The organism is Marinobacterium mangrovicola (assembly GCF_004339595.1).
Lineage (GTDB): Bacteria > Pseudomonadota > Gammaproteobacteria > Pseudomonadales > Balneatricaceae > Marinobacterium_D > Marinobacterium_D mangrovicola.
On record NZ_SMFU01000015.1, the window covers coordinates 55,300 to 112,302 of the forward strand.

Annotated in this window: 54 protein-coding genes and 1 pseudogene (2 of these 55 cut by a window edge); 25 read left to right on the top strand and 30 right to left on the bottom strand. The window is 57.9% G+C overall.

The genetic code is table 11. The features are described from left to right. Positions 1–476, top strand: the final stretch of a protein-coding gene (locus tag CLV83_RS22195) for a GGDEF domain-containing protein (RefSeq protein WP_132298087.1). It extends 895 nt beyond the left edge of the window; only the last 476 of its 1,371 coding nucleotides appear in the window; its start codon lies off the left edge, out of view; the stop codon is at positions 474–476. A 7-nt stretch (positions 477–483) separates the two neighbouring features. Here the strand turns inward: CLV83_RS22195 and CLV83_RS22200 are convergent, their stop codons facing one another. Then, complete coding sequence (locus CLV83_RS22200; protein WP_132298089.1) at positions 484–1,215, bottom strand: SDR family oxidoreductase; 732 nt, start codon at positions 1,213–1,215, stop codon at positions 484–486. A gap of 280 nt (positions 1,216–1,495) precedes the next feature. Here CLV83_RS22200 and CLV83_RS22205 point away from each other — a divergent pair, with 280 nt between their 5' ends. Further along, on the top strand, positions 1,496–1,783 hold the full coding sequence (locus tag CLV83_RS22205; protein ID WP_132298091.1) for a hypothetical protein: 288 nt from the start codon (positions 1,496–1,498) through the stop codon (positions 1,781–1,783). A 130-nt stretch (positions 1,784–1,913) separates the two neighbouring features. Here CLV83_RS22205 and CLV83_RS22210 read toward each other — a convergent pair whose 3' ends face one another. Continuing rightward, positions 1,914–4,151 carry an OsmC domain/YcaO domain-containing protein gene (locus CLV83_RS22210; protein ID WP_132298093.1) on the bottom strand — a complete coding sequence of 746 codons (2,238 nt, stop codon included), beginning with the start codon at positions 4,149–4,151 and terminating at the stop codon, positions 1,914–1,916. Positions 4,152–4,412: 261 nt separating this feature from the next. Here CLV83_RS22210 and CLV83_RS22215 point away from each other — a divergent pair, with 261 nt between their 5' ends. Continuing rightward, positions 4,413–5,525, top strand: coding sequence for a metallophosphoesterase (locus tag CLV83_RS22215; protein WP_132298095.1), 1,113 nt, complete (start codon positions 4,413–4,415; stop codon positions 5,523–5,525). 72 nt (positions 5,526–5,597) lie between these two features. Here CLV83_RS22215 and CLV83_RS22220 read toward each other — a convergent pair whose 3' ends face one another. Continuing rightward, on the bottom strand, positions 5,598–6,854 hold the full coding sequence (locus CLV83_RS22220) for an OmpP1/FadL family transporter (RefSeq protein ID WP_132298097.1): 1,257 nt from the start codon (positions 6,852–6,854) through the stop codon (positions 5,598–5,600). Between the two features lie 167 nt (positions 6,855–7,021). Here CLV83_RS22220 and CLV83_RS22225 point away from each other — a divergent pair. The 3 genes and pseudogenes from CLV83_RS22225 to CLV83_RS22235 form a co-directional block, all read left to right on the top strand. After that, a pseudogene (locus tag CLV83_RS22225) lies at positions 7,022–7,477 on the top strand (YeeE/YedE family protein); the annotation flags it as partial. Continuing rightward, positions 7,474–7,902, top strand: a complete 429-nt coding sequence (locus CLV83_RS22230; protein ID WP_132298101.1) for a DUF6691 family protein — start codon at positions 7,474–7,476, stop codon at positions 7,900–7,902. The pseudogene CLV83_RS22225 and the gene CLV83_RS22230, both read left to right, overlap by 4 nt. A 324-nt stretch (positions 7,903–8,226) precedes the next feature. After that, positions 8,227–9,483, top strand: coding sequence for a YeeE/YedE thiosulfate transporter family protein (locus CLV83_RS22235; RefSeq protein ID WP_165900383.1), 1,257 nt, complete (start codon positions 8,227–8,229; stop codon positions 9,481–9,483). 66 nt (positions 9,484–9,549) lie between these two features. Here CLV83_RS22235 and CLV83_RS22240 read toward each other — a convergent pair whose 3' ends face one another. From CLV83_RS22240 to CLV83_RS22250, 3 genes are all read right to left on the bottom strand, one after another. Beyond that, positions 9,550–10,242: a DUF5602 domain-containing protein gene (locus CLV83_RS22240; RefSeq protein ID WP_243642496.1), complete on the bottom strand. Its 693-nt coding sequence runs from the start codon at positions 10,240–10,242 to the stop codon at positions 9,550–9,552. Positions 10,243–10,996: 754 nt separating this feature from the next. Next, on the bottom strand, positions 10,997–11,311 hold the full coding sequence (locus CLV83_RS22245; RefSeq protein WP_132298105.1) for a hypothetical protein: 315 nt from the start codon (positions 11,309–11,311) through the stop codon (positions 10,997–10,999). Positions 11,312–11,316: 5 nt separating this feature from the next. Then, the gene (locus CLV83_RS22250; protein ID WP_132298107.1) at positions 11,317–11,697 is read right to left on the bottom strand and encodes a PH domain-containing protein; all 381 of its coding nucleotides are present in this window, start codon (positions 11,695–11,697) and stop codon (positions 11,317–11,319) included. Positions 11,698–11,978: 281 nt separating this feature from the next. On the opposite strand from CLV83_RS22250, the gene CLV83_RS22255 reads away from it, so the two are divergent. Continuing rightward, entirely contained in the window at positions 11,979–12,224 is a 246-nt protein-coding gene (locus CLV83_RS22255) for a hypothetical protein (protein ID WP_132298109.1), read from the top strand. Between the two features lie 98 nt (positions 12,225–12,322). Further along, positions 12,323–12,736 carry a YidB family protein gene (locus CLV83_RS22260; protein ID WP_132298111.1) on the top strand — a complete coding sequence of 138 codons (414 nt, stop codon included), beginning with the start codon at positions 12,323–12,325 and terminating at the stop codon, positions 12,734–12,736. 66 nt (positions 12,737–12,802) lie between these two features. Here CLV83_RS22260 and CLV83_RS22265 read toward each other — a convergent pair whose 3' ends face one another. The 3 genes from CLV83_RS22265 to clpB all read right to left on the bottom strand — a co-directional run bounded on the left by CLV83_RS22265 (position 12,803) and on the right by clpB (position 17,446). Further along, a complete protein-coding gene (locus tag CLV83_RS22265; protein ID WP_132298113.1) occupies positions 12,803–14,134 on the bottom strand; it encodes a multiheme c-type cytochrome in 1,332 nt (443 codons plus the stop codon). 23 nt (positions 14,135–14,157) lie between these two features. Then, positions 14,158–14,718, bottom strand: coding sequence for a cytochrome c3 family protein (locus tag CLV83_RS22270; RefSeq protein ID WP_132298115.1), 561 nt, complete (start codon positions 14,716–14,718; stop codon positions 14,158–14,160). Positions 14,719–14,869: 151 nt separating this feature from the next. After that, positions 14,870–17,446 carry an ATP-dependent chaperone ClpB gene (gene clpB / locus CLV83_RS22275; protein ID WP_132298117.1) on the bottom strand — a complete coding sequence of 859 codons (2,577 nt, stop codon included), beginning with the start codon at positions 17,444–17,446 and terminating at the stop codon, positions 14,870–14,872. 190 nt (positions 17,447–17,636) lie between these two features. Here clpB and CLV83_RS22280 point away from each other — a divergent pair, with 190 nt between their 5' ends. Further along, a complete protein-coding gene (locus tag CLV83_RS22280) occupies positions 17,637–18,065 on the top strand; it encodes a VOC family protein (RefSeq protein WP_132298119.1) in 429 nt (142 codons plus the stop codon). A 364-nt stretch (positions 18,066–18,429) separates the two neighbouring features. Here CLV83_RS22280 and CLV83_RS22285 read toward each other — a convergent pair whose 3' ends face one another. Then, positions 18,430–19,905 (bottom strand): aldehyde dehydrogenase family protein, encoded by a 1,476-nt coding sequence (locus CLV83_RS22285; protein WP_132298121.1) that lies wholly within the window; start codon positions 19,903–19,905, stop codon positions 18,430–18,432. A 228-nt stretch (positions 19,906–20,133) separates the two neighbouring features. Between CLV83_RS22285 and CLV83_RS22290 the strand changes: the two genes are divergently transcribed. Together CLV83_RS22290 and CLV83_RS22295 are read left to right on the top strand one after the other, a co-directional pair. Further along, complete coding sequence (locus CLV83_RS22290; RefSeq protein WP_132298123.1) at positions 20,134–22,041, top strand: PhoX family protein; 1,908 nt, start codon at positions 20,134–20,136, stop codon at positions 22,039–22,041. 388 nt (positions 22,042–22,429) lie between these two features. Next, a complete protein-coding gene (locus CLV83_RS22295) occupies positions 22,430–23,161 on the top strand; it encodes a PIG-L deacetylase family protein (RefSeq protein WP_132298125.1) in 732 nt (243 codons plus the stop codon). A gap of 139 nt (positions 23,162–23,300) precedes the next feature. Here the strand turns inward: CLV83_RS22295 and hemB are convergent, their stop codons facing one another. The 7 genes from hemB to CLV83_RS22330 form a co-directional block, all read right to left on the bottom strand. Next, complete coding sequence (gene hemB / locus CLV83_RS22300; RefSeq protein ID WP_132298127.1) at positions 23,301–24,263, bottom strand: porphobilinogen synthase; 963 nt, start codon at positions 24,261–24,263, stop codon at positions 23,301–23,303. 742 nt (positions 24,264–25,005) lie between these two features. Continuing rightward, positions 25,006–26,526, bottom strand: coding sequence for a thymidine phosphorylase family protein (locus CLV83_RS22305; protein ID WP_132298129.1), 1,521 nt, complete (start codon positions 26,524–26,526; stop codon positions 25,006–25,008). Positions 26,527–26,614: 88 nt separating this feature from the next. After that, positions 26,615–26,944, bottom strand: a complete 330-nt coding sequence (locus CLV83_RS22310) for an NfeD family protein (protein WP_132298131.1) — start codon at positions 26,942–26,944, stop codon at positions 26,615–26,617. Between the two features lie 65 nt (positions 26,945–27,009). Beyond that, entirely contained in the window at positions 27,010–27,363 is a 354-nt protein-coding gene (locus CLV83_RS22315) for a cation transporter (protein WP_132298133.1), read from the bottom strand. A 34-nt stretch (positions 27,364–27,397) separates the two neighbouring features. Next, positions 27,398–27,613, bottom strand: a complete 216-nt coding sequence (locus CLV83_RS22320) for a DUF2933 domain-containing protein (RefSeq protein ID WP_132298135.1) — start codon at positions 27,611–27,613, stop codon at positions 27,398–27,400. A 21-nt stretch (positions 27,614–27,634) separates the two neighbouring features. Then, on the bottom strand, positions 27,635–27,988 hold the full coding sequence (locus tag CLV83_RS22325; protein WP_132298137.1) for a cupredoxin domain-containing protein: 354 nt from the start codon (positions 27,986–27,988) through the stop codon (positions 27,635–27,637). Positions 27,989–28,004: 16 nt separating this feature from the next. Beyond that, positions 28,005–30,305 carry a heavy metal translocating P-type ATPase gene (locus tag CLV83_RS22330; RefSeq protein ID WP_132298139.1) on the bottom strand — a complete coding sequence of 767 codons (2,301 nt, stop codon included), beginning with the start codon at positions 30,303–30,305 and terminating at the stop codon, positions 28,005–28,007. Positions 30,306–30,725: 420 nt separating this feature from the next. On the opposite strand from CLV83_RS22330, the gene CLV83_RS22335 reads away from it, so the two are divergent. From CLV83_RS22335 to CLV83_RS22345, 3 genes are all read left to right on the top strand, one after another. Continuing rightward, positions 30,726–32,459: a copper resistance system multicopper oxidase gene (locus CLV83_RS22335; protein WP_132298141.1), complete on the top strand. Its 1,734-nt coding sequence runs from the start codon at positions 30,726–30,728 to the stop codon at positions 32,457–32,459. Between the two features lie 12 nt (positions 32,460–32,471). Next, positions 32,472–33,203: a copper resistance protein B gene (locus CLV83_RS22340; protein WP_207894992.1), complete on the top strand. Its 732-nt coding sequence runs from the start codon at positions 32,472–32,474 to the stop codon at positions 33,201–33,203. A gap of 329 nt (positions 33,204–33,532) precedes the next feature. Continuing rightward, positions 33,533–34,504: an ABC transporter ATP-binding protein gene (locus CLV83_RS22345; RefSeq protein WP_132298143.1), complete on the top strand. Its 972-nt coding sequence runs from the start codon at positions 33,533–33,535 to the stop codon at positions 34,502–34,504. A gap of 457 nt (positions 34,505–34,961) precedes the next feature. On the opposite strand, the gene CLV83_RS22350 is transcribed toward CLV83_RS22345, so the two are convergent. The 5 genes from CLV83_RS22350 to CLV83_RS22650 all read right to left on the bottom strand — a co-directional run bounded on the left by CLV83_RS22350 (position 34,962) and on the right by CLV83_RS22650 (position 37,893). Continuing rightward, on the bottom strand, positions 34,962–36,137 hold the full coding sequence (locus tag CLV83_RS22350; protein ID WP_165900384.1) for a hypothetical protein: 1,176 nt from the start codon (positions 36,135–36,137) through the stop codon (positions 34,962–34,964). Between the two features lie 10 nt (positions 36,138–36,147). Then, positions 36,148–36,561 carry a c-type cytochrome gene (locus CLV83_RS22355; RefSeq protein WP_132298147.1) on the bottom strand — a complete coding sequence of 138 codons (414 nt, stop codon included), beginning with the start codon at positions 36,559–36,561 and terminating at the stop codon, positions 36,148–36,150. Between the two features lie 125 nt (positions 36,562–36,686). Next, a complete protein-coding gene (locus tag CLV83_RS22360; protein WP_132298149.1) occupies positions 36,687–37,319 on the bottom strand; it encodes a hypothetical protein in 633 nt (210 codons plus the stop codon). A 65-nt stretch (positions 37,320–37,384) separates the two neighbouring features. Next, positions 37,385–37,741 (bottom strand): heavy-metal-associated domain-containing protein, encoded by a 357-nt coding sequence (locus CLV83_RS22365; RefSeq protein WP_132298151.1) that lies wholly within the window; start codon positions 37,739–37,741, stop codon positions 37,385–37,387. A 14-nt stretch (positions 37,742–37,755) separates the two neighbouring features. Next, complete coding sequence (locus tag CLV83_RS22650; RefSeq protein WP_165900385.1) at positions 37,756–37,893, bottom strand: hypothetical protein; 138 nt, start codon at positions 37,891–37,893, stop codon at positions 37,756–37,758. 372 nt (positions 37,894–38,265) lie between these two features. Here CLV83_RS22650 and CLV83_RS22370 point away from each other — a divergent pair, with 372 nt between their 5' ends. Together CLV83_RS22370 and CLV83_RS22375 are read left to right on the top strand one after the other, a co-directional pair. Continuing rightward, positions 38,266–39,654, top strand: a complete 1,389-nt coding sequence (locus CLV83_RS22370; protein ID WP_165900386.1) for a heavy metal sensor histidine kinase — start codon at positions 38,266–38,268, stop codon at positions 39,652–39,654. A gap of 47 nt (positions 39,655–39,701) precedes the next feature. Then, positions 39,702–40,379 (top strand): heavy metal response regulator transcription factor, encoded by a 678-nt coding sequence (locus CLV83_RS22375; RefSeq protein WP_132298155.1) that lies wholly within the window; start codon positions 39,702–39,704, stop codon positions 40,377–40,379. A gap of 59 nt (positions 40,380–40,438) precedes the next feature. Here the strand turns inward: CLV83_RS22375 and CLV83_RS22380 are convergent, their stop codons facing one another. The 6 genes from CLV83_RS22380 to CLV83_RS22405 all read right to left on the bottom strand — a co-directional run bounded on the left by CLV83_RS22380 (position 40,439) and on the right by CLV83_RS22405 (position 45,354). Then, positions 40,439–40,705: an SHOCT domain-containing protein gene (locus CLV83_RS22380; RefSeq protein ID WP_207894993.1), complete on the bottom strand. Its 267-nt coding sequence runs from the start codon at positions 40,703–40,705 to the stop codon at positions 40,439–40,441. Between the two features lie 74 nt (positions 40,706–40,779). After that, the gene (locus CLV83_RS22385; protein ID WP_132298157.1) at positions 40,780–42,192 is read right to left on the bottom strand and encodes a multicopper oxidase family protein; all 1,413 of its coding nucleotides are present in this window, start codon (positions 42,190–42,192) and stop codon (positions 40,780–40,782) included. After that, positions 42,189–42,986, bottom strand: coding sequence for a DsbA family protein (locus tag CLV83_RS22390; protein ID WP_207894994.1), 798 nt, complete (start codon positions 42,984–42,986; stop codon positions 42,189–42,191). The genes CLV83_RS22385 and CLV83_RS22390 overlap by 4 nt, the downstream gene beginning before the upstream one ends. Before the next feature lie 412 nt (positions 42,987–43,398). Further along, positions 43,399–44,289: a c-type cytochrome gene (locus tag CLV83_RS22395; RefSeq protein ID WP_132298159.1), complete on the bottom strand. Its 891-nt coding sequence runs from the start codon at positions 44,287–44,289 to the stop codon at positions 43,399–43,401. Positions 44,290–44,297: 8 nt separating this feature from the next. Continuing rightward, positions 44,298–44,918 carry a c-type cytochrome gene (locus CLV83_RS22400; RefSeq protein WP_207894995.1) on the bottom strand — a complete coding sequence of 207 codons (621 nt, stop codon included), beginning with the start codon at positions 44,916–44,918 and terminating at the stop codon, positions 44,298–44,300. A 79-nt stretch (positions 44,919–44,997) separates the two neighbouring features. Next, complete coding sequence (locus CLV83_RS22405; protein WP_132298161.1) at positions 44,998–45,354, bottom strand: hypothetical protein; 357 nt, start codon at positions 45,352–45,354, stop codon at positions 44,998–45,000. A gap of 553 nt (positions 45,355–45,907) precedes the next feature. Between CLV83_RS22405 and CLV83_RS22895 the strand changes: the two genes are divergently transcribed. The 9 genes from CLV83_RS22895 (at position 45,908) to CLV83_RS22450 (ending at position 53,259) form a co-directional block, all read left to right on the top strand. Further along, positions 45,908–46,717: a metalloregulator ArsR/SmtB family transcription factor gene (locus CLV83_RS22895; RefSeq protein WP_132298163.1), complete on the top strand. Its 810-nt coding sequence runs from the start codon at positions 45,908–45,910 to the stop codon at positions 46,715–46,717. 1 nt (position 46,718) lies between these two features. After that, a complete protein-coding gene (gene arsH, locus CLV83_RS22415; RefSeq protein ID WP_132298165.1) occupies positions 46,719–47,417 on the top strand; it encodes an arsenical resistance protein ArsH in 699 nt (232 codons plus the stop codon). A 33-nt stretch (positions 47,418–47,450) separates the two neighbouring features. Then, the gene (gene arsB, locus CLV83_RS22420) at positions 47,451–48,470 is read left to right on the top strand and encodes an ACR3 family arsenite efflux transporter (protein ID WP_132298167.1); all 1,020 of its coding nucleotides are present in this window, start codon (positions 47,451–47,453) and stop codon (positions 48,468–48,470) included. 26 nt (positions 48,471–48,496) lie between these two features. Next, a complete protein-coding gene (locus CLV83_RS22425; protein WP_132298170.1) occupies positions 48,497–49,501 on the top strand; it encodes a permease in 1,005 nt (334 codons plus the stop codon). A 32-nt stretch (positions 49,502–49,533) separates the two neighbouring features. Further along, a complete protein-coding gene (locus CLV83_RS22430) occupies positions 49,534–49,770 on the top strand; it encodes a thioredoxin family protein (RefSeq protein ID WP_132298172.1) in 237 nt (78 codons plus the stop codon). Between the two features lie 74 nt (positions 49,771–49,844). Continuing rightward, complete coding sequence (locus tag CLV83_RS22435; protein WP_132298174.1) at positions 49,845–50,858, top strand: ArsJ-associated glyceraldehyde-3-phosphate dehydrogenase; 1,014 nt, start codon at positions 49,845–49,847, stop codon at positions 50,856–50,858. Beyond that, positions 50,852–52,075, top strand: coding sequence for an organoarsenical effux MFS transporter ArsJ (gene arsJ, locus CLV83_RS22440; RefSeq protein ID WP_132298176.1), 1,224 nt, complete (start codon positions 50,852–50,854; stop codon positions 52,073–52,075). Before CLV83_RS22435 ends, arsJ begins: the two co-directional genes overlap by 7 nt. Positions 52,076–52,215: 140 nt before the next feature. Then, on the top strand, positions 52,216–52,674 hold the full coding sequence (locus CLV83_RS22445; protein WP_132298178.1) for an ATPase: 459 nt from the start codon (positions 52,216–52,218) through the stop codon (positions 52,672–52,674). A gap of 156 nt (positions 52,675–52,830) precedes the next feature. Then, positions 52,831–53,259 (top strand): hypothetical protein, encoded by a 429-nt coding sequence (locus tag CLV83_RS22450; protein WP_132298180.1) that lies wholly within the window; start codon positions 52,831–52,833, stop codon positions 53,257–53,259. A 148-nt stretch (positions 53,260–53,407) separates the two neighbouring features. Here the strand turns inward: CLV83_RS22450 and CLV83_RS22455 are convergent, their stop codons facing one another. Together CLV83_RS22455 and CLV83_RS22460 are read right to left on the bottom strand one after the other, a co-directional pair. Further along, on the bottom strand, positions 53,408–56,533 hold the full coding sequence (locus CLV83_RS22455) for an error-prone DNA polymerase (RefSeq protein ID WP_207894996.1): 3,126 nt from the start codon (positions 56,531–56,533) through the stop codon (positions 53,408–53,410). 146 nt (positions 56,534–56,679) lie between these two features. Then, positions 56,680–57,003: the final stretch of an MFS transporter gene (locus CLV83_RS22460; RefSeq protein ID WP_132298182.1), read on the bottom strand. Its footprint extends 1,293 nt past the window's final position; only the last 324 of its 1,617 coding nucleotides appear in the window; its start codon lies off the right edge, out of view; the stop codon is at positions 56,680–56,682.

Sequence of the window (57,003 nt, forward strand, 5' to 3'; positions counted from 1 at the left end):
TGGCCACCACCGATAAACTCACCGGCGCCTTAAACCGTCACAAGTGGGATGAAACCCTTGCCCAGGAGATCCAACTGGCCAAACGCGGAATGCCGCTGAGTCTCTTGATACTCGACCTGGACAACTTCAAAGGCATCAACGACCGCTGGGGCCATGATGTCGGTGACCGGGTACTGGTTCGCACCGTGGAACTGATTCGTGAAAACGTCAGAAGCAGTGACCTGATCTTCCGGCTTGGCGGTGAGGAGTTTGCGCTGCTGTTCCGCAACCACAGCAAGCAGCAGGCCGCAGTGGTCGCGGAGGAGCTGCGCCAGATCTTCGAGCAGCTTGAGGAGAAAAACCTGCCACCATTCACCGCCAGTTTCGGTATCACCCAATACGAGAGCGGCGATTCCCAGGAGACCCTGATCAAACGCGCCGACGATGCGCTTTACCAGGCAAAAACAAACGGCAGAAACCGACTGGAACTGGGCTGATCAGGCCTCAGCGCCCGCCGGCCACATCGAGGATCGTTCCTGTCACATAGGAGGCCTCATCCGACAGCAGCCAGGCGATGGCGTTAGCCACCTCTTCTGCCGTACCGCCGCGCTGCATCGGCAGGGTCGGTCCGAGTCGGTCGACCCTGCCCGGTTCGCCGCCATCGGCGTGGATATCGGTATAGATCAGCCCCGGGCTGACCGCATTGACGCGGATCCCCTCGCCCGCAAGCTCCTTTGCCAGCCCCTTGGTCAGCGAGTTCACCGCGCCCTTGGCCGCGGCATAATCCACGTATTCAAACGCAGCACCCAGCTGAGCGGCCACGGATGACAGGTTAACGATAGCGCCGCCCGCCGCCATCCGCCGCGCCGCCTCACGACAACAGAGAAAACAGCTGGTCGCATTAGCCGCCATCACACGATTAAAACGCTCGAGCTCCATATCCACCAGCCGCGACTGGGTGGACAGCGCACCGGCGTTATTCACCAGGTGCGTAACCGGCCCCAGCCTGCGTTCGGTCTCATCGAAGAGAGAGATAACCTGCGTCTCATCAGACACATCGGCCTGCAGCGCTAAAGCCTCACCGCCGGCCGCCTCGATAGCAGCCACCACTTCAGCCGCAGAGTCCGCACGCTGGCGGTAATTGATGCAGACCGCGTAGCCCCGGCTGGCCAGTAGCCTCGCCGTCGCCGCACCGATTCCTCTTCCGCCTCCGGTAATCAGAACAACTTTCTTCATTTCAACCTCCATGCAGTGAACTTCACTGACCTCAATCGAGACTCGCGAACCACTCTCTCTGCAACATAAACCGCTTATTCTCGTGCCGCATCAAGCCCTGTTAACCAAATGGTCAGGATAGGTGAGTAAAACTTCATCAAACGTATATTTTTTATACTTTGATATTGACGAGCAAAACCAGGATCATCCACCGCATATAGATTTACTAAGCAGTCATATGAACTGCATAACGAGCGATAAACATAAAATATCGCCATAGAATAGATCAGAGGCCCCTCTAATGTCCGTATATGACCTGAACGTCAATGCACCCAGTCTGCAGCACCCTTTCAACCAGGCAGACAAAGCCGAAAAACAGCGCCCTCAGTGGCAACAGGCGTTGGTTCAGCGCTTTGAAGAGTGGAAGTATCGCCGCTCCCTGGTGAAGCTGCTCGACCTGGATAACGCTATCCTCGAAGACATGGGTACCAACCGTGGCGAACTGATCGCCGCCCTGGATCTGCCGCTGACTCAGAACGCCAGCAAAGCGCTGGCGCAGTGGCGTGCAGAGCGCAAGATCACCGGCTGATACGGCTGTGCGAAAAAACGGCTGCTGAGCTCACGCCAGCGGCAGACATAAAGAAGGCCCATCTCCTCAGGAGGTGGGCCTTTTTCTTTGAGCGGTGATCAGGCGGCACGAGGGACGCCGCCTGGTAATGTTATTCCACCGCCGCAGCTCTTGACGCACGCGCCGCGTGCAGTTTCTTGTAGCTTTCGATCAGGCGCAGATGGCGATCCAGTCCTTCCAGCTTCATGCTGGTGGGCTCAAGACCGTGGAAGCGCACTTCACCGGAGACCGAGCCAACCACCGCGGCCATCCGCTCTTCACCGAACATACGGCTCAGGTTGGGCAGGAAGTCGTCCAGCTCCAGCTCGTCATCCAGCACGATCTCAAGCACCGCGTTGACCGCCTGGTAGAACAGGCCACGATCCACGGTGTTGTCGTTGTACTGCAGGAAGGCTTCGACCAGTTCCAGCGCTTCATCATGGCGCTGCAGCGCCAGGCTGATCAGCAGCTTCAACTCGAGAATCGTGAGCTGCCCCCAGTTGGTATTCTCGTCGAACTCGATGCCGATCAGGGTTTTGATATCGGTGTAGTTATCCTGCTGGCTCTCTTCGAGACGCTCTACCAGGTCGGCCAGGGCATCGTCGTCGAGACGGTGCAGATTGAGGATATCCTCACGGTAATCCAGCGCCTTGTTGGTGTTATCCCAGACCAGGTCTTCCACCGGGTACACCTCGGAGAAACCGGGCACCAGGATACGGCAGGCCGGCGCGCCCAGCTCTTCGAAATGAGCCACGTAGGCTTCCTTACCGAGGGACTCAAGAATGCCGTAGAGCGTGGCGGTTTCATGTTCGTTATCGCCCGACTCTTTATCTCCAGACTCTTTATCTCCAGACTCTTTATTTCCAGAGAAGTCCCACTCACAGAACTCGAAGTCGGACTTGGCGCTGAAGAAGCGCCAGGAGACCACACCGGTGGAATCGATAAAGTGTTCTACGAAGTTGTTCGGCTCGGTCACCGCCATGGAGTTAAACGTCGGCGGCGGCACATCGTTGAGACCTTCAAAACTGCGCCCCTGCAGCAGCTCGGTGAGGCTGCGCTCCAGCGCCACATGGAAGCTCGGGTGCGCGCCAAAGGAGGCAAACACACCGCCGGTACGCGGGTTCATCAGGGTGACACAGGCCACCGGGAACTGGCCGCCCAGGGAGGCGTCCTTCACCAGCACCGGGAAGCCCTGGGCTTCCAGCGCTTCGATCCCTTCGACGATACCCGGGTACTTGGCGAGCACCTCGGCAGGTACGTCCGGCAGCGCCAGTTCCTGCTCCAGGATTTCGCGCTTCACTGCCCGCTCGAAGATCTCCGACAGGCACTGCACCTCGGCTTCATACAGGGTGTTACCGGCGCTCATACCGTTACTGAGAAACAGGTTCTCGATCAGGTTTGACGGGAAGTACACCGTTTCACCATCGGAGTGACGCACAAACGGCAGCGAGCAGATACCACGATCGATACGCCCGGAGTTGGTATCGATCAGGTTAGAGCCGAACAGCTCGCCTTCCGGGTTGTAGATCTCCAGGCAGTGCTCGTCGAGGATCTCTGCCGGCAGTTCGTCTTCAGGGCCGGGCTGGAACCACTTCTCGTTCGGGTAGTGCACAAACTCGGCGTTGGCGATCTCTTCCCCGAAGAACTGGTCGTTGTAGAAGAAGTTGCAGCTCAGGCGCTCGATAAATTCACCCAGCGCCGAGCAGAGCGCACTCTCTTTGGTAGCGCCCTTACCATTCGTAAAGCACATGGGCGACGCGGCATCGCGGATATGCAGCGACCAGACATGGGGCACGATATTGCGCCAGGAGGCGATCTCGATCTTCATCCCCAGGTCCGCCAGGATACCGGTCATATTGGCGATAGTCTGTTCCAGCGGCAGGTCCTTACCCTCGATCCAGGTAGCGGAATCGCTGTCGCTTTCGCCCATCAACAGCGCCTGAGCGTCTTCATCCAGGTTTTCCACCACCTCGATCTGGAACTCAGGGCCGGTCTGCACCACCTTTTTCACCGTACAACGCTCGATGGAGCGCAGAATCCCCTGGCGATCCTTGTCGGAGATATCTTCCGGCAGCTCCACCTGGATCTTGAAGATCTGGTTATAGCGGTCGTTCGGATCGACGATGTTGTTCTGCGACAGGCGGATATTCTCCGTCGGGATATCCCGCGCGTTGCAGTACAGCTTGACGAAGTACGCCGCGCACAGCGCCGATGACGCCAGGAAGTAGTCGAACGGACCCGGTGCCGAACCATCGCCCTTGTAGCGAATCGGCTGGTCGGCGATCACGGTGAAGTCATCAAACTTGGCTTCAAGCCGGAGGTTGTCGAGAAAGTTGACCTTGATTTCCATGGGTGATGTACCGGATTGGGTGGTGATTGGATGGATAGCAGCGGGGCTGGCGTTGAAAGGCGGTATTATCCAGATTTTGCCCGCCGCCGTCTTGGCCCCGCTAAAGGAAAACCGGTCGATGCTGTTTAATACCCGGTTAAGTCACGGACGTTAAAACCAAGAAAAGTAGATCAGGAATACATATTTCCCGTACATAAAAGCTCCATCCGGCCAACAGCTCCTTATAATCTCAGGCTGACATCACTGCGTAGAGGATAATCCTTGAGATCCCGTTTCCGTGTTCTTTCCATTCTTGCCCTGCTGCACGCCTATATCGGCTGGCGGCTTTGCACTGGCCTGGAGTTGGGTATCGCCAGCTCAATACTGGTCACCTTGGGCCTCGTCCTCTCCTGCACACTGATGCCGCTGGCAGTGTTTGTGGACCGTATTCACGATAGGATCGCCTGGGCCGGCTACCTGATGATGGGGCTGTTTTCCTCCCTGCTGGTGCTGACCCTGCTGCGTGATTTGGTGCTGGCTGCGCTGTGGATATTCTCTCTGCTGACACCGGAGATCTCGTTCTACTCCGCTCTTGCCGTGGTGGTGCTCGGGTCGCTGACCAGCCTGATCGGGCTGATCAATGCGCGCCGCCTGGCGCGGGTCGTTCATGTGGATGTACCGCTAAAAGACCTGCCGGCAGCGCTGCAGGGTTTCACCATCGCGCAGATCAGCGATATCCATATCGGGCACACCATCAAGCGGGGTTTTCTGGAGGCGGTGGTTAACCAGGTCAACGGCCTGAACCCGGACCTGATCGCCGTTACCGGCGATGTGGTCGATGGTGATGTGGAACGCCTCGGCGCTCATACCCAGCCCCTGGCAGGCTTGAAAGCGCGCTACGGCAGCTACCTGGTCACCGGCAACCATGAATACTATTCCGGCGTGCATCAATGGACCGAAGAGTTCCGCCGCCTCGGCCTTGGCGTACTGCTCAACGAGCACGTCACGGTAGAACATCGGGGCGCCACCCTACTGGTGGCAGGCGTCACCGATTTCAGCGCCGCACGCTTCGATCCCACTCACCGCAGCGATCCGCACAGCGCACTAGCCGGCGCACCGGAACACGCCAGCCACAGAATCCTCCTGGCCCACCAACCGCGCTCGGCACATGAGGCGGAAAAAGCGGGTTTCCACCTGCAGATATCGGGACACACCCATGGCGGCCAGTTCTGGCCCTGGAACCTGTTTGTACCTATGCAGCAGCCGTTTCTGGCGGGCCTCGATCGACTCAATGAGATGCTGATTTACACCAGCCGAGGAACCGGTTACTGGGGGCCGCCGAAGCGCTTTGGCGCCCCGTCGGAGATTACACTGCTGAGATTGGTGTCCGCATAGGAGGTCTATTCAAAACCCCGCATCAAAAAGGCCCCGCAGGATTATCCGGCGGGGCCTTTTATCGGAACGGCTCTAGCTAATCAGTACCGGTACTGCCAGGCGACGCCTGGCGATATCCTGGCTCATCTCCAGATCGGCTTCGCCACCGCCAAAGCTCTCGGGGATAGAGTTGTTACCCTTCACCTTCTCTTCCAGCGCACGGGTGTAAGACACAGAAATGCTCTGTTCCGGGCTGATGTCCCAGGTTGCGCCCAGGCTTACATGATCCTGGATCACACCCGGGGCGAGAATATTCATAAAGGTCTGGCTCGACGGGATCGGCTGATCCGCGTGGCTGACGCCGGCACGCAGAGTGAGACGATCGCTGGCGGCATAGATCACGCCCAGCTTGTAGACATCGATATCATCCCAGCCAAAACCTGCCGCATTATTCGCACCGAGCGGGGCTGCCATGGAGAAAGAGTTACCCACAGAGCGCACATCGCTGTATTCGATCCGCTCCCAGTCACCGGCCAGGGTCCACTGCGGGTTGATCTGCCAGGCGAAACCAACACCGTAGTTTTCCGGCACGTCGAAACCGCCCTGCTCGGCAAACAGACCACGATACTTGTTGAAGGAATCTGTATTGATGCGCGATGACCAGCTTGCGCCCAGGGTCAGCGTATCGGTGACCTGGCCCTGCCAGCCCAGCTTCAGACCCCAGCCGTTGCTGCTGTCCTGTCCTTTGTTGCTGACCGCATCGCCATCGCTGCTCATGGCACTGAAGTTCTGAATCCCTTTCGCTTCAAAGCGCTGGTAAACATAGGTAACGCCAACGCCCAGGCTATGTCGTTCGCTCACTTTGTAAGCCAGCGAGCCGGTCAGAAATGCCTGAGACAGATCCACACCCGCTTCGCCAGTACCAAACACCATCGGAGCCACATCATAGGAGGTATTCATACCACCGTTGGCGTAAACCGCCAGGCCGTAGGCCAGCCGGTCGGAATGCATGCGGGCGAAACCGCCTTCCGGCATCCAGAAGTCACGCTCGCCGTTACCATCGTAATGGCCATCCAGGCTGTAACCGCCGCCCATATCATTGCCGCTGATATCCGCGCTGCGCTTTGGCTTGAAGTAGGTCACACCCAGATCGTACTGGCTACCCAGAGCGATCAGCGACGCCGGGTTACTGGCCGCCTTGATGCTGTCATGAGCCAGCGCAAAGCTGACGCCCGCCATACCCTGAGCCTTTACGCTGCTGCCATGCATGAAATAGCCGTTGGTAGCCTGGGCTGCCAGCGGGAAAGCGGCGAGTGCGAGGGTAAGGGCGGTGCGGGTTGTAGCAGTCATGATGGCTCTTTTTAATCAAAAATAGGTTAAGGGCTGCGCATATTAGATCAACAAGATATAAAAATTAAATAACATATATTAATTAAGATATAACTAATTAAGACCTTTGCGTTTAATGCGCCGGATAACGATAATCGTCCCTAGCGTTCCACCCTCATAAAAGGTCTACAGGACTCATGGAAATCGTCAATTTCACGCCAGTGCCCGCGCTGATCGGTGGTGCACTGATTGGGCTTTCGGCCGCCTTTCTGCTGTTTGCCAGGGGAAATATCGCCGGTATATCGGGGATTGCCGGCGGCATCATTTATCCGGAGCAGAGCAGCGATATCAACTGGCGCGTTTTGTTCGTTATCGGCCTGGTTCTCGGCGGTTTTATCTATCAGTGGCTCGGCATGGGCGCTGGCGTCGAGCAGATTCAGGCGATGGTAAGTAAGCCGATGTTAGTGCTGGCGGGCCTACTGGTAGGCATCGGCACCCAGATCGGCACCGGCTGTACCAGCGGCCACGGCATCTGCGGTCTGGCACGACGCAGTCCCCGCTCCCTGGTGGCCACACTCTGCTTTATGGGCAGCGCGCTGGTCACTGTGTTTATCGTTCGTCACCTGCTGGGGATCAGCGCATGAGCAGTACACTTCGCCTGCTGGCAGCACTGGCCGCCGGCACCCTGTTCGGCTTCGGCCTCTCCGTGGCACAGATGATCGACCCGGCCAAGGTGCTGAACTTCCTTGACCTGTTCGGCACCTGGGATCCCTCTCTGGCTTTCGTGATGGGAGGCGGTCTTGCAGTCAACGCACTGCTGACACCGCTGATCCTGAAACGCAGCAAGCCGCTGCTGGCAGAATATTTCCAGCTGCCGAAGAAGGTTCAGATAGATAAACGCATCGTCTTTGGCGGCATCATCTTCGGTGTCGGCTGGGGCATCGCTGGTTACTGTCCGGGCCCGATGATCACCTCACTGAGCTTCGCCAACAGCGATATTCTGACGGTGTTTGCAGCGTTTGTTGTGGGTACCTTCGCTACGCGGTGGATGCTGGCACATCGCGGGTGAGCATTGACGGGCATCGAAGCCATCTTAGCGTTGATGAGCTTCGATGCGGCTTAGTTCTCTGCAACTACAGCTAATCCTTGCCAACGGCCCGACTCGCCTACAGATATAACGTCTCTGATAAGCATCGAATTTACATATAATCAATCGTTATTTCAGAGCTATTGTTTTAAAATCCCAGGCAATTAAAATAATACCCAAATAAAATAGTCGGAAATAAAAACCCCGCATCCGACTTCTGATAAATATTCGCCGTAAACATCCCGCTTGTTCTGTGCATGTCCGCGTTGGACGCTGCAGGACTTTGAATGTTGTAAGAAGAGTCCCATGATCAAACCCAAGGAACATTTGAGCGGCTTCGTGCTGCTTTTCGTCGTTGTCATGCTGGGCGGCGCCTTGCTCGACTCAGCTATCTTTTTCCGCCTGCTCGTCGGCCTCGGCCTGGGCTATGCGCTCAGTCGCGCATCGCTGGGCTTTGCCGGCAGTGTGAACCGCGCCTACCGCGCAGGCTCAACCCGGCTGATGCGTGGCCTGATGCTGCTGTTCACCGCTTCAGCCATCGCCACCACCGCCTTTCTCTACAATCAGGACCCGACGCAGCTGAACCTCTGGGTCAACCCGATCAACGCAGGCCTGATTCTCGGCGGTCTGCTGTTCGGATTCGGCATGTCGTTCGCCGGTTGCTGCGCCACCGGGGTACTGACCTACTTCTCCAGCAACCTGATCCGCCCGGCGCTGGTGCTGCTCAGTTTTGGCGGCGGTGTTTTTCTCGGCTTCCCGCTGCAGGCGCAGGCACCCTGGATTCGTGAGACCTGGATCTCCAGCGCAACCTACGAAGGCCGCGGCGTATTTCTGCCGGACCTATTCGCCAACGACCCGCTTAACGGCTACTTCGGCGCGATCCTGCTGACCGCCGCCTTTGCCGGTATTGTCGCCTGGCTGGCACACCGCTATGAGCACAAACACCGCAACAACGACACCTATATCGGCGTCTCCTCCGAGCATGAGCAGCTTGAAAGCAAACCGATCAACCTGGCTGAACACCGCTTTTTCAGCCGCGAAACCTACGAGGCGCTGTTTATCCGCCGCTGGTCGATGACCACCGGCATCGCCATCATCGTGGTGCTGTTCAGCCTGTTGATGGGTGTTACCGGCTCCGGTTGGGGTGCATCCTCGCCGTTCGGCTTCTGGTTCGGCCGTATGCTGATCGCCTTCGGTATGGAGCCGGCCAGCATCGCCGCCTTCACCCACCGCCCGGAGCAGGTGTTCACCATGCCGTTCTTCAGCCATCCGGTAAATGTACAGAACCTGGGCATCATGGCCGGCGCCATTATCGCGCTGCTGCTGGCCGGCCGTTTCGGCAACGGGATCTCCCGCCTGGGGCTGGGCTGTAAAGAGGGCGCGATGCTGATCATCGCTGGCCTGTGCATGGGCCTGGGCACGCGCTTTGCCAACGGTTGCAACGTGGGTGCGCTGTACACCCCGATCGCCAACTTCTCGCTGTCCGGCTGGATCTTCCTGATCTTCATGGTCAGCGGCGGCGTCATCGGCAACCTGCTGGGTAAAAAGGTCGCCGCAGCCTGAACCCGCTAGCCGACCACAAAAAACCGCTGCCTGTGCAGCGGTTTTTTCGTTTCGGCCCGTTAACACCTAATAGCGGGCCAACCCATCCAGCGTCACTTCATAGCGCTTCGCCATCTCATCGAAGTGCACACCGTAGCTGGTGGGATAGGCAAAATCCTTATGATAGGCCTGCGGCTGCTTCACCGGCGTTGACATGTCTGGCCGGGATTTCAGGTAATCCAGCGTCATCATCGGCTCCATGAAGATCACCTTGCCGTCGTAGAAGCCGTAGATAAAGGTTGTGGTAAAAGGCTCTCCGTTAAACTCGCCGCTGGCCGGATCGATGGCGTGAGCCCCCATGTTCGGTACTTCGGTGCCTGGCGGCAGGGCATAGCCTTCAGGCATATAGCCTTCTTCCGGCGCCTTGCGGGCCATCTCCAGGCTGGCGGTGTCCAGGGTAATCTCTTTACGCGCCGCGTGATCGATGGCGTAGAAGTGGAAATCAAAGTGTGGAGTGTCGTATACCCCCGGAGGGATGTGCCCGTGCGGATTCCAGTCCAGCATCACATGATCGTAGCCAAGCGCCGCGGCCTCGGCCGGCAGCTCCAGGTCATACTCCCAGGCACCGTGCTCCGACAACTCGGTAGGCAATCCTGAGAGGGTTTCTTCGCTGAAGCGTACGCCCAGAGTGCGGGCCTTACCCTGCTCATCCAGGGTGACGAAGGTCCAGGCCTGACCTTGTCCAATCGCCACCGGCGGCCCCTCAAAGGTACCGCTCATCTGTGCATCTTTAGGCGAGGTGGAACAGCCGGCGAGAATAGCTGTAAGCGCGATAGCCACCGGCACCAAGCCGGGAGCGGGTAAACCAGAACGTATCATTGGAGAACCCTCTTATTTTTCTTCTATACCGGTGCAGGCAACCCGCCTGCAGGCCTGCTCAAGCATGGTTCCTAACCCAGGATTGCGCCAGTTGCCGGGTTAAGCAGTTATTCAACGCCAACAGTGAAGCCAGACAGTAAAAATCCAACTGCATAGCAGCTGACTTTGCATCAAACTCTCTATAAGGAAGCCTGGGAAAACCTACTGACGAATGCCGGGATCAACTATATCCGTTTCCTTTTCAACTCCGGTTTCGGCTGCTGCCGAGCAAAGAGACTTGTGCGGCTTTCGTTGCTAAGTATGTCCCTTTGCAATCCCAAACCGCCCCTATGGTTTGCTCGGCTACGCCGACTCCCCTGTGCTTCTCGTCTGAAAGAGCGGGACAGGCTTTTCCCTCAACATAAGTCGCAGCGTTGCTGCTCAAACAGCCTGTCCCTTATCTCTCTTTCAGCCTGTGATGCTCGGCTGCACCAAAGGGGATGGATTGCTGCGCTCAGATAGCCACGAGACATCGAGCCCCGTTATCGATACGGCACGAGAAAGGCATCGCCTCGACTAAACGACCACCACCTCCGTAGGAGGTGGTTTAAGAGAGGCAATAAAAAAGCGACCACCGTTACCGGGGTCGCTTTTTCAGATACTTGCGCGGTGTGGCTTAAAAGATCCAGGCGATCATCAGCCAGAAGATCAGGAAGAACACAAAGAACCCGGCCAGCATAAACTGGAGCTCGCCCAACAGACCGTCGCCGGAGGCGATAGCAAATACCAGCAGCGTCGCCACGGTGACAAAGAAGGCGATCACCGCCGCGCTCTTCAACCCGAGGCCAGGTTCAAAATGCACGGCGATAATATCCCCCAGCGCCGGCAAGATCAGCGCAATCGCCACGCCCACCAGCAGCACCAGCGAGATCAGAATAATCGCGATCTTGCGGGACTCATTCTTGTCCTTGTTGTCGCTTTCACCAACCATACCGCTTACCCGCCGTTCTGACGCGCCTTGATCAGCTCGCGCACCCGGTTCGGGTCGGGCAGGCCTTTCACGGAGATCTCCGGATCATCGCCGGCAGTATAAATATCGATGGCACCGACACCGAAAATGCGATTGAAGAATGACTGTCTCACGGTAACCGTGCGTACACCGGTGATGCCGACCTCAGACCTCTCCTTACTCAGCAGGCCTTTCTCATAGAGGATATCGTGCTCGGTGACGGAGAGTTTGGATGCCTTGGTCTGCAGATACCAATACAACAGAATGATAATGCCGATACCGAACGCCGGAATTAACAGGATAGAAAGGATAAACCCGAGCGGATTGTTCTTGAACATCACCGGATTTGCGGAGTAAAGCTCACTCATTTTTATCTCCTTGAGCGCCCATGTCTGTGTTCCCCGACAGAGTCTCTGACTGAGGAACCCACCCAGAGAGTGGCAAGCCAATACTGTCCGAGTTGTGGGCGCTTGTCACGCCGCAAGCGCCCGGCAACTGCCGCCCGGTACGCAGATTTCAACTTTTTTGCAGCTGCGTAACGCCGCTTTGATCAGGCTGGTCTAAAGTCAAAGAGGTGCCGCAGAGAGCGCACCGGATCTCACACCTTTTTTGCATGACATCTCTGACCTACTCATAAAGGGACTAAACGATGGCTTACGTAACCATTGACGGTAACAAATACGAAAAAGAGCTGCTTGATCTGGCCACAGCCCACACCACCGGTCGCGGTGAAGGCAAGATTTCCAAGGACGAAGCGGCAGACCTGCTGAAGTCGGCCAGTGATGGCCAGGGTGTAACCGAAACAGAGATGGCCACGCTGAAATATATCCGTGACGCCTTCGACTTTACCGATGCGGCGGCCAGCTACTTTGATGGCGAGCTGGCAAAGCTCTGAGCAAGCGTCCAAAAACAGGCCCGCAGTGTTCGCACCCCGGGCCTTTTCTTTTTCGAGCCTGTCCTGCTCGTAAATTCGTTTAAATCCGAGGATCTGTCATGAGCCTGCTTAATATGGCTGCCCAGCTGTTTATCAACAAGCTCGGCGGCAACGGTAACGACCTTGACCAGAGCAGCGTCGCCTCCGCACTGCAAAACCTACTCCCAACCCAGGGCGGCGAACTCGATCTGAGCGCGTTGATTTCCCTGTTTACCGAAAACGGCGCGGGACTGGCCAGCCTAGCCAGCACCTGGCTCGGCGGTGGCGATAACGCCGCTATCTCCCCCGCCACCATTCTGGAACTGCTGGGCAGCGATCAGGTAGCCGCCTTTGCCAGCAAACTGGGCCTGGGGCAGGAAACCGCCGCCGAAGGCCTGGCTGAGACGATTCCAGAACTGATCGACAGCAATAGCGAAGATGGCGCGCTGGCCATGGGCGATATGGCGAAAGGGATGCTGGGTAAGTTGTTCTGAAAGAGACTGCAGACTTTCTGCCGGTGTGCTGCGCCATTAACGGACGGAGCACACCGGGGCTTGGTACTAACGCGGCTCTATCTCACCGCTCTCCAGACGCTGCTGATAGATCGCCTCCAGCTTGTAGATATCGAGCTGCAATTCGAAGAAGCCGTGCCAGTGGGCGTAGTCCGGCCCGGCCATCAGAGCACCGTGACGGGCGCGGCGCCCCTCGTGATGCCATAGATGGTAGAAGGTAATCTGAAACTCGTCGGCCCAGGGGTTCTCAAGCAGCAGTCCCTTGGCTTCAAGGTCATCGAGCATCTTTTTGGCCGGGTCGTAATACTCGACGTTATACAGCTGGACCGCCTTATCCCCCTGGGCAAAGAAACCATCGGTATGGTTACTGCCGTGACAGGCGGAGCAAACCTGTTTCATCTTCTCACGTCCCTGAGGCCCGTTACCCAACAGCGGGCTCAGCACATCGGTGGAGTTTCGCATCTCCGAGCGCTTGGCCCATAAATTCCAGTACAAACGTTCACTGACGTTATGGGTGCTGGCCAGCTCACCGACACCACTCATATGACAGGTGGCACAGGTCGGGGCGCGATAGTCACCCGGCTCCCAGGCGCCGGCCGGTTCATCCCAGCTCCATTTGTGTCCCTCGGTAGCGTAGATCTGGCCGTGCTTACTGTTTTCGTATACCTCTATATCCGGATGGTCCGGGCCCAGGTGACAACTGGCGCAGGCCGCCGGCTGGCGTGCTTCCTCCAGGGAAAACTTATGGCGAGTATGGCAGGCCGCGCAGTTACCTGTGCTGCCATCCGGATAAATATTCCCCATGCCGGAGTTGGGCCAGGTGGTCGGATCCGGCGTGCCATCTTCGTTCAGGGCAAGCTCCGTGCCGTGGCACTGCATACAACCGGTTTCACCCGGCGCCCCGCCCAGCTCCTTGTTGTTACGCCCCTCGTGGAACTTCACCAACGCATGCAGGCTGTCCTTGGGAATAATCTGGTGATACGAGCGGAAGTGCCCGCTTGCATTGAACTGCTCCTGCTCCTCGGCATGACAGCGCCCACAGGTGTTGGGTGAAACCAGCGGCGTAATATAAACACCCTGCAACCCCTCCTCATTATGCAACTGGGCATCGGGCTGGGATTTGCTGGCCGCATGACAGTCGTTACAACCCACGCCCACATGGCTATGCCGGCTGTCTTTCCAATCTGCAACAATGCCGGGCTGCTCCTCCTGGTGGCAGGCAATGCACTGTTTGTCCAGCTCACTGAGCCCCTGGCTGAACGCCAGTGTGCGGATCTGGGCGATGTTCACGCCCTCGTTCTGAGCCTTTAAGGGAAGGCTCAACAGAAGTAACACGGCTGCGAATATTCCGATCAATGAGAGGGATTTGAGGGAAACCATGGGCGCGTCCTTTTGCTTCTTGTTCAGGGATTAGCGATAACAGGCGGTGGGCGATTCTGGCGTTCGTGGGTCAACAACGCCTGAGTCAGATCCCTGTGGCCCACGTTATGGCAGTCGATACAGCTCTTATCGACAGTGCCCTGAAAATAGGGTTTGTGGGCGACGAACTGGACGCTGTTGCTTTCGCTGCCGCGCTCCAGGCCGTTATGGCATTTGAGGCAGCCGGACTCATACACATATTCGTGAGCGCGTTCGCGCTTGGCATGCCAGTCCACGTCGTCCGCACCGAGAACAAACTCCTTCCAGACATCCCAGGCACCGTTGCGTGCTTTCATGTAGAGGTAATTAACGGTGCTATCGTGGGGCAGGTGGCAGTCGGTGCATAACACCTCTACGCCTGTGGTAGAACGCCCGCCGTGGGCACTGTTGAGAAAGGATTTTTGCATCGGTTCCATGCTGTGACAGCTGCCACAGAACGCCGCGTCGGAGGTGATATGCAGCGCCTTATCGGTAACGCCCCAGGCCAATACGGTTGCGAGACCAAGCAGGCCGAGTATCAGCAGAATCTTTACCGCTTTAAGCATGGGATGAATTCCCTTTCTTATTCGGTGGTTATTCCTTTGCTGACACTATAGTCAAGCTGTCTCTTTCCGCCAGGTGAGATTGCCGCAGAAACAAAAAGAGCCCACCGATCGCTCGGCAGGCTCTTTCTCTTGTGGGTCGTTGTAGTACGAATTAGCGGAAGACGAACTCTCCGGCTTCCACATCCACACCAACCTCCTCGCCCGGCGCGTAATCGCCAGAGAGGATCTTCTGCGCCAGCGGGTTTTCGATCCACTGCTGGATCGCACGCTTGAGCGGACGCGCGCCGTAGATCGGCTCGAAACCGACTTCGACCAGCTTGTCCAGCGCGGTGCTGGTCAGGCTCAGGGTCAGATCGCGTTCGGCCAGACGTTTGCGCAGACGCTCCAGCTGGATGTTGGCGATACCGGCCACCTGGCTCTTGCGCAGGCTGTGGAACACCACCACCTCGTCGATACGGTTGATCACTTCCGGACGGAAGTGAGTACCCACCGCTTCCATCACAGCGCTCTTCATCAGGCTGTAATCATCATCCTCGGTGAAGTTCTGGATCAGATCCGAACCCAGGTTGGAGGTCATGACGACGATAGTGTTGCGGAAGTCCACGGTACGGCCCTGACCATCGGTCAGGCGACCATCCTCAAGCACCTGCAGCAGGATGTTGAACACATCCGGATGCGCCTTTTCCACCTCATCGAGCAGCAGCACGGAGTACGGTTTGCGACGCACCGCTTCGGTCAGGTAGCCGCCCTCTTCGTAACCGACATAGCCCGGAGGCGCACCGATCAAGCGAGCCACGGAGTGTTTCTCCATGAACTCGGACATATCGATACGCACCATCGCCTCTTCGGTATCGAACAGGAAGTTCGCCAACGCCTTGCACAGCTCGGTTTTACCCACACCGGTGGGGCCGAGGAACAGGAAGGATCCATTCGGCCGGTTCGGGTCCGCGAGACCTGCGCGAGAGCGGCGCACCGCGTTGGAGACCGCGGTGATCGCTTCCTCCTGACCGACCACGCGCTGGTGCAGCGCATCTTCCATGCGCAGCAGTTTTTCGCGCTCGCCCTCGAGCATCTTCGCCACCGGGATACCGGTCCAGCGGGAGACGACCTCGGCGACTTCCTCTTCGGTCACCTTGTTACGCAACAGCGTGGTTTCGGCCTGTTCATGCTCAGCACTGTCGGCAGCCTCAAGTTGCTTTTCCAGCTCAGGGATCTTGCCGTACTGCAGCTCAGACATCTTGCCCAGGTCACCGGCACGACGCGCCTGCTCCATCTCGACACGGGCCTGGTCGAGCTGCTCTTTCACCTGGGCAGCACCCTGCAGGGTAGCCTTCTCGGCTTTCCAGATCTCTTCGAAATCGGAGTACTCTTTCTCCAGCTCGCCGATATGCTCTTCGAGCTCGACCAGGCGTTTGCGGGAGGCATCGTCTTTCTCTTTCTTCAGCGCTTCGCGCTCCATCTTCAGCTGGATCAGGCGACGGTCGAGACGATCCATCTCTTCCGGCTTGGAGTCCATCTCCATACGGATGCGGGAAGCAGCTTCATCGATCAGGTCGATCGCCTTGTCCGGCAGCTGACGGTCGGTGATATAGCGCTGGCTCAGCTTGGCCGCCGCGATGATCGCCGGGTCGGTGATGGTGACCGCGTGGTGCACTTCGTAGCGCTCTTTCAGGCCACGCAGGATCGCGATGGTGTCCTCTTCGGAGGGCTCATCGACGATTACTTTCTGGAAGCGGCGCTCAAGCGCGGCGTCTTTTTCCACGTACTGGCGGTATTCATCCAGGGTGGTGGCACCGACGCAGTGCAGCTCACCGCGCGCCAGCGCAGGCTTGAGCATGTTGCCTGCATCCATGGCGCCCTCGCCTTTACCGGCGCCAACCATGGTGTGCAGCTCATCGATAAACAGGATGATCTGGCCTTCCTGCTTCGACAGCTCGTTCAGCACGCCTTTCAGGCGTTCCTCGAACTCACCGCGGAACTTGGCGCCCGCGATCAGCGAGCCCATATCCAGCGCCAGCACGCGTTTGTGCTTCAGGCCTTCAGGCACCTCGCCGTTGACGATACGCTGCGCCAGCCCTTCGACGATGGCGGTTTTACCCACACCGGGTTCACCGATCAGCACCGGGTTGTTCTTGGTACGGCGCTGCAGTACCTGGATGGTACGGCGGATCTCTTCATCACGGCCGATCACCGGATCCAGTTTGCCGGACTCGGCACGCTCGGTCATATCGATGCAGTACTTATCCAGCGCCTGACGGGTCTCCTCGGCGTTGGCATCCATCACCGCTTCACCGCCGCGCACATTCTCGATGGCGGCCTGCAGCGACTCGCGGGTCACGCCCGCCTCTTTCAGTACCTTGCTGGGGTCGCCCTTGTCTTCCAGCATCGCCAGCAGCACCAGTTCGCTGGCGACAAACTGGTCGCCGCGCTTCTGCGCCATCTTGTCGGTGAGGTTAAACAGACGCGCCATGTTCTGGGACAGGCGGATCTCGCCATCGGGGCTGGAAACCACCGGCAGGCGATCGATCGCTTCGCCGACCTTACGCGCCAGCGCGCCGGTCTCAGCACCGGCCTGCTTCAGCAGCGGACGTACGGAACCACCGCGCTGCTCAAGAAAAGCAGCCAGCAGGTGGATAGGTTCAATCATGTTGTGGTCTTTGCCGATCGCCAGTGACTGGGCATCGGCCAGGGCTTCCTGGAGTTTGGAAGTGAATTTATCGGGACGCATAGAATCTCCTTCTGAAACCATCTGCGCCGGAGGACTCCGGTGTTTCTGTTACCACAATAAATAGGGGTGTTTTTTCCGGGTTCAAGAGTCGGGTGATTAAAAATTAGCCAACACTGATATAAATACCGGAGAAACCGTCATTCGACAGGGCTACACTGAGAGCACATTTCATATCGACAAGGAGTCAGCGATGAGTCAAACGATTCACCCTTTTCATCTGGCATTTCCGGTACGGGATCTGGAGGAAACGCGGCGATTTTATGGCGAAGTGCTGGGCTGCAACGAGGGCCGCAGCGCACCGGGCAAATGGTGCGACTTTAACTTTTACGGTCATCAGATCGTCGCCCATGTGGCACCGGAAGAGTGCGGCTGCGAAGCGCTGAGCAATGTGGATAACCACAAGGTACCCGCCAAGCATTTCGGTATCGTACTGCCAATGGATGAGTGGCAGGCGCTGGCCGAACGGCTGGTGGCGGCGGGCACTAAATTCGTGATCGAACCCTATATCCGCTTCAAGGGTGAAGTGGGCGAACAGGCCACCATGTTCTTCCTTGATCCCTCCGACAACGCCATCGAGATCAAGGCGTTCAAAAACATCGAGTCGCTGTTCGCCAAGTAAGGGACTTCTGCATAGCCATTAAGATGCTGAGGGGATACTGCAGTAACTGAGGCTCCTTCCGGTTTAGAGCACTTCCCCAGCGCCAGTTTCGCCTGCAGGCGAGTAAAGGTACTTGTGCGGACAAGTACCTTTACAATCCCAAACCGCCCCTGAGCCTTGGTCGGCTGCGCCGACTGCCCTGTGCTTCTCGTCTGAAAGAGCGGGGCCGGAAACTCGGCGGCACCTCAGACAGCCGGCCCCTCATTTCTCTTTCAGCCTGCGATGCTCGGCTGCGCCAAAGGGGAACGATGGGTGCGCTCAGATAGAAATTAGAAAACCTGGACCCGGTTAAACAATTTCCAGATCACCAATAAGTTATCTGAAATCAGCCCTTGATATACCAGCCCCAGGGGCCGCCGTGATAACTGGTGATCTGCTTGGTTTCGAGATACGCCTCAAAGCCCCAGCGACCCAGCTCACGGCCGATGCCGGAGCGCTTGTAGCCGCCCCAGGGCACCTCGATAAAGGTGGGCTGTGAGCAGTTGATCCAGACGATACCAGCGCGCAGCCCTTCGGCTACCCGATCGCAGCGCTCAAGATCTTTCGACATCACCGCCGCGCCCAGACCGAACTCGCTGTCATTGGCTTCGCGCAGCGCTTCCTCTTCACTATCGAAGGGGTTGATACAAACCACCGGGCCGAAGATCTCCTCTTTCCAGATAGAGGAATCGGTGGGCACATCGGCAAAGATGGTCGCCTCCAGGTAATAGCCCTCGGACAGGTGCTCCGGCACCTTGCCGCCGCAGACCAACCGTGCGCCGCTCTCCTTACCCGACTCGATGGCCGCAAGAATCTTGCGATGCTGCGTCTCGTTGACGATGGCACCTAACAGCACATCCTCATCCATGCCGTAACCGATCTTCAGCTTGGCGCACTCTGCGGATAACCGTTCTAACAGGGGTTCATACATCTCGCGCTCAACCAGCACCCGCGAGGTCGCCGAGCAAACTTCGCCCTGGTTCCAGAAGATGCCGAACATGATCCACTCCACCGCCGCTTCCAGATCGCTGTCGGCAAAAACGATAAACGGCGACTTGCCGCCCAGCTCCAGAGAGATGGTTTTCACATCCTGGGCCGCGGCCTGCATGATCTTGCTGCCGGTGGGTACCGAGCCGGTAAAGGCCACCTTATCCACAAGTGGGTGCTCAGTCAGTGGCGCGCCCACTTCCGGGCCGAAACCGGTGAGGATATTCATTGCACCCGCGGGCAGGCCTGCCGCTTCGGCTATTTCGCCATACACCAGCGCGGTCATCGGTGTCACTTCAGAAGGCTTGAGCACCACCGTGCAACCGGCGGCCAGAGCGGGCGCTACTTTCCAGGCAGCCATCAGCATCGGGAAGTTCCAGGGCACAATGGCGCCGACCACACCCAGGGGTTCCTTGCGGACACGGGAGGTAAAGCTGTCATCACCAACTGTCACCGGCTGACTCTGCTCAGAGGCAAAGCCCTCCGCCATATCGGCGTAATACTCGAAACAGCCAGCCACATCCTCGATATCCCAGCGCGCTTCCGGCAGCGGCTTGCCGTTATCACGCACCTCCAGTTCGGCCAGTTCATCGATACGCTGATTAATCAGCGCCGCCATTTTACGCAGCACTCCCCCGCGTTCGGCAAAGCTCCGCTGTGGCCAGGGGCCTTCATCAAACGCCCTGCGAGCTGCCCTGACCGCCAGATCAACATCCGCCGCACCGGCCCTGGCCACCTCGGCAAAGGGTTTACCGTTACCGGGATCGATCACCTCAAACGTCTCGCCGCTGACGGGCGCTACCCACTGACCATCGATAAAGAGCCGAGCTGTCATTCAAGCCTCCTGGACTGTCTGTTTGCTGTCACCTCAATGTACGTATAAGGCTGAATAATAGAAACCCTGTAGGGAAAGTAATTTAACCAAGAATAAATTAATCAAGTACGAAACAGAGAGGAGTCGCTCGTTAACTGGCAACGTTTCCCGGTCAATGTCTTATTGATGTCACATAAGGCTGGTATCAATTGCGGATCCAATATTCAGGTAACACAGAAGGAACGAAACATGAGCCACCATGAGATGCTTGAGGACGAAGATCGCGTCGAACTGGAACACAGCGACTTTGACCGCATGGTGCAGAAGGGACTGAGCCGTCGAGGCTTTCTCAAGGGTAGCGCCACCGCCATGGGTCTTTTCCTGGCCGCGTCTCCGCTGGCGCATGCGGTTGCCTCTGTTACCGAAACCAAACTTATGGGCTTTACCCAGGTGCCGGCCAGCACTGCCGATACCTTTGTGGTGCCTGAGGGTTACGTTGCCGAGCCGCTGATCTCCTGGGGTGATCCGATCCTGGCCGATGCACCGGAATTTGATCCCTCCGGCTCCCAGAGCGCAGCAGCCCAGGCCGGCCAGTTCGGTGATAACACCGATGGCATGAGCTTCTTCCCGCTGAGCGCCAGTCACGCCGTCCTGGCGGTGAATAACGAGTACACCAACTACGAATATCTGTTCTCACACCAGGGCAAGGAAGCGCTGAGTGCCGAAGACGTTAAGAACGCCCAGGCCGCCGTCGGTATCTCCGTGTTCGAGATCAAGCGTAACGATCAGGGTCAGTGGAAGGTCGAAAAAGGCGCGCGCCTGAACCGTCGCATCACCGCGAACACCCCGATGCAGCTGACCGGCCCGGCCGCCGGCCACGACCTGTTGAAGACCGCTGCCGACAGCACCGGTACTCAGGCACTGGGCACCTTCAACAACTGCGCCAACGGCCAGACTCCCTGGGGTACCTACCTGACCTGTGAAGAGAACTTCAACGGCTTCTTTGGCGCCTCTGCCGAAGGCTTCACGCCTAACGCCCAGCAGAAGCGTTACGGTCTGAAGGCGAAGAGCAGCTACCAGTGGTTCACTCAGGATTCTCGCTTCGACATGTCGCAGAACCCGAACGAGCCGAACCGTCACGGCTGGGTAGTCGAGATCGATCCGATGGATCCTACCTCCACACCGAAGAAGCGCACCGCGCTGGGTCGTTTCAAGCATGAAAACGCCGCGGTCACCGTCGATGATAGCGGCCACGTTGTGGTTTACCTGGGTGATGACGAGCGCGGCGAGCATCTTTACAAGTTCGTCTCCCGCAACACCTACAACCCGGACAACATGGCGGCCAACCGCGATCTGCTCGAAGACGGCACCCTGTACGTGGCGAAATTCAGCGCTGCCGATGGCGAAATCAAGGGCCAGGGCGAGTGGCTGGAACTGACCCACGGCAAGAATGGCCTGACTGAAGCCAACGGCTTCCAGAGCCAGGCAGATGTGCTGATCTTTGCCCGTGAAGCAGCCACTCAGGTGGGCGCCACCACCATGGATCGTCCGGAATGGGTGGCCGTACACCCGAACCGCACCACCGTGTTCTGCACCCTGACCAACAACAAAAACCGCGGTGTCGAGGGTATGGATCAGCCGGTCGGCGGCCCGAACCCCCGCGCCAAGAACAACTACGGCCAGATCGTTCGCTGGTGGCCGCGCGGTGGTGACCACACCGGCACCCGTTTTGACTGGGATCTGTTCGCTATCGCCGGTAACCCGACGGTACAGGAAGGCCTCTACGCAGGCAGCGACAACATCAACGCAGACAACATGTTCAACAGCCCGGACGGCGTAGGCTTTGACAACTCTGGACGCCTCTGGATTCAGACCGACGGAAAGTACTCCAACGAGGGCGAATTTGCCGGCATGGGTAACAACCAGATGCTTTGCGCCGACCCGCAGAGTGGTGAGATCCGCCGCTTCGCCACCGGCCCGATCGCCTGCGAGATCACTGGCCTCGCCTTTTCACCGGATCAGCGTTCTGTCTTCATCGGCGTTCAGCATCCGGGCGAAGACCTGGCGCCGTCCCACTTCCCGGCAGGCGGCAATAGCAAGCCGCGCTCTACCATCATGGTGGTGCGTCGCCAGGATAACGGCGTGATCGGGGCTTAAGCCCCCCGAAGGCTAAGAGTTTTAGGCGTGTAAGACGGACACTTACACGCCGCACAGGATGTGCACCCTACAGGGATGTCCCCTTTTGAAAGCCCGCCTCTTATGGAGTGCGGGCTTTTTCATTTCCCTCCTGTTTTATACCTCTCATCACTTGCCGCTCGGGTTCTACCGCTGCGAAGCATTCCAGCTCCTTCGTTCTTATTTTGTTATGTTATAACAATAAAAATCAATTGGATGTTCAACGGTATAAATGCGGAAATAGCGCACCTCTTTGGAGGGAACTCCCTGCAAGCCTCTGCCTGCCCCACAGGCCCTTTAGGCAGGCGTCGCGGCTTCACTTAAGCAGGTTTGAGTTTGCCTCTTTCGAACAGCGAAATAAGGAAGGTTTATGAGCGATATCCAGCAGACTGCACTCGTGGTGAGTGCCCACTCCGCCGATTTTGTCTGGCGTGCCGGCGGCGCCATCGCCAAGCATGTTAAACAGGGCTGGCGGGTCAAAATCGTCTGCCTGTCCTTCGGTGAGCGCGGCGAATCCGCCAAGCTCTGGAAACAGCAAGGGATGACACTGGATCGGGTTAAGGCCGCACGCCGTGAAGAGGCGCAACGGGCCGCCGATATTCTCGGTGGTGAGGTGGAGTTCTGGGATATCGGCGATTACCCGATGCGCGTGAACGACGAGATACTGTTCCGCATGGTGGATCTCTACCGTGAACTCCAGCCCTCCTTTGTGCTCAGCCACTCGGTAAAAGACCCGTATAACTTCGACCATCCGCTGGCGATGCACCTGGCGCAGGAAGCGCTTGTCACCGCCCAGGCGATGGGCCACAACCCGGGTCAGAAGATTATCGGCGCGCCGCCGGTCTACGCCTTCGAGCCGCATCAAACCGAACAGTGCGAGTGGATTCCCAACACCTTCCTGGATATCACCGATGTCTGGGAGACAAAACGCAAAGCGATCGAATGCATGGCCGGCCAGGAACACCTCTGGCACTACTACACCCGTGTCGCCCAGCAGCGTGGTGTGCAGGCCAAGCGTAATATCGGCATCGCCAATAAACGCGATATCGAATACGCCGAAGGCTATATGCGCCTGGCGCCTTCGGTGGTCGATACCCTTTAATACCGGCCACTTAGCGACTCGTCGTCTCGCGATAGCGATCTGACGGTTTTACTACCGGGCACGGCCAACAGCGGCCAGCCCGGCTTTCACCTCTTATTTCACTGCAGTTCAACCACTACAGCGAAGATGCTCAACCGGCTTATTCTGCCAGCCACTGGGCGACCTGTTTGGTGTAGTAGCTGACGATCATATCGGCACCGGCACGCTTGCAGGCGGTCAGGGTTTCGAACACCACCGCGCGCTCATCCAGGGCTCCGGCCTGGGCGGCGAACTTGATCGATGCGTATTCTCCGCCAACCTGATAGCAGGCCAGCGGCAGCAGGGTGCGCTCGCGCAGTCGTGCCAGTACATCCAGGTAAGCCAGCGCCGGCTTCACCATCAGGATATCGGCGCCCTCCTCCTCATCGAGCATGGCATCGGCCAGAGCCTGACGGCCGTTGGCGTAATCGAGCTGATAGCCCTTGCGGTCGCCATCCAGCTCGCTATCTACAGCGACACGGAACGGACCATAGAAAGAGGAGGCAAACTTGGCGGAATGAGCCAGGATCGCCACGTTCTCGAATCCGGCGGCGTCCAGCCCTTCCCGCATGGCGCGGATCTGACCATCCATCATCGCCGAGGGCGCCAGCATATCGGCACCGGCACGGGCTGCGGTGACGCTCTGCTTGACCAGGTTTTCCACCGTCGCATCGTTACAGACGTGATTCTCTTCCAGCACGCCACAATGGCCGTGGGAGGTGTACTCACAGAAACAGATATCGGGAATTACCATCATCTGCGGACAGGCCTGCTTGATAGTCCGCACCATCCGCGCCAGCAAACCCTCGTCGTTCCAGGTATCGCTGCCGGTCTCATCCTTATGGTGCGAAATGCCGAACGGCATCACATAGCGAACGCCCAGACTCCAGAGTGTTTCCACCTCAGCAGCCAGGGCTGACTCCGGCAGACGCTCGATCCCCGGCAGGCTGCTGATCGGCTGCGGAGCGGAAATTCCCTCCTCGATAAACAGAGGGCAGATCAGGTCGTTAAGGGACACCTGAGTTTCGCGAACCAGATCACGCATCACCTCGTTGCGGCGCAGACGACGAAAACGCTTGAGCATCAAACCTCTCCTTTCAGATAGCAGCCGGCGACCTGAGGGTCGCCAGCTTAGAACGGCCCCTAAAATACTCTTTTTCGCCGCTAAACTGCAGCCGAAACAGCGCGACACTGCTGTGCATAAAATCAACGCCGGCCATCTCGTTCAAACCCGCAGAAGTCAATGAGGCCTGAATCGTCAGATCTCATAAAACGTGAAATGACAAAGCCCGTAATACGTACGGTTTATCACTTGGCCTGAAACGGATCGCAGGGCTGTCTATTGAGCACAGGAGCAACTAACGATTCAAAGCGGGAGGATGGGCCAGGCGAACGTAGCGACCGCTGTTGGCCCATAGCGGACTTTAGACATGCCGTGAGCTAGGCCTGCTATCGGCACATAGCGGTCATTAGCCGTTCATCTCTAAACCTATGGAACTGATCTCTCTCAACTTCTAACTCTGGCCCGTTATGTAAATGGCAGCGAACGCCAACGTCCTTAAGCTTCCTGACTATATTATGGGAACCTGGGAACGTGCGAATCAGCGGTGCCCTTTAGCAAGCGTGTACCCAACGTCTGATTAATTGCTTACCTCCTACTAACATTTGAGCTGTTTCTTTGTGCCAAATCCCCGGGTGCAGAAAACGTTGTGCTATGTTTTTTTCTAATTCATCGGGGTGTCTATTCAGCGAGTACACTCATTGCACTTACAACTTTGCATCGACTGGTACTATGCAGTTTATAGGGCATAGGGCGAACGCTTCTCTCAGTAAAACTGAATGTATTTAGAATTCTGTTGTAAATAATACATGGCGTATCGAAGCTCCCCTTGGGTCTCGGCGCAAAGCTCAAGTAGCGGATCACCTTTCGAAACTGAATCGCCTGCCTTGATAAAAATGCGAATCCCTGCCGCTTTGGCATTGGGCGCCCCTGCGAATTTGGCAAGATTTGCCAACTTGCGATTATCGATCGCTTTTACCCTTCCATCGCTATCGGCCACAGCCAGGTGACGGAATTGTGGCTCTGGGATCTCTCTGAATCCGCCCTGCGCTTCACAGATCGCTTTGAACTTGTTCCATGCGGCGCCACTGCTTAGCAGCCGCGCTGCCCTGCCCACTCCAGCCCCCGTTGGCTCAAGCCCTGCCATTTCCAGGATCTGTCCGGCCAATAACAACGCTCGCTCGCGCAAGTCAGGCGGTGCATCCTGCCGATTACCGAGTACTGCCAGTACATCCTGCGCTTCGAAGGCGGGGCCTATTCCCTGCCCTATCGGTTGACTCCCATCGGTAATCACCGGCCGCACAATCAGGCCCAGGCGTTCGCCAACCTGTTCAAATACCCGTTTAAGGCCCAAAGCATCAGACCTGGAGCGTATTTTTGCGGTTCGGCCCACCGGGATATCGATCAGGACATGGGTCGATCCGGCCGCGATTTTTTTCGACAGCACTGAGGCGACCAACTGTCCCTCGCTATCAAGGTCGATTGCTTTCTCAACCCGGATCAGGATGTCATCGACCGGACTGAGACTGACGTTTCCACCCCAGGCGAGACAACCGCCCTGTTCACGAACAACGCTCTGAATCTGTTCGAGATCGAGGTCCACCGGCGTTATAACCTCCATCGTATCGGCGGTCCCGGCCGGAGACGTGATAGAACGGGATGAGGTTTTCGGCATGGTAAGCCCGGCCGCGGTGACGATCGACACGACGATGGGTGTCGTTCTGTTGCCCGGCAGGCCGCCAATACAGTGTTTGTCGACGACGATATCTGTTCCCGGCCACTCCAGCCGGGAGCCGACATCCACCATCGCCTGGGTCAGGTAGGCGGTTTCGTCGATATTGAGGCGGTTGGCACAGGCGGTCAGAAAACTTGCGATATGAACATCGGTATAGCGGCCGTGCAGTACATCGCTGACGATCGCCAGTAACTGCCTCTGATTGAGCGGATGCTCGAAAATCTTGCTGCGCACATAACTGAGTGAGTTAACCCAATCGGGGTGGCTGATGGAGACCCGGTCGCCGTCCTCCAGACCCAGCCTGTCCCAGGCAATTTTTGATAACCCAATCTGGCCCGCAGGAAGTATCGCTGAGAGGGATTCAACAACGTTGAGTCTGGCGATAACACTGTGGCCTCCAGCCTGAACCTGAACACGGGTCTGGACGCCAAAGCCCTCCGCTCGGCAGATATGGCAGTCATCGCGCATATACACCACCGACTCCTGATAGGTATCGATGCCGATACGGATCGCTTTAAGACTGTTTGGGTCGTTGGCCGATTGTTTCGACATACCACCTCCGAAACCCCTCTCGGCGGTATAGGGGTTGGTTACAGTGAACAGGTTTGGATACCGATCTGACACTCGTCAGGACCGGGAATCAGTGTTCCACCCTGAGCCTGAGCCCGTTGATACTGGTAATCCGTACGGAGTCTCCAACTTCCAGTATCTCTGGTGACTCTGCGTCCCAAGTTTCATTACCCACCTGGACCCGCCAATAACCCTTATCTCCCCCAACCACCGTAGCGCGGCTGCGTAAAAGTGCTTCGGTACCGGTAGTAATCGGCTGTCGCATTGCCTTGATAATCAGCATGTACATAGCAACCGACAACAGAAAGATGACCGCGTAAACGGGACCCGCCCAGACCAACGGTAGAACGAGAAATACCGCGAGTCCGAGGATAGGCAGGAAAAGCACGATATGGCACATGGGCTACTCCTCTATGCCGAAAACGCGCTCCTTGCGATTAATCGAAACGACTTGAAAATTTCACATTACTTACGCGGTACTTTATTGCAGCAATGGGGCTCGTAGCCCGCATTGTCCTTGATGTTTTGATCGACATAGCGGTAATAGCTGCGCTTGGTGCGATTCCACCAGTTAGTGGCGAAACCGGCGCCCCGCTTGCTCAGGATCGACTCCACCAGATCCAGGTTGCAATGGGTCGCGTCATAGGAGAAAGCCAGTGTTCCCGCGTCCGGGTCGTATGCCACACGGTCGACCCCAAACTGTTGCTCAATCTCCGCCACCAGCGCTTCTGCCTCCTGCCCCTGAATGCCTGACAGCTGTAGCTTGCGTGAAACCAAGTTGGCCTCCTTCACCCCTAGTTTGTGATCCTGATCGATCATTGTTCTCTCCTTTTATCCCGCTGTTGCTCACTGGCTACTTGTCATTATCCTCTGCTGACCGTTCCTTACCGCCATGATGGTGATGCATAAACAAGTGCATCAACGGGCAGGCAAGAAAGATCAGATAAGGCAGCCAGGCCAACAGGTGATAGCCATGCGCTCTGACCAGGAAGCCGGCGCCGAGGGCCAGCACGGCTATCAGCAACAGCCCTTTTGGCGAGCAGCATGTACTTAACCAACGCTTATTCATTTGGACCTCCCACTGACTGTTCTATTCCACGATCAGCTCACCCCGGTACATCTGCATCTGGCAGGTGAAGGGGTAATGGCCGGGCTGCATCGGTTGCAGGCGCACCTCTTTGGCCTGGTTCAGCGGCAGCTCCTCGCTGATATCGAAATCCTGGAATACGACCACGCTGGCGCAGGGAGAAGGGTCTTGTCGCACAAACCCGAGCACGGCAGGCTGGCCCGCCTTGATGCGAATATGTGCGGGTTCATAGACTCCGTTTTTCACACTAATGGTGATCCGCCCCTCATCGAGCTGGCTGGTGGGCCCCTGGTAAATCCAGAACCACCATACGATCAGCGCGATAAGGAGCAGGCCTAACAGGTTGATAATCAGCATCGCATTCACTTCCTGCTCAATGGTCCTGGGGTTTAAACAAACGCAGCCGGTTGGCGTTTGTCACAACGGTCAGTGATGAAAACGCCATCGCTGCGCCAGCGATCACCGGACTCAGCAACACCCCCATGAAGGGGTACAGCAGACCGGCAGCCACCGGCACACCGGCGGCGTTATAGATAAAGGCACCGAACAGATTCTGTCGGATGTTACGCAGGGTGGCGCGACTCACGGCAATGGCGTCGGCCAGGCCATGCAGGGAACCGCGCATCAGAGTCACATCGGCACTCTCGATCGCTACATCGGTGCCGGTCCCTATGGCGAACCCCACGTCTGCCAGCGCCAGCGCCGGTGCGTCGTTGATCCCGTCGCCGGTCATGCCGACAACCTCGCCCTGCTGCTGCAATTCAGCCACCTTGGCGGATTTATCCTCCGGCAACACTTCGGCAAAAAACTCACCGATTCCCACCTGATCCGCCACTGCCTTAGCGGTAGCGCGGTTATCGCCGGTCAACATCACCACTCGAATACCGTTGTGTTGCAAACGCTGGATCGCCGCCACCGAATCCGCCTTGATTGGATCGGCCACCGCAATCAAGGCCAGCAGTTTTCCATCCGCCGCCAGATACATGGGGGTTTGCGCCTGTGCGGCCAGGGTCTGCGCCTGCTCCAGATGCTGATCGATATCGACCTGACGTTCCCGCATCAGCTTTTCATTACCGAATAGTAGTGTTCGGCTCTCAACACGCCCTTCAACCCCATGGCCAGCGATAGCATTAAACCCTTCGACACTGCCCAGACTGAGTTCACGCTCTTTCGCGGACTCCACAATGGACTGAGCCAGTGGGTGCTCGGAACCCTGTTCCAGGGTCGCTGCAAGGCGCAGCACTCCGGCCTCATCCTCGACCGCCAGCGGCACTATCTCGGTCACTTTTGGAGTGCCTTCGGTAATGGTGCCGGTCTTATCCAGAATCATGGCGGTGATCTTTGAGGCTGTTTGCAGCGCCTGGCCGTTGCGGATCAGCACCCCGGCCTCAGCGGCCTTACCGACACCGACCATTACCGACATGGGCGTAGCCAACCCCAGCGCACAGGGACAGGCGATGATCAGCACGGTGGTGGCCGATACGATGGCAAAGGCTACAGCCGGCGCCGGACCGAAGTTAAGCCAGGCCAGGGCGCTTAGAACGGCGATGATCATCACGGTGGGCACGAAATAGCCGGCGATTACGTCCGCCAACCGTCCTATGGGCGGCTTGGAATTTTGCGCCTGCTTCACCATCGATATGATCCGCGCCAGCGCCGTATCCTTACCGACACGGGTTGCCTTGAACAGAAGTGTGCCCGACTTGTTGATGGTGCCGCCGACCACCTCAGCGTCTGCGCTCTTCTCAACCGGCATCGGCTCACCGGTCAGCATCGATTCATCCACCGAGGAGTGCCCTTCCAGCACCGTGCCATCGACCGGGATTTTCTCCCCGGGACGCACACGAACCTGGTCGTCCTGCAGCACCTCTGCGATGGGAATATCGACCTCCTGGCCATCACGCAGAACACGGGCGGTTTTCGCCTGCAGCCCGATCAGCCGCTTGATCGCCTCGGACGTTCTACCGCGCGCCCGAATTTCAAGAGCCAGCCCCAGGTCGATCAAACCGATGATCATCGCGGTAGCCTCAAAATAAACGTGGCGCGCCATCTCGGGCACGACGCCGGGGAAGAACACCACCACCATGGAGTAGAGCCAGGCGGTGCCTGTACCCAGCGCTATCAGCGTATCCATATTGGCGCTGTGGTTGATGAACGATTTCCAGGCGCCCACGTAAAAGTGGCGTCCGGAAAACAGCATCACCGCCAAGGTCGCCACGCCAACCAACAGCCAAGCGATCCGTTCTGCGGTTGTTGAAACCGTCATCTCACCGATGAACAAGCCGTAGATCATCAGTGGCACGCCCAGTCCCAGGGCGATCGCCATCTCCCGCATCAGGCGTTTGTAGTATGCCTGGTCCGCCTGCTCCTTCTCATTGAGCAGATCTTCTGAGGACTCAGCCTGTGCCACCTTGGCGTCGTAGCCGGCCGCCTCAACGGCAGCAATCAGAGCCTTGTCCGAGACTTCGCCGTTAACACTGACGCTGCGTTGAGCAAAGTTCATCGATGCTTCGGTAACACCGGGCACCTGCTTTAACGCAGACTCAATTTTGCCGACACAACTGGCGCAGCCAGCGCCTTCGATCAGCAGTTCGTGTGCAGTACTGCTTGCTCCGGCGGCCGCGTTGCCAGGGTTGTGATGGCAATGTTCGCTGTGATGGTTCTTGTCATGCATAACTACTGCTCCACTTTGGAAATAACCGTATTTCCTATGAAACAGTATGGATCATGCACCACGACATGAAACTGACCGCCAGATTACATCTTTGTAAGGCTGAATAGAGGCGGCCGGTTAATACACGCGCGCTGGCCCAGCCTGCCAACTGTTGAAAGGCGATTCTTACTGGCAGCATGAGGCTGTCGCCAGGCGCCCCGCCTGTAACCTGTCAGAAATATCATCTTCATGTCAGCCTGGCGACAGACCGCATCGTTACTCTAAGTGCTTCACTTTATCGGAGGAATCGCCGTGGCATTCGTCAACCCCAGCCTTCTGGCCCTGTACGTGTCGGCGGTTCTCGCGCTGGCGGTTGCCAGCGCATCCCTTCAAGCCTGAGTCCTTAATTTCCCATTCAGATAGCTGTATAAGGAGTTCCCCATGCGACTTGGACATGCGGTAAGAGGATTACTCGCGGTCGCAGCACTGGCCCCGTTAAGCACGCTGGCCGGCACATACGATCTGGTAATCGACCAGCAAGCGCTGTCCATTGATGGCACGGCGAAGAGCGCCATGACCATCAACGGCGGTATCCCCGGCCCCACGCTGCGCTTCAAGGAGGGTGAGGAGGTTACTCTTAACGTGACCAACCAACTCGATGTCGATACATCGCTCCACTGGCATGGCCTGCTGGTGCCCTACACCGAAGATGGCGTACCGGGCATCAGTTTCGACGGCATAAAGCCAGGCGAAACCCACACCTACCATTTTCCTATCAAGCAGAGCGGCACCTACTGGTACCACAGCCACTCCGGCTTTCAGGAACAGGAAGGGGTCTACGGTCCAATCATCATCGAGCCAGCCAAAGCTGAGCCGTTCACGTTCGACCGTGAATATGTAGTGATGCTGTCGGACTGGTCAGCGGAAAGCGGCGACCAGATCTTCGCCAACCTCAAGGGTCAGAGCGACTACTACAACTACCACCAGCAGACTGCCGGCAGCTTTATCCAAGAGGCCAGAGAACAGGGTTTCGGCACAGCTCTGAAGGAACGCCTCAGTTGGGGCGGCATGCGTATGATGCCCACCGATATCGCCGATGTGTCGGGTTACAGCTTCCTGGTCAACGGCAAATCCGCCGGGGATAACTGGACAGGGCTGTTCACGTCCGGCGAGAGGGTGCGGCTGCGCTTCATCAACGGCTCTGCGATGAGCTATTTCGATATCCGCATTCCCGGTCTCAAAATGACCGTGGTGCAGGCCGACGGCAACAATGTACAGCCGGTCAGCGTCGATGAATTCCGCATGGCGGTGGCTGAAACCTACGATGTGATCGTAGAACCCAAAGAGGAGCGCGCCTATTCAATCCTGGCCGAGTCTGTCGACCGCGCAGGCTTTGCCCGCGGCACCCTGGCTCCCCGGGACGGAATGGCAGGCGACATTCCCGAGCTGCGTGAACGGCCGCTGCTGACCATGGCCGATATGAGCATGGCCAGTATGGAAGGGATGGATCACTCCAATATGACGGATATGGATCATTCTAATATGGCGGATATGGCTAAACCCGCTATGGCAGCCACCAGCCAGGCCAGTATGGCGAATATGAACCAGCCCGCTATGGAGGGTATGAATCATTCAGCCATGAACGGTATGAATCAGTCGCCGATGAATGCCGCCAAACAGCCGAGCAGCGATTATGCCCCTGGTAGCGGCTTAACCCCCTCTGCCGCCAACGGTGGCAAGTTCCTAGTCTATGGAGACCTCAAGGCGGTGACGCCCTACGCCGACTACCGCGCCCCGGACCGGGAAATTGAGCTCCGCCTCACCGGCAATATGGAGCGCTATTTCTGGTCGATCAACGGCACCAAATATTCCGATGCTGAGCCAATCAAAATGACCTACGGCGAGCGGGTGCGAATCAAATTTGTCAACGACACCATGATGAACCACCCCATGCACCTGCACGGCATGTGGATGCAGCTCGACAAGGGCAAAGGTGAGTTCAATCCGCTGAAGCACGTCGTCAATGTCGCGCCCAATACCACTCTGACGGTGGATGTTCCGGCGGATGCGCTGGGTGAATGGGCATTCCATTGCCATCTGATGTACCACATGGCGTCGGGCATGTTCCGCAAGGTGATAGTGGAAACCCCTGCTGACCAAACTGCAGCACTGTAAGGAGTCGATGAGATGACTGTAAAAATGGCATACCGGACACCGATGGGTATCGCTTTAACGCTGCTGACGCTTGGGCTGCCGGGACTCACAAACGCCGCAGAGGGTGACGATGCGGTTATGACCAAGTTCATGCTGGACCGGCTCGAAGTACGCGATGCGGATGACAGCGAAAAACTCGGCTACTGGGAGGGTCAGGTCAACATTCGCACCGACTATCAGGGGATGGCGTTCAAGGCCAAAGGCGAGCGTCCTGAAGGCGGCCCCACCGAAAGCGCCGAGTACCAGTTACTCTATCAGCGACTGGTATCAGATTTTTTCGATGCCCAGTTTGGTATCCGCTACGACAATCAACCCGGCCCCTCCCGTACCTACGCGGTAGCCGGACTGCAGGGACTGGCGCCCTATTTCTTTGAGGTAGACGCCAACCTGTTCCTGAGCGATGAGGGCGATATGTCGGCCCGCGCCGAAGCAGAATACGATCTGCTGCTGACCCAGCGACTGATTCTGCAGCCCGCGGCTGAACTCAATGTCGCCTTCAGCGACGACGAGGAGCTCGGCATTGGCTCGGGATTTAGTTCGGCTGAACTGGGGCTACGCCTGCGATACGAGGTAACCCGGAAAATCGCGCCCTATATCGGCGTGCAGTGGGAAAGGAAATTGGGCAACACCGCCGATTACGCTCGGGATGAAGGCGAGGATGTAGAGTCAACCGCGTTCACACTGGGTATCACCGCCTGGTTCTGAGGTAGCTCTACCGGGGTGTCGAGTAGAGTCATTCCCCACTGTTCGGCACCCCGCTCTACCGCTGAAATGAGCCTCCTCGCCATCATGGTCAGGAGATTTTCGAGGCCCCTTTTATCCACATGTTTGAGCCACTCCATTACTTAACCAATGAACTGGTTGCCACCTATTTCAGCCATTCACATTGGTGGCTGCACACAACCATATACTGGATCCTGCTCGGGTCGCCGTTAATTCTTTCTGGGCTACTGAGTTGGCGTCTGTACAGGATAGCCGTTAGCTGTTTTCGCAAAAGCCGCCAGGTTTTCCCCGTAAAATCAAGACTCAGTAAAATGCACAGAGAGATTAACGGGACACTGTGCGCCTACATTGTTTTTAAAACCGGCAAACAACAACTGCTGCTTTTTCTGTTGGCACTGCTTTCGCTGCCACTACTTTACCTCTCGCTTGAGATACCTAAGCATATCGTCAATCACGCGATCGGATCCGACGCATTTCCCATCGATATTTACGGCGTGAAGCTCGGTCAGGTCCAGTTTCTGTTCGGTCTCTGCCTGCTCTACCTGCTGTCAATCAGCCTGAACGGTTCTATTAAATATGCTGTTAACCTGTCGAAAGGCCGGCTGGCCGAGTCGATCCTGAGACGATTGCGCGTCAAGGTTTATGTCCTCTGGTACAGACTCAACAGCGGCGGCAACCAGTCACAGATCATCCCGCTTATGGTGCAGGAACTGGAGGCGATTGCGGGCTTTGCCGGCGACATCGTGGTTTTGCCCGTGTTTCAGGGAGGGACCTTCCTGACTATCCTGTTTTTTCTGTTCATGCAGGATCCGATGCTCGGCGCCGCTGCGCTGTCACTGCTTCCCGTGCAACTTGTTGTCATCCCGCGTATGCAGAAAAAGGTCAATCAACTGGGCCGCTTGCGCATGAAAGAAGCGCGTTACCTGGGGCATATTATCGGCGAAGGGAACGAGCAGACACCGGCTAAAACCGCGTCCGCGTTTGCGACGATTCGCAAACTTCAGGCAATACGGATCGAAATATACCAGCGCAAGTTCTTAATGAAGGGGCTTTATAATTTCATAACCCATTTAACACCGTTTTTCTTCTATACCATTGGCGGCTATCTGGTAATCGAAGGCCAGCTGACATTCGGTGCGCTGATCGCGGCACTGGCGGCGCATAAGGATTTTGCTGCACCTCTGCGAGAGCTGTTCAAATACTATCAAACCCTAGAAGATGTACGTATGAGATGGGACGAACTGGTTGGACTGATAAAACGCGGGCACTCACCCACGAAGTGAATCGCCCCGCTTACAGCACCGTTTTTAATACGGGCGATCAGCGCCTGAGCCACCGCGTCAGCACAGTCACGCGGCCAAAGCCCAGATTAAAAACGCTGCTCGGGATCTCCCCCCAGGGCAGCGTTTCTTGTCTCTGAAGTTTTGCAAAGTCCGCTGCTTCGATGGCGGTGCCTGTACCGAGTAGCCCGCTTTTTCCACCGCTTCGATAAGTATAAGGCGCTCCCGTTGGGTATTGGAGTGCGTATCGGCACCGTTCGATTGCCAGGCTGCAACCTCATCGACGTAATCAACCTTCTTCAGCGCCGCTTCCAAGCGGCCGACGCAGGAGGCACAACCCATGTTTCAATGGGTAGACTGCTTAGACGAATACTGTTGTACCTGAATCTCCATCACCTACCTCCTTACAAGCTTTTGATGATGAAATTCAGGGACCATAAACCTCCCGATAATGGGAAAGTCAAGACACAGGCACAGCAAATATCAATATAAACCCGAGGGCTATCGCCACCAGAGCGAACCGGACCCGCTCCCTGTGATTTCCACAGACACTGAATGCCACCAGGCATTGCAGCAGGTAGTAGAGTGCAAAGGCTCTGGATGCCAGCGCGATAACGGTGAATGTCGATCCCGTCCACGCCAGTACCAGCGTCGCCACGCCAACCAGCAGGTAACCCCAGCGCGGATGCAATCGCCCGCGGGTGACCTCCCCAAGATTAGACACGGCAGCCAGGGTATCGGCCACAGCCGCGGAAAACTGGGACAGTGCCGCCGCCAGAATCAACGGCATGGATAACAGGAATGAGACGCTGACAGTGAGCTTTATCAGGCTGTTGTCTTCGTATTGTCCGTTCAGCACCGGCACTATCGGTAACGTGACGATAACAAAGACGATATACACCGACAGCGCGCAGTATTGCGACCAGCGAGACGCACGGATACGGGTCCAAGTATCGAAGCGCTGTCCCAGATAACGCGGCGTTTCAAAGCCCTGCACCACGATTAGAGTACCGGACACTATCGTCAGGATCTCCCAGAAGGAGCGATCCGGCATCTTTGGCAAGGGCAGATAACCCGTTTCCAGAAACAGGTCGACATCATGCAGCGCAAAGCCAAGGATCAGCACCAATACCACAGCCAGAGTCAGATAAAGCGCCAGCTGTTCCAGACGCTCAAGCGGCGCCAGGCCACCGAAGAGACCTACCAGGGTGATCAGCACCACCAGAATGGAGGTTAACAGGCTTTTGTTGAACTCGCTGTCCAGCTCCAAACGGCCAAGAGCGAAGGCGCTGAGGATATGCAGGTACAGACACACCGACACAATGTAAGCCAACACCAGCGCAGCATCAGAAGCGCGCTCCAGCATGACCGTCAGCTTTTTATTGCCGGCAGCCAGCACCGGTTCGGCGCAGAGTATGTTGTGTCGTACGATGGCACCGGTCTGGAAGGCGATCACCGAGATCGCCAACATGGCCAGCACTGCGTAAGGCCCAACACCGCTCGCCAGTACAGGTACGATGACAAGAAAGCCGCTGCCGAATATGGAGGCCAGCGGCGTACTCATGGCCGGTATAATCTGCCCTGGTCCTGTCGAAGGCTGGGCAGGGTGACAGCCGTTCATGTTACGGCGACTCATAGCTCAGCCATCAACGGTGGCTCTGAGAGACGATGCCGTTGGCTTCCTGTACTTCGCGGATAAATTTCACGATAGCCGAGGATTCGTAGAAGCCTACTGCCTGCTTGGGCATATCGCCGTAGGGCCAGTGATGTTGGCGCGTACCGTTACGCATGGCGGTGTATATCGCTTTGTCGCTATGGTGACCCGGGTTATAGATCGGATGTATCAGCGGGGGTCCCTTCAAGGTTCCTGCGCCATTGTCGGCGTGGCACTCCGCACAGGTTGCATTGAACGCTTTTTGCCCGGCACTGGCCAACTCACTGAGTTTGGGTACACTGACATCCACATGCCATTCACTATGGTCCGCCACGGCCAGGTTGGCCGACAGCAGCGCAACCAGAGCCAGTCCGGAACGCAGTTTCAGTAACTGACTTAACAACATAAGCGTTCCTCTTCGCTACTACCTTTAACACTTTGGGGCAGTTTAGCAGCGCTTGCTGCGCCGCCATGAGTGACCTTTAACAGGCGCGAGTGGATCCCGCCCCTGTTTCAAGGCTTATACCAGGCTTATTTTCTCTGTTGCTGCAACAGCTCCTGCATCAGATCAAGACGCTTATCCATCTGACGATAGGCTTCCATCATGCCCACGCAGTTCATCTGGCCGTTCATCATCCCCATGCCTTTCATCATTCCCATACCGCCGCCCTGCTGCATGCCACCCATCATGCCTAGGGTTTCCTGCAATTGCTGACGGTGCTCTTGCATCAGTTCCATCCGCTTATCGGCATCGTCGGTGTCCATGATCCGGTCCATACCGGCCTGCATCATCTGCATGCGCTGCATCATCGGCATCATACCGCCCTGACCGCCCATCATCCCCATGCCGCCCATCATGCCACCACCTTGCTGCTGCATTCCGCCCATCATGCCGCGGAACTCGGTCATCGCCTTGCGGTGCTCCTCCATCAATTCCCGCCGTTGTGCCGGGTCGTCGGTGGTCGCCAACTGATCGGCCAGGTTTTGCATCTGCTCCAGCCGTTCCTGCATCAATGGCTGCATCGGCGACTGCATTGTTGCACCAGCCATCCCGGCGGGCGTTCCACTTTGGGCTCCCGCATCAGGATGATGATCCTGCTGGGCCCAGCTAAAAGGGCTGGCAAAAACCAACATCAGCATGAATACCAACGGTTTCTTTTTCATTGTCTTTGCTCCGGATAGTTCATCGTTTTGCCTGGCGCATAGATCTCACTCAAACCAGGCCGCAGTTATTTCCGTGGTGGAACCTTGCTGCAGCAAAACGGCTCATGCTTCGCGTTATCCTTGATATTCTGGTCGGTATAGCGATACCAACCCTCTTTGAATCGGGTCCACCAACCCTGGTCCAGATCGCTGCCGTGACTGCGAACAATGGCCTCTATCTGATCAAGTTGCAGAACAGAGGCGTCATAGGCGATATCCAGTCGCTGGCTGTCCGGGTCGAGTCTGACGCTATCGACTCCTCTCAGTGGCTCGATCTCCTCTGCGATTGCCGCTGCCTTGCCGGCATCCAAAGACTCCAGAAGCAGGTGCCGTTGGACCAGAAAAGCCTCGCGTACACCTGGTTTGTGCTCTGTATGAGACATATCGCTCTCCTTCTTCAAATATCGTTTAACCGATTGCCACCCATCGCCATCTGGATCACTTCGTGGTGCTTCAGCTCAATCAGATAATGCGGCAAACGGCGATGAGGCTCAGCGGTCCAGAGGAGCAGATCTTTCAAGGTTTCGACTTTCATCTCAGCGCCTCAGGTCATCTGTTTTATTCCGTGCTTTCAGTATGGTTGAGCAGCGCCGACAGGAAACTGACCTGCTGATTACATTTTTGTAATCAACGGCTCGTGGCGCTGATTTAATGCCAGACTGCAGCCTGTCGGCACTGTGCCCTAAAGAGTGCTCGGAGGCGCTGCGATAAAACAGGCCCAGACCTGCACACAACGATTATCCTGCTTGCTAAAGGGCCATTGATAGCGTCCAGAAAAATGATTTTTCGCAGCAATATCATTGCATTAGCGATACAGTGGATGCATAACAACAAGATGCCCCTTTCCCCGGTAACGGATTTGCAAAACCAGGGGAATGACCTAAGGGATGGAGAAAACGAGCCAACCATGATTTCACTGACCACGCGCCTGACACTGCTGTTCGTACTGGTATCCGTCGCAATCTTTACGGTGCTTGGATTTATGATTCAGCACTCGCTTTCAAACCACTTTGCGACCCAGGATTTTTCGGAGCTGGGCGACAAGATCAAGGCGACGGTTCGTCTCCTGGAGCGAACCCAACGCTCTGACTCAGCCACTGCGATCGCGCTTTCGATCGAAGAGGCGATCGTGGATCACGACAGCATCATCGTTCGCATCGATACCGCCGACGGCGACAACCTGTTCTCCATCAGCCCGATCACCGTGCCCTATAACGTCGAGAATCTACTTCTTAAGCCGGGTCAGGCGGAACGACGGGAGTGGCAGCAAGGCGAAATCGCATACCGAGGACTCGCCATGGCGACTCCAGGCGGTACAGCGGGTAGCCCTGCCTTGATCATATCGACTGCCATGGAAACCACCCGTCACGCGGCTTTCATGGATAACTTTTCCAGCAAACTGGTTGGCCTGATGATTGTGGCAACAATGCTCAGCGCCCTGCTCGGTTGGTGGGTATCCCGTCAGGGTCTGGCGCCGCTGCGGAGCATGGGCGCCAAGGCCAAGTCGGTAACCGCCAAGCGACTTGATCAACGCCTGGCGGTGGAGTCACTGCCCGTCGAGCTGGGCGCGCTGGCGATCGAGCTCAACCTGATGCTTGACCGTCTGCAAGAGTCATTCAACCGTCTGACGCATTTCTCCTCCGATATCGCCCATGAGCTGCGAACCCCGATAAGTAACCTGGTAATGCAAACACAGGTTTCCCTCGCCGCCCCCCACACCGAGCAGGAGCTGGAGGATGTGCTCTACTCCAACCTTGAGGAGTTCGAAAGGCTATCGCGGATGACCTCGGATATGCTTTTCCTCGCGAAGGCCGAAAACAGCATGAAACTGCCGTCCAGCGAGCGCTTCAAGCTGGAGGACGAAATCATAAAGCTGTTCGATTTTTATGAGGCACTGGCGGATGAACGTAGTCTCACCCTGCGTATGCAGGGCGGCGGTGAGCTGGCGGGAGATCGCATCATGATAGATCGCGCGATCAGCAACCTGCTCTCCAACGCCATACGCCACACGCCGGAGAACGGGCAAATCGATGTGGAGATCGAGCACAGGCCGGATGTTCTTCAGGTGCAGATAAAGAATACCGGCACTCCCATAGCCGACAGTGAACTGCCTTACCTGTTCGACCGTTTTTACCGCTGCGACCGGTCTCGCTGCAATACGGACCATGAGGGTACCGGTCTTGGCCTGTCGATTACCCGCGCCATCGTCAAAGCCCATGGCGGCAGTATTGAAGTCCATTCAGATAAGAACAACACCTGCTTTACGCTGATTTTCCCTGAGCAGGAGCGGGCCTGATACTCTGGTCAGAGCGGCGCCGACAGTTAAAAAAGAGGACTCATTCCGTGAAGTTGCTGATCGTTGAAGATGAAATCAAAACCGGTGACTATCTGCAGAAAGGGCTCACCGGAGCGGGCTACAGCGCTGACCTGGTACGCACCGGTATTGACGGGCTGATGCAGGCCACCTCCCAGAGTTATGACCTGATAGTGCTGGATGTCATGCTACCTGAACTGGATGGCTGGCAGATCATCAAGGCACTGCGCGACAAGGGCTATCAGGTGCCGGTGCTTTTTCTAACCGCCCGTGACGAAGTTGAAGACCGGGTCAAAGGCCTGGAGCTGGGCGCCGACGACTATCTGGTCAAGCCCTTCGCCTTCTCGGAGCTGCTCGCCCGGGTGCGCAGCCTGCTGCGACGGGGCAAGACTTCGCTGGAACCCACGCTGCTGGAGGTTGCAGGGCTGCAACTCGATCTGGTTAAACGCCGGGCTATTCGTGATGAACAACGCATCGACTTAACCGCCAAGGAGTTTCTGTTACTTGAGCTGCTGATGCGACGTCAGGGCGAAGTTCTGCCCCGTTCGCTGATCGCATCCCAGGTATGGGATATGAACTTCGACAGTGATACCAATGTGATAGAGGTCGCCATGCGCCGCCTGCGTAGCAAGGTCGATGAGCCCTTCTCACCTGCGCTGATCCATACCGTCCGTGGTATGGGATACGTCCTCGAGCCCCGGGACTAACTGTTCTCCAGCATTAAGCGATCTCCAACTTAAGCGATCTCCAACAAGCGTCTCGGGACTTAACGGTCCCGATACTGAATATCCCGCTTCATCGCCAGATAGGTTTCCCGGTCGATTTCGCCACGGGCATAACGCTCATGCAGAATATCCAGCGCATCGCTGCCCCTGTCGTCCTCTTTATCGGCACCGCCCGATCCACCCAGCCATCTCATCAGCGCGGCAATGCCGAGGATAATCAGCAGCCAGAACAGCAGCATATGTATGCCGCCGAATAGCATCCAACCCCAGCCCCAGTCATGTTCACCCCATTCGCCCCACATATTCATCTCTCCTCTGTATCGATTCTCTGCCGTTTAATCTGAAACATTACAAATTGTCACTTCGGACCGGGCCCTGAAACTCAGGCCAGAACCCGTATCCAGCTGACCATTCCCGCAGCCTGATGCTCGATCATATGGCAGTGCAGCAGCCAGCTACCCGGGTTGCCGGCGCGGAAACGGATGCGGGTCTGCTCACCGGGCGCCATCACCACCGTGTCGTGCCAGAGTCCCGGATGATAGCGCGTCAGGTCCGACTGAAAATGCTGCCCATGCAGATGCATGCTGTGGGGCCAGCGGGTGTTGTTGAGCATCTCAACCTCGACCAGGTCGCCGCTGCGCACCTCCAGCAGCGGCATCTCCGGCATATTGACGACACCGTTAAACGCCCAGATCTGCTTCTGCTGCACCAGTTCGCGCACACTCAGGGTCTGGTCGCCATAGACCGCCTGCCTGAGACGCCCCATGGCGCCGCCGGTCATATCCAGCTGTACACTGTGATCGGCAGGCCCATCGCCCAGCTGCGCCAAGGGGTTGGCCGGCAGCGGCCGAGGGTCATCGCGCGGGCCCTGCTCTATATGGCCATCCAGTTGCAGATACGCCAAGTCAATCGGTGCACCGTCGGTCTCCAGCTGCACGGCCAGGGATCCCTGCTCCTGTGCCGGCAGATCGATCACCAGGTCATAGCGCTCAGCGGGGGCCAGTAGCAACGGGCCGCTATGAGCCTTGGGCGTCGCCAGCGGCTGCCCATCCTTGGCCCAGATCCAGCTTGGCAGATCCGGCAGTCGCAGCGCCATAATGCGTGCATTGGCGGTGTTGAGCAGGCGCAGCCTGACCCGCTCGCCCCCTTTCACGTTAAAGCGCGGTTTAAGCTGGCGGTTAACGGTAAGCAGGTTGCCGGTGCGACCGCCATGGGCCCAGTCATGCATGGCGCCGAGGCTGGCGGCATCAAACTGGCGTGCATCGTTCAGGCGCCAGTCGTCCAGTGTCAGCACCAGATCCCGATTCACAGCAACCGGCTCGGGTTCTTCGACGATCAGCGGCAGATAAAGCCCGCGCGCCAACTGCTCGTAGGTTTTGTGATGGGAGTGAGCCCAGTAAGTCCCCGCATCCCGGGGCGTAAAGCGATAAACGAAACGTCCGCCCGGTGCGATCGGCGCCTGAGTCAGGCCGCTGACGCCATCCATGGCGTTATCGATCCTAAGGCCATGCCAGTGAACGCTGCTTGGCTCCGGCAGCTGGTTTTCCACTTCGATCTCCACCGGCTCCCCCTGGCGCAGGCGCAACTGGTCGCGATCGAATGCCCAGAGCCCCACTGGCTCCCCCAGAGGCGCGAACCAGTGGCGTTTTTCCGGTTTAAGCGCGAGCTTCAGCCGGCGTACGCCGGGCTCGCCTTTGAGCCCTGTTTCCGACTGCTGCGATGCGCTGACCAGCGTCGGACCGGCCACCAGGCCAAGGGCGCTCAGCTGGATAAAATGACGGCGACTCAAGCTCATTTCAGCGCGTCCTTCATCTGCTGCAGAACCGCTTCCAGACTGGCAAGCGGCTGCGCGCCGCTGATCGCCACCGCTTCGCCACTGGCGTTGTGAAGCAGGAAGTTGCCCGGTGTGCCGGTCACGCCGGAGGCCTTGCCATCCTCGGTCTGCGCCAGCACCTTATCTCGGAATCGCTCCTCACTCATGCAGCTGTCGAACGCCTGTCGGTCCAGGCCTAGCTCCTCTGCCAGCGGCCCCAGGTTAGCGATGGGGAATCCCTTGCCGTTGGAGCGGGTGCGCTCAAATATCAGGTCGGAATAGCGCCAGAATGCCTCGCTGCCCCCAAGCGCACCTGCACACTCAGCGGCTTCCGCCTCTTTCTGCGCACCGGGGTTATGGAAATTCAGCGGGAAGTGTCGGTAAACCCAGTTCACATCGGGATTGTTTTCAACAAAGGTCTTGGCCGTAACGTGAAAGCGTTTGCAGTAGGGACATTCATAGTCCGAATACTCGACCAGGGTGAAAACCGCATCCGGCGCACCACGCACATAATCGGACGCAGGATCCACCGGCGGCAGGTTAGCCACCTGCGCCTGGCGCTGCTGTCTTGCCTGCTCTGCCCGCGCCTGGTTCTGTTTCTCAATAAAGCGGACGATAGACGCTTCCACCTGTTTATCGAACGCCTCGCTGCTGAAGTATTCCTGCAGCTTCTGGTCGATCAATTGTTCAATATTGGCCTCCTCAGCCCGTGCCTGGCCGCTAGCAAGCAGAATCATCAGGCTGCCCAGCAGATGAGGTATCAGTGACTTTTTCATGGGGGTACTCCACGCAAGATTAATCCGCCGATCAGGCTCGGCAGGGTTTCTTTTCAGTTATAGCGAAAAAGATTCAGGCGCGTGGAGGGCGTGTAGGTTGGGTGGTATAGCCGGGACGGGTAGCAGTCACTTTATAGGGCACCGGCAGCAACGGCCCCGACCGCCAGATGGGTTGCTGCGGTGAAAACACCGCCGGGGGCTGAGCGGCGCAGCTACGCGCGCACTCTACCCTCTGCTGGTTACAGCAGCTATGAACGGCGCTCATCGCCTCAGCCTGCGGACCACCCTGAACGGCGGCCTGGACAGGCGCTGCCGTATAGCCGAAAACCAGCAGGAGCAGCGTGGTGAGGAGAGCCATTAGATTTTTCATAACCGGCAGTGTGGATCAACACCTCCAATTTTTACAGTGCTATCAGCGCTCAGTGAGCAGGTAAGTCGCTATTGCTTGACGATCCTCATCACTGAGGAACGCGGTTCCTTCCCGAATCACCTCGCCCATGGTTGCCCCGAGCACATCACCATCCGGCGTGATCCCGGAGCTAAGCGCATAGGCCAGATCCTGGACACTCCACCCCCGCTGCTTGAGCGCCTCGGCATGAATCGCCGGTGAGCTGCCGCCTCCGGGCAACCCCTCGGCTCCGGCAAACGGGTCATCCTGGTCCAGCGCGCCCAGCAGGTTGCGTGAGGTATGGCAGGCCGCACAGTGACCCGCCGCCTCAACCAGGAACTTGCCGCGATTGTACTGGGTATCCTGCTCGGCAACCGGCTGGAATCTGCCGGGGTCAAAGTACATCTCCTGCCAGAGATGAAGCCCGGAACGGATGTTGAACGGAAACCCCAACTGCTGCGGCTTGGATGGCTGCGCCACCGGCGGCACCGTCTTAAACGCAGCCCAGAGATCGGCAACATCCTGATCGCTGAAACGGGTGTAAAAGCCGTAGGGAAACGCCGGGTAATACGGATCCCCCTCGGGCGATACACCCTCGCGCACGGCGCGGGCAAAATCATCGATCGACCAGGCGCCTATGCCTTCGATTTTGTCAGTGGTCAGGTTTGGCGCATAGAAGGTACCAAAGGCGGTCTCCAGCGGAGCGCCGCCAGCTAGCGGCGACCCTCCTGCGTCAGTATTGGTGTGGCAGGCGATACAACCGGAGGCGCGGGCCAGATAGGCCCCGCGCCCCACATCACCGTTCAACTCCGCCAGCGATGCGGAGCCCGGCTCTGTGCCGGTTAACGCAACACCACCCAAACCGATAGAGACGACACCCAGGAGCAGAACCAACCTTATAAAGAGTCGTTTCATCCGGGCTGTTACTCCTCGATACGATAGCGCGTGTGGCAGGAGGAACAGGTGTCGGTAAGCATGCGGAACACCATATCGGCGGGCATCTCGGAGAGATGTTCCTCATCGGGGCCTGCCGACCCCATCATATTGCCCATCATCCCGCTCGATCCCATCATCGAGTCGGACCCCATCATAGAAGAGCCCATCATCGATCCAGAACCCATCATGTTAGAGGACGAACCGGCAGCCGATGCCCTGCCGTTATCCGCTGCCTTCTCCAGCGCCTCACTGTAGCGCTGGAGCTGAGCAGCCTGGCTTTCAAAGCGATCCCACTCCTGCCAGATCTCCGGCTTGGCCTCGCTTGGTCCATGGACGCTGCCTTCCGGAAAAAGACGAGTCATCGCAGTCCCAGAGTTTTCCCTGATAACCCGCGCCGCTTCCCTGATCGCTTGCGCGTTATAGTCCGCCTTGCCACTGAAGATGTCGGACATCGATTTCATCGACTCTTTCATCTCCTCCATCAGCTCCATGCGTTCTTTAACAACACCACTGGCATTACCATGCGCCATGGCAAGACCGGAGGCCAAGCCAGAGACAAGTGAAACAGACAAAACAACAGCAGCACCCATAACCTGGATAGATTTCATACTTAACCCCTAAAACAGGCAATAAACTTCATGTCCGCGGCAAAAACCACGGTATTAACAGCAAGATATGAAGCCGGAATCAGGCGATGGGAGGGGGTATTTCTATGCCCAGATGAGGCGCGTTATGAGAGGGGCGAGCCAGAACCATTGGCCTTGATGGCACCTTGATACTGTCGGTAAGCGGCACCGCGATAACCAACTCGGTAATGCTGGCCTGGCTGAGCTCGATATGGAGCAGGTTTTCAGAACTGTCATCTTCCGCCTGGTCACCCATGAGCTCCTCGGAATGACTGTGGCCGCCATGCACCTTGTGGAACTGCCAGTGCTGCCAAACCGCCTGGTCCCCTGACACCGAACTGGCAAGAGCAGACAGCGACTGCAAGTTAAACAGCAGTACAAACAGCAGGGCCAGCGATGTGCGAGTGAGACGGGTCATAAGCACTGGGTTAGGCAAAGGAACTTCGATTGTAAGTAGCACCGCCAATTAATTCAATCCGCCACCAGGCCTTTACTCTACTTTCTCCACTAGCCTCTTTCGTACCGTTCACACCCTATGCCAGAAACGTTATTGACTTATGAAACCAAGTTTTTATGAATTATGAATACTGATACGTGCGAGGCCCAGCGTCAGCTTTGGGTCGAAAGTGACAGCTAGGACAGGTCCCCGCAAATTCCGCTTTGTACGCCAAGCAGACTCTTTCTGAGTGGAGGAGGCAACGCTGAGCCAAACGGGACGATGGCGGCGAGACTACTCTAAACATTCATCAAGCTCACCAGCGAACCCCATCAGCCTCCCATTTCACCCAATGAGCTAGCATTTCACGCTCAATGCGCTTCGGCATATTTTTAGCTGAATACGGGTGCCAACCTAGAAACATACGAAAAACCATATATACATTTTATCGTATACGTATCAAAATAGGCGTATCAGGTCGTTTTGATATACGGCGCTCACAGACACTGACAGACAGCTTTGATAGACCGACCCAATGAAACCACGTGTGCTTTTCCTCTGTACCGCCAACTCCGCACGATCGCAGATCGCCGAAGCGCTGCTGCGCGATCAGGCCGGTGACCGTTTCGATGTTTTCAGTGCCGGCTCCTCACCGCAGAGTATCTCCCCCGGTGCGCTGGAGGCGCTGCGTAGCCATGGCGTAGAACCTGAAGGGCTGGAGCCCAAGGCGATCGAGACCTTCAGGGACCAGCGCTTTGACTACATCATTACCCTGTGCAGCAGGGCACAGCAGGAGTGCCAGAATTGGCCCGGCCACGGCGTGGTGATGAACTGGGATTACGACGATCCCCGCGAGAGCTCAGACCCCAGGGCGTATATCAAAACGCTTCACGCCATCAATGAGCGGATCAAACTCTTTATCGAGCTCAACAGCAAAGCGGGTAGCAACCTTACCGGGTCACTCGGCGCTGTGGAGTTTTACAAGGCGCTGGCGGACGAGATCCGCCTCACCAGCCTGCTGCTGATCCTGCAGCAGGGAGAGCTCTGTGTCTGTGAGCTGACCTGCGCGCTGGAGCAGTCTCAGCCGAAGATCTCCCGCCACCTGGCGCAGCTGCGCAAAAGCGGTCTGTTGCTGGACCGCCGCCAGGGGCAGTGGGTCTATTACCGCCTGCACCCGCTGCTGAACGACTGGATGCTACGGGTATTGCAGGAAACCGCAGAGCACAGCCCCGCGCTTCTCGCCAGCGCGAATGAGCGCCTCGAACAGATGACAGACCGGCCGGCCAACGGCGGTAGCGCCTGTACACCCTCAGAAAGCACATCAGATACAAGCAAGGCAGATTGATATGAGCGATAACACACTTCCCAACCTGGAGCAGGCCTGCTTCCAGATTCCGGCACAGGCAGAGGGCGCCGAACCGCCGCGTATTCTGCTGCTTTACGGATCCCTGCGTGATCGCTCGTTCAGCCGCCTGGTCAGCGAAGAGGCCGCCCGCCTACTGCAGGCGATGGGCGCAGAAACCAAGACCTTCAACCCCAGCGGTCTGCCGCTGCCAGATGACGCCGACGCCAGCCATCCCAAGGTGCAGGAGCTGCGCGAGCTGGTGCAGTGGTGCGACGGCATGGTCTGGTGCTCGCCGGAGCGTCACGGCTCGATGACAGCGATCATGAAGGCGCAGATCGACTGGATTCCACTGAGCATCGGCGCGGTGCGTCCGACCCAGGGCAAAACCCTGGCGGTGATGCAGGTCAGCGGCGGTTCCCAGAGCTTCAACGCCGTTAACCAGCTGCGCATTCTCGGCCGCTGGATGCGACTGCTCACCATCCCGAATCAGTCGTCCGTGCCCAAGGCGTTTATGGAGTTCGACGATAACGACCGGATGAAGCCCTCGCCCTACTACAACCGCATCGTCGATGTGATGGAGGAGCTGGTCAAATTCACCCTGCTGACCCGCGACCAGAAGGATTACCTGACCGACCGCTACTCCGAGCGGGTCGAAACCGCGGACGAACTTTCCAAACGGGTTAATCAGCGCTCGATCTGAGGACCGGACGAAAAGGATATGAAGGATTAAACCATGGGCATCTTTGAACGTTACATGACCCTCTGGGTCGGCCTATCGATTCTCGCCGGCGTGCTGCTCGGTAACCTGGCGCCGGGTCTATTCGCTGCCGTGGCCGGGCTGGAGTTCGCCCACGTCAACCTGGTGGTTGCGCTGTTCATCTGGGTGATGATCTATCCGATGATGGTGCAGATCGACTTCAGCGCCGTGAAGGACGTGGGCAAGCGACCCAAGGGGCTGGTGCTGACGCTGGCGATCAACTGGCTGATCAAGCCGTTCACCATGGCGTTTCTCGGCTGGCTGTTCTTCCGCGTGCTATTCGCCGACTGGGTGGATCCGGAAAGCGCCAGCGAATATATCGCCGGCATGATTCTGCTCGGCGTGGCGCCCTGCACCGCCATGGTGTTTGTCTGGAGCCAGCTGACCAAGGGCGACCCGAACTACACCCTGGTGCAGGTATCGATCAACGACATCATCATGGTGTTCGCCTTCGCGCCGATCGCGGCCTTTCTGCTCGGCGTCAGCGATATCCAGGTGCCTTGGGAAACGCTGCTGCTGTCAGTCGTGCTCTACGTGGTGCTGCCGCTGGTGGCCGGTATCTGGACCCGTCACCGGCTGGAAAATGGCGGCGACGGCCAGCGCCTCGATCAGTTCACCCACCAGCTAAGGCCCTGGTCGATCCTGGGCCTGCTGGCCACCGTGGTACTACTGTTCGGCTTTCAGGCCAACACCATCATTTCACAGCCACAGACCATCGCTCTGATCGCAATCCCGCTGCTGATCCAGACCTACGGTATTTTCGCCCTGGCCTACGGCGCCGCACGCTGGCTGAAACTGCCACACAACGTGGCGGCACCGGCGTGCATGATCGGCACCTCGAACTTTTTCGAGCTGGCGGTGGCCGTGGCGATCTCGCTGTTTGGCCTGCACTCGGGCGCTGCGCTGGCCACCGTGGTGGGTGTACTGGTGGAAGTACCGGTGATGCTGTCGCTGGTGGCCTTCGCCAACCGCACCCGGCATTGGTTTAAGGGTTAGGATTCCAAGGATAGGGGGACTAAACCATGTTCGAGATCTTCACCCGCCTGGCCGACTGGCTGGTTTACCAGCTGATGGGGCTTTCAGCGGATACCAAGCTCGGTGACGCGCTGCATTTCTTCGTCGAGGATGTCAGCAAGATCTACGTCCTGCTGGTGGTGATGATCTATGTGATCGCGCTGGCCCGTGCCTCGCTGAATGTGGAGCGGGTGCGCGATTTTCTCGCCGGTCGCAACCGTGGCTTTGGCTATCTGCTCGGCTCCGGCTTTGGGGCTATTACGCCGTTCTGCTCCTGCTCCAGTATCCCCGTGTTTCTCGGTTTTACCTCCGCCGGGATTCCGGTGGGGATCACCATGGCGTTTCTGCTCACCTCGCCACTGATCAACGAGGTGGCGGTACTGCTGCTGATGAGCCTGCTGGGCTGGAAGTTCACCCTGCTCTACGTAGTTGTGGGCATGGGCGTGGGCATTCTCGGCGGCGTTTTCCTGGATCAGATCCGTGCCGAACGCTGGCTGCAGTCCTTCGCCCGGAAGGCGCTTGAACGAGGCAAGCAACAAGGTAAACAGCAGCAACCGGCTCAAAGCAGCGGCCCGGCTGAGAAACTCAGCTTCGCGGAGCGCCACCAGTTCGCCAAGGGCGAAACCGGCGAGATCTTCGGCCGCGTCTGGAAATGGGTGATTATCGGTGTGGGCCTCGGCGCTGCCCTGCACGGTTTCGTGCCGGATGGCTGGATCGAGTCTCACCTCGGCGATGGTCAGTGGTGGTCCGTACCGGCTGCAGTGCTGCTGGGCATACCGCTCTACTCCAACGCCACCGGTGTGATTCCGGTAATGGAGAGCCTGATCGTCAACGGCCTGCCGATCGGCACCACGCTGGCGTTCTGCATGAGCACCGTAGCGGCCAGCTTCCCGGAATTTATCCTGCTCAAGCAGGTGATGCAGTGGCGCCTGCTGGCGATTCTGTTCGCGGTACTGCTGGCGGCATTTACGCTGGTGGGATGGATTTTCAATCTGCTGACGCCCTTTATCTAAGCGCCAACAGTCATTCACCGAGGGTTAAAACGATGAAAACAATCAAAGTACTGGGTAGCGGTTGCAGCAAGTGCATCAAAACCGCAGAGATCATCACCAAGGTTGCTGCAGAGGTCGGCGCTGAAGTGGATGTCATCAAAGAGACCGATCCGGAAGCGATCATGAACTACGGCGTGATGAGTACACCCGCGGTGGTGATCGATGAGCAGGTTGTCCACAGCGGCAGCATTCCCAGCCAAGACGCGATTCGCGGATGGCTGAAGAGCTAAAGAGCCAGGATGCGATTCGCGGATGGTTAAGCTGATTCCTAGTTACCAATAAACATCAAATAAGAGTATCTGTAATGGCCAAGATCAAGATCGGAATCAACGGGTTCGGACGTATGGGGCGGCTGACCTTCCGCGCTGCCTGGGAACAGGGCGATATCGAGTTCGTGCATATCAACGACCCCGCCGGCGATGCCGCCACCCTGTCGCACCTGCTCAACTTCGACTCGGTACACGGGCGCTGGAACCATGAAGCCAGTGTCGAAGACGACAGGATTCTGATCGATGGTCAGGCCATCACCACCAGCCGCAACAAAACCATCGGCGAAACCGACTGGTCCGGCTGTGACCTGGTGATCGAAGCCTCCGGCAAGATGAACAAGAAAGCGCTGCTGCAGGCTTACCTGGATCAGGGCGTAAAGCGCGTGGTGGTCACCGCGCCTGTGAAAGAGGAAGGCGTACTTAACCTGGTAATGGGCGTTAACGACGATCTGTACGATCCGGCTCAGTATCCCATCGTCACGGCGGCCTCCTGTACCACCAACTGCCTGGCGCCGGTGGTGAAGGTGATCCATGAAGCTCTGGGCATCAAGCACGGCTCCATGACCACGATCCACGATATCACCAACACCCAGACGATCCTCGACGCGCCGCACAAGGATCTTCGCCGCGCCCGTGCCTGCGGTCAGAGCCTGATCCCCACCACCACGGGATCGGCCACGGCGATCACCCATATCTTCCCGGAGCTCAAGGGCAAGCTGAACGGTCACGCTATCCGTGTCCCGCTGGCCAACGCCTCGATCACCGACTGCGTGTTTGAGGTTGCCCGTGAAACCAGCGCCGAGGAGGTCAACGCGCTGCTCAAGGCTGCCTCCGAAAACGAACTCAGCGGTATTCTGGGTTACGAGGAGCGCCCGCTGGTCTCCATCGATTACAAGACCGACCCGCGCTCCAGCATCATCGATGCGCTCTCCACCATAGTGGTGAACGGCACCCAGGTGAAGATCTACGCCTGGTACGACAACGAATGGGGCTACGCCAACCGCACCGCGGACCTGGCACTGAAGGTGGGACGTCTGGATAAATGCTGAGCCAGCTCTCCCCGGCGATCCGCCAATACCTGATCGTCACCGGTAACTACTGGGCGTTCACCCTCACCGATGGCGCCCTGCGGATGCTGGTAGTGCTGCACTTTCACAGCCTCGGCTATTCGCCGCTGGATATCGCGCTGCTGTTCCTGTTTTACGAGATATTCGGCGTGATCACCAATCTGGTGGGTGGCTGGCTTGGTGCTCACCTGGGCCTCAACCGCACCATGAACATCGGCCTGGGGTTGCAGATTATCGCCCTGGCGATGCTGCTGGTGCCGGCGGCGATGCTCACGGTTCCCTGGGTGATGGCGGCGCAGGCGCTGTCCGGCATCGCCAAGGACCTGAACAAGATGAGCGCGAAAAGCTCAATCAAACTGCTGGTTCCCGCCGATGCCCAGGGTACGCTGTACAAGTGGGTGGCGCTGCTGACCGGATCGAAGAATGCGCTCAAGGGGATCGGCTTTTTCCTCGGCGGCGCCCTGCTGATGTTGCTCGACTTTGCCGGTGCCGTGGCCGCTATGGCGGTTGCACTGCTGCTGGTCTGGATCGCCAGCCTGATCACCCTGCGCAAGGATCTGGGCAAGGCGAAATCCAAGCCGAAATTCCGCGATATCTTTTCCAAAAGTCGGGCGATCAACATTCTCTCCGGCGCCCGCCTCTGCCTGTTCGCGGCCCGCGATGTCTGGTTTGTGGTCGCCCTGCCGGTGTTCTTGTCGCAGACACTGGGCTGGGATCACTGGCAGACCGGCGGCTTTCTCGCCCTTTGGGTGATCGGCTACGGCATGGTGCAGGCGTTTGCGCCGCGTATCACCGGCAAGGCCAGCGGCCGGGTGCCTGATGGCCGGGCGGCGCTGATCTGGGCGGCGGTACTTACCTCAGTGCCAGTGCTGATTGCGCTAGGACTCGGCAGCACGATCGATCCCGCCACTCTCTTGATCGGCGGACTGCTGCTGTTCGGGGTGCTGTTTGCGATCAACTCCTCGCTGCACAGCTACCTGATCGTCAGCCTGGCCAGGGCCGATGGCGTCTCGCTCGATGTGGGCTTTTACTACATGGCCAACGCCATGGGCCGGCTGCTAGGCACCCTGCTTTCGGGCTGGCTGTTCCAGGCCGCGGGGCTTGGCGCCAGCGGACTGGCAGCCTGTCTCTGGGTCTCTGCCGCCCTACTGTTGCTCACCACCTTGATTTCGCTGGCACTGCCCCAAGCCTCTGACTAAGCGCAAACATTTGCGTCACAGTACGGGGCACGGCTGGCATTCCCTCTATGCTGGCATATTCTTTAGGTAAAGAGGCCCGCCGGCCTGGCGATAAAACGGCACTGCCGGCGAAATCCAGGCAGCGCGTAAAGGAGGCAAACATGCAGATCGATACGTTTCGCGACATCATTCACTGGACGCGAGCCTACCATCAGCAGTTATCCGAGTGGCTGCGCAACAGTGGCAGCGCCCAGCACGATGAACGAGCACAGATGCTGCTCGATTACCTGGCGGACCATGAGGCAAAACTGTCCCGGGCGATCACCGCTTTCGAGGCGACGGATAACCTCAACGCCCTGGATACCTGGGTGATGGAGTTTCTCGACAAGAAGCCTCTGCTACCCTCCGCCAGTCTGGGCGCGCCTTTCGCGGATATGAGCGCAGACGAGATTATCGCCAAGGTCGAGGATGAACATAACCAGATCGTCGAGCTTTACCGTTTTCTGGTCAGCCGGGTGAATACCACACCGGCCGCAGACCTGCTGGAAGAGCTGGCCGACCTGGAACAACACGAGGCGATGCGGCTCTCCCAGGCGGCGAACCGGCTACACGATATCTGAATAATTGCAGTAACAGAGAACAGCATATTCACCACAAGTTTGTCCGGAGGCAGCACCACCGGACAAACTTTCTCCCTTCGCCCGTTACCTTCGTGGTTAACACCTATAATCAGTGCGTCTTTCGATAACGAGCATACTATCTCGAAGGAGCTGATCATGAACAAACAACATGGCATTCGTTTGGCAACACTGCTGTGTTGCGCCCTCAGCGTGGGAGCCATGGCCGCAGGCCAGGGTGGCAATATGCAGGGCGGCCAGGGAATGGGCTCCGGCCAGCAGGGCCAGATGCAACAGGGACAACAAGGGCAGCAACAGGGTGGGCGTTACGGCGACTTTAACCGGATGAACCGGCTCATGGAGCAGATGCACCGGACCAATGATCCGCAGAGTCATTATGAACTGATGCGCCAGCACTGGCGTGAAATGGAGCGCTCCATGGAACAACTCGGCCGTGAGCCCTCCATGGATCTTCCCCGTGATCGCTTGCGTGACCGTGATCGCACCCTGGAGCAGCTGCGCGACCAGATGCGCCTGCATCAGGAGGAGTTCGATCGCATGGAATACCACCGCGGCATGATGCGCTAAACCGGGAAAAGGCTATACTTGGGTTAGGCGGCGGTTGCAAAGCTCACCCGGCTTCGGGGTCCCCGACCAAAGCTTTAAAGCTTAGCCGAGGGAATACAGCAGCGACCGCCGCACCCTCTTCAACACTTCTCTTCCCGGCTCCATATCCTCAGTGAAAATCCCGTGATCGGGTCTGTAACCCCTCCCACTCGGCACTGAGATCGGTCAGTCGACCGGCAATCACATGGATCAGGCTGCCCTCGCGCTCCAGAATGCCATCCACCTGCAGGATGCGACTGCCAAGCAGGGCCTTACGCTGGGCACGGGCGGTGGCCTGCCAGACCACCAGGTTAATCTGACCAAACTCATCCTCAAGAGTGACAAAGGTAATACCGGTGGCGGTACCCGGGCGCTGGCGGTTGGTGACCAGGCCCGCCACCCGCACCGGCCGTCCGGATTCGATGCTGTCCAAGCGGTTGGAGGGCACCACCCGTGGCAACCGTGACTGTTCACGCAGCAGCGCCATGGGATGCCGCCCCAGCGTCAGGCCAAGATGACGGTAGTCGGCTTCCATCTCGGCGCACTCATCCGGCGCAGGCATCTGTACCACCGGTTCATAAGCACGGCTGTGATCGGTCTCGGCTGGCTGGTCATCCAGCGCCAGCTCGATCTCTTCACGCAGCAGTTCCCAGCGCACCTGGTGCCGATGCCCTGCCACGGCCGCCAGCGCATTGGCCGCCGCCAGTGCATCCTGATCACCGCGACTGAGCCGGGCCCGGCTGCGCAGATCCGACACCGAGGTAAAACCTTCGGTCGGTCGTGCGGCGACCAAACGTTCAGCGCCCTCCCGCGACAGGCCTTTCACCAGCCTCAGCCCCAGCCTCAGCACGCCCTGAGTTCCTCGCCGCGCTGCGCCAGCTTCATACTCCAGCGCACAGTCATAAGCGCTGGCATTGATACAGACCGGCCGAACTTTAACGCCGTGGCCGATCGCATCCTGTACCAGCTGCGATGGCGAGTAGAATCCCATGGGCTGGCTGTTGAGCAGCGCACAGCAGAACGCCGCCGGTTCGTGGTACTTGAGCCAGGCGGACAGGTACGCCAGCAGGGCAAAACTGGCAGCGTGGGATTCGGGAAAACCATATTCGCCAAAGCCCTCGATCTGGCGGCATATCCGCTCGGCAAACTCTGCGCTGTAGCCCCGTGCCGTCATCCCCTCGCGCAGCTTCTGCTGGTACACCGCGATGGTACCGCTACGGCGCCAGGCGGCCATGGCCCGGCGCAGCTGGTCCGCCTCACCGGCGCTGAATCCGGCGGCCACCATCGCCAGGCGGATCACCTGCTCCTGAAAGATCGGCACTCCCAGGGTCGGTGATAACACCTCGCGCACCTCGTCGCTGGGATAATCCACGCGCTCCTTGCCCTGTCGGCGTAGCAGATAGGGGTGCACCATATCGCCCTGAATCGGGCCCGGCCGCACAATCGCCACCTGCACCACCAGGTCGTAATACCTGGCAGGCTTAAGCCGCGGCAGCATGTTCATCTGGGCACGGGATTCCACCTGAAACACGCCCATGGAATCCGCCTCACTGAGCATGGCGTACACCTGCGGATCCTCACGGGGGATATCCTGCATCTGCCAGGGGTGCTGGTCGCGCTCGCCCAGCAGATGCAGGGTCCGACGCAGAGCGCTGAGCATACCCAGTGCCAGGATATCGATCTTCAGAAGCCCCAGGGCCTCCAGATCATCCTTGTTCCACTGGATCAGGGTACGGTCCTGCATGGCGGCGTTTTCCACCGGCACCAGCTGATGCAGCGGGCCGGATGAGATGACAAAACCGCCCACGTGCTGAGACAGGTGCCGGGGAAAGTGCAGGATCTGCGGTACCAGCGCCAGCAACTGACGAAACGCCAGCGCTGGTTTTTTACCGCCCAGAGTACGCAGCTGCTCCAGCCAGGGCTGCTCGGTATCGCGCCGGTCCAGCTGGCTGATCAGCCAGCCCAGGTAGGCCTCATCGAAGCCCAGCGCTCTACCCACATCACGGATGGCGCTGCGGCTGCGGTAGCTGATCACCGCGGCGGCCAGCCCAGCCCGTTCACGACCGTAACGGCTGTAGATGTACTGGATCACCTCTTCACGGCGCTGGTGTTCGAAGTCCACATCGATATCGGGCGGCTCGTTACGCTCCTTCGACAGAAAACGCTCGAACAGCAGGTTCACCTGGCGCGGATCCACCTCGGTTATCCCCAGGCAGTAGCAGACCACGGAGTTCGCCGCCGAACCGCGCCCCTGGCAGAGGATGTCGTTATCCCGGGCGAAGCGGACGATGTCCTCGATGGTGAGGAAATAGGGTTCGTAGCGCAGCTCCGCGATCACTCTCAGCTCATGCTCGATCAGCTGGCGGACCTTCTCCGGTTCGCCCTGCGGGAAACGGCGTTTGACGCCTGCCTCGGTAAGATTGCGCAGGTGGATCTGGGGTGTAAGCCCCGGCGGTACCAGTTCGGCGGGATATTCGTAACGCAGCTCATCCAGTGAGAACTCGCACAGTGAAGCGATCTTCAGCGTCTGCTCTCTCAGCGACTGTGAATAAAGTTGCGCCAGTGCGTCCAAAGGCCGCAGATGACGTTCGGCATTGGCGCCCAGTTGCCAGCCCGCTTTCATCACCGTGGTCCTCAAGCGTATCGCCGTCAGCAGATCCTGCAGCGGCTGACGCCCCGGCTCATGCATACGCACATCACCAGCGCAGACCCGCGGCAGTTGGTACTGCTCAGCTACTTCCAGCAAGCGCTGGTAACGCCAGCTGTCGTCACTGTCGAGCAGACGCTCCAGCAGCAGCCAGCTGTGTTCGGGATGGTGCCGCTGCAGCCACTGCAGATCGCTCTCCAGCAGCGCCCTATCCGTCCCCGGCTGGAACAGCAACAGACAGCGATCCAGCCCGGTTTCAAAATCCTCCAGCGTCAGCGAGTACTCACCTTTTTTCGCCCGTCTACGACCGGTGGTGATCAACGAACAGAGCTGGGCATAGCCGCTGCGATCCCGCGCCAGCAATACCAGCACCCGGCCATCGATACGGAACTCGCTGCCGATCAGCAGCTTGATCCCCAGCTCCTTCGCCTCCTGGTGGGCACGCACGACGCCGGCCACCGAGCACTCATCGGTCAGCGCCAGCGCCCGGTAGCCCAGCAACGCGGCCTGGGCGACCAGCTCCTCCGGATGGGAAGCGCCGCGCAGAAAACTGAAATTGGAGATCGCATGCAGCTCTGCATAGCCGCTCTCCGAGGCTGAAATAACCACCTATGCACACCAATATACTGTTTATATATACAGTATATTGACGCAAAAAAATGCCTTCCTCAAGCGGCTGTGCGATCAACGACACAGAGCCTGGGAAGGCGAAACATTACGCTGGAGAACGTAAGGGGAAAATTCTTTAAGCGACGCTACTGCCCGGCAGCCGGCACAACCATCAGTTCGATATCCTCGCCGGCTCTGCGGTTCAGGCCATCCACCAGGCTGCCGTGCAGAATATGGGCAAGGGTGCGCTCTGGACCGCGTCCCAGAATGACACCGGCGGGTTTCAGCCGCTCGATCTGCTCGAGAATACGGGTGGTCAGGTGTACGGCCGCCGCTTCCAGCACTTCGACACTGACGTTCAGACCGGCCTGTTCCAGACGAACGCGGGCAGTACTGACCAGCTGCTCAGAGCGAGCCAGGCTCTCTGTATCCAGCGCCCCTTCGGCCAGAGCCTCAAAGGTGCGCACATG

What these genes read in the sequence shown, in the direction of transcription:
- CLV83_RS22250 (WP_132298107.1), bottom strand. Translation starts at nt 11,697, where the DNA reads ATGAGTGAGCTTTACTCCGCAAATCCGGTGATGTTCAAGAACAATCCG.
- CLV83_RS22280 (WP_132298119.1), top strand. Translation starts at nt 17,637, where the DNA reads ATGAGTCAAACGATTCACCCTTTTCATCTGGCATTTCCGGTACGGGAT.
- CLV83_RS22255 (WP_132298109.1), top strand. Translation starts at nt 11,979, where the DNA reads ATGGCTTACGTAACCATTGACGGTAACAAATACGAAAAAGAGCTGCTT.
- CLV83_RS22425 (WP_132298170.1), top strand. Translation starts at nt 48,497, where the DNA reads ATGTTCGAGATCTTCACCCGCCTGGCCGACTGGCTGGTTTACCAGCTG.
- CLV83_RS22260 (WP_132298111.1), top strand. Translation starts at nt 12,323, where the DNA reads ATGAGCCTGCTTAATATGGCTGCCCAGCTGTTTATCAACAAGCTCGGC.
- CLV83_RS22210 (WP_132298093.1), bottom strand. Translation starts at nt 4,151, where the DNA reads ATGGAAATCAAGGTCAACTTTCTCGACAACCTCCGGCTTGAAGCCAAG.
- CLV83_RS22390 (WP_207894994.1), bottom strand. Translation starts at nt 42,986, where the DNA reads ATGAAAAAGTCACTGATACCTCATCTGCTGGGCAGCCTGATGATTCTG.
- CLV83_RS22385 (WP_132298157.1), bottom strand. Translation starts at nt 42,192, where the DNA reads ATGAGCTTGAGTCGCCGTCATTTTATCCAGCTGAGCGCCCTTGGCCTG.
- CLV83_RS22295 (WP_132298125.1), top strand. Translation starts at nt 22,430, where the DNA reads ATGAGCGATATCCAGCAGACTGCACTCGTGGTGAGTGCCCACTCCGCC.
- CLV83_RS22445 (WP_132298178.1), top strand. Translation starts at nt 52,216, where the DNA reads ATGCAGATCGATACGTTTCGCGACATCATTCACTGGACGCGAGCCTAC.
- CLV83_RS22350 (WP_165900384.1), bottom strand. Translation starts at nt 36,137, where the DNA reads ATGAGTCGCCGTAACATGAACGGCTGTCACCCTGCCCAGCCTTCGACA.
- CLV83_RS22290 (WP_132298123.1), top strand. Translation starts at nt 20,134, where the DNA reads ATGAGCCACCATGAGATGCTTGAGGACGAAGATCGCGTCGAACTGGAA.
- CLV83_RS22200 (WP_132298089.1), bottom strand. Translation starts at nt 1,215, where the DNA reads ATGAAGAAAGTTGTTCTGATTACCGGAGGCGGAAGAGGAATCGGTGCG.
- CLV83_RS22395 (WP_132298159.1), bottom strand. Translation starts at nt 44,289, where the DNA reads ATGAAACGACTCTTTATAAGGTTGGTTCTGCTCCTGGGTGTCGTCTCT.
- CLV83_RS22355 (WP_132298147.1), bottom strand. Translation starts at nt 36,561, where the DNA reads ATGTTGTTAAGTCAGTTACTGAAACTGCGTTCCGGACTGGCTCTGGTT.
- CLV83_RS22380 (WP_207894993.1), bottom strand. Translation starts at nt 40,705, where the DNA reads ATGAATATGTGGGGCGAATGGGGTGAACATGACTGGGGCTGGGGTTGG.
- CLV83_RS22305 (WP_132298129.1), bottom strand. Translation starts at nt 26,526, where the DNA reads ATGTCGAAACAATCGGCCAACGACCCAAACAGTCTTAAAGCGATCCGT.
- CLV83_RS22220 (WP_132298097.1), bottom strand. Translation starts at nt 6,854, where the DNA reads ATGACTGCTACAACCCGCACCGCCCTTACCCTCGCACTCGCCGCTTTC.
- CLV83_RS22650 (WP_165900385.1), bottom strand. Translation starts at nt 37,893, where the DNA reads ATGAAAGTCGAAACCTTGAAAGATCTGCTCCTCTGGACCGCTGAGCCT.
- CLV83_RS22435 (WP_132298174.1), top strand. Translation starts at nt 49,845, where the DNA reads ATGGCCAAGATCAAGATCGGAATCAACGGGTTCGGACGTATGGGGCGG.
- CLV83_RS22320 (WP_132298135.1), bottom strand. Translation starts at nt 27,613, where the DNA reads ATGAATAAGCGTTGGTTAAGTACATGCTGCTCGCCAAAAGGGCTGTTG.
- CLV83_RS22330 (WP_132298139.1), bottom strand. Translation starts at nt 30,305, where the DNA reads ATGCATGACAAGAACCATCACAGCGAACATTGCCATCACAACCCTGGC.
- hemB (WP_132298127.1), bottom strand. Translation starts at nt 24,263, where the DNA reads ATGCTCAAGCGTTTTCGTCGTCTGCGCCGCAACGAGGTGATGCGTGAT.
- CLV83_RS22245 (WP_132298105.1), bottom strand. Translation starts at nt 11,311, where the DNA reads ATGGTTGGTGAAAGCGACAACAAGGACAAGAATGAGTCCCGCAAGATC.
- CLV83_RS22265 (WP_132298113.1), bottom strand. Translation starts at nt 14,134, where the DNA reads ATGGTTTCCCTCAAATCCCTCTCATTGATCGGAATATTCGCAGCCGTG.
- CLV83_RS22450 (WP_132298180.1), top strand. Translation starts at nt 52,831, where the DNA reads ATGAACAAACAACATGGCATTCGTTTGGCAACACTGCTGTGTTGCGCC.
- CLV83_RS22370 (WP_165900386.1), top strand. Translation starts at nt 38,266, where the DNA reads ATGATTTCACTGACCACGCGCCTGACACTGCTGTTCGTACTGGTATCC.
- CLV83_RS22315 (WP_132298133.1), bottom strand. Translation starts at nt 27,363, where the DNA reads ATGATCGATCAGGATCACAAACTAGGGGTGAAGGAGGCCAACTTGGTT.
- CLV83_RS22270 (WP_132298115.1), bottom strand. Translation starts at nt 14,718, where the DNA reads ATGCTTAAAGCGGTAAAGATTCTGCTGATACTCGGCCTGCTTGGTCTC.
- CLV83_RS22335 (WP_132298141.1), top strand. Translation starts at nt 30,726, where the DNA reads ATGCGACTTGGACATGCGGTAAGAGGATTACTCGCGGTCGCAGCACTG.
- CLV83_RS22325 (WP_132298137.1), bottom strand. Translation starts at nt 27,988, where the DNA reads ATGCTGATTATCAACCTGTTAGGCCTGCTCCTTATCGCGCTGATCGTA.
- arsH (WP_132298165.1), top strand. Translation starts at nt 46,719, where the DNA reads ATGAGCGATAACACACTTCCCAACCTGGAGCAGGCCTGCTTCCAGATT.
- CLV83_RS22400 (WP_207894995.1), bottom strand. Translation starts at nt 44,918, where the DNA reads ATGAAATCTATCCAGGTTATGGGTGCTGCTGTTGTTTTGTCTGTTTCA.
- CLV83_RS22360 (WP_132298149.1), bottom strand. Translation starts at nt 37,319, where the DNA reads ATGAAAAAGAAACCGTTGGTATTCATGCTGATGTTGGTTTTTGCCAGC.
- arsB (WP_132298167.1), top strand. Translation starts at nt 47,451, where the DNA reads ATGGGCATCTTTGAACGTTACATGACCCTCTGGGTCGGCCTATCGATT.
- CLV83_RS22285 (WP_132298121.1), bottom strand. Translation starts at nt 19,905, where the DNA reads ATGACAGCTCGGCTCTTTATCGATGGTCAGTGGGTAGCGCCCGTCAGC.
- CLV83_RS22345 (WP_132298143.1), top strand. Translation starts at nt 33,533, where the DNA reads ATGCACAGAGAGATTAACGGGACACTGTGCGCCTACATTGTTTTTAAA.
- CLV83_RS22895 (WP_132298163.1), top strand. Translation starts at nt 45,908, where the DNA reads ATGAAACCACGTGTGCTTTTCCTCTGTACCGCCAACTCCGCACGATCG.
- arsJ (WP_132298176.1), top strand. Translation starts at nt 50,852, where the DNA reads ATGCTGAGCCAGCTCTCCCCGGCGATCCGCCAATACCTGATCGTCACC.
- CLV83_RS22205 (WP_132298091.1), top strand. Translation starts at nt 1,496, where the DNA reads ATGTCCGTATATGACCTGAACGTCAATGCACCCAGTCTGCAGCACCCT.
- clpB (WP_132298117.1), bottom strand. Translation starts at nt 17,446, where the DNA reads ATGCGTCCCGATAAATTCACTTCCAAACTCCAGGAAGCCCTGGCCGAT.
- CLV83_RS22340 (WP_207894992.1), top strand. Translation starts at nt 32,472, where the DNA reads ATGACTGTAAAAATGGCATACCGGACACCGATGGGTATCGCTTTAACG.
- CLV83_RS22240 (WP_243642496.1), bottom strand. Translation starts at nt 10,242, where the DNA reads ATGAGCGGTACCTTTGAGGGGCCGCCGGTGGCGATTGGACAAGGTCAG.
- CLV83_RS22430 (WP_132298172.1), top strand. Translation starts at nt 49,534, where the DNA reads ATGAAAACAATCAAAGTACTGGGTAGCGGTTGCAGCAAGTGCATCAAA.
- CLV83_RS22235 (WP_165900383.1), top strand. Translation starts at nt 8,227, where the DNA reads ATGATCAAACCCAAGGAACATTTGAGCGGCTTCGTGCTGCTTTTCGTC.
- CLV83_RS22310 (WP_132298131.1), bottom strand. Translation starts at nt 26,944, where the DNA reads ATGTGCCATATCGTGCTTTTCCTGCCTATCCTCGGACTCGCGGTATTT.
- CLV83_RS22230 (WP_132298101.1), top strand. Translation starts at nt 7,474, where the DNA reads ATGAGCAGTACACTTCGCCTGCTGGCAGCACTGGCCGCCGGCACCCTG.
- CLV83_RS22405 (WP_132298161.1), bottom strand. Translation starts at nt 45,354, where the DNA reads ATGACCCGTCTCACTCGCACATCGCTGGCCCTGCTGTTTGTACTGCTG.
- CLV83_RS22365 (WP_132298151.1), bottom strand. Translation starts at nt 37,741, where the DNA reads ATGTCTCATACAGAGCACAAACCAGGTGTACGCGAGGCTTTTCTGGTC.